The sequence below is a fragment of the Streptomyces sp. NPDC030820 genome (genome assembly GCF_055572075.1).
Genome location: NZ_JBVIEB010000013.1, coordinates 138,277 through 190,608 on the forward strand (window position 1 = coordinate 138,277; position 52,332 = coordinate 190,608).

At 70.6% G+C, this 52,332-nt stretch carries 59 protein-coding genes and 8 pseudogenes (1 of these 67 only partly in view); 38 read left to right on the top strand and 29 right to left on the bottom strand.

Annotated features, from left to right (window positions below):
- Positions 1–428: 428 nt before the first annotated feature.
- Positions 429–1,358, bottom strand: a complete 930-nt coding sequence (locus tag ACZ418_RS31840) for a LysR family transcriptional regulator (RefSeq protein ID WP_468369925.1) — start codon at positions 1,356–1,358, stop codon at positions 429–431.
- A 166-nt stretch (positions 1,359–1,524) separates the two neighbouring features.
- Here ACZ418_RS31840 and ACZ418_RS31845 point away from each other — a divergent pair.
- Positions 1,525–1,866 (top strand): annotated as a pseudogene (locus tag ACZ418_RS31845) (Dyp-type peroxidase); the annotation flags it as partial.
- Positions 1,867–1,995: 129 nt separating this feature from the next.
- Positions 1,996–4,527 carry an ATP-dependent Clp protease ATP-binding subunit gene (locus ACZ418_RS31850; protein ID WP_468369928.1) on the top strand — a complete coding sequence of 844 codons (2,532 nt, stop codon included), beginning with the start codon at positions 1,996–1,998 and terminating at the stop codon, positions 4,525–4,527.
- An 83-nt stretch (positions 4,528–4,610) separates the two neighbouring features.
- Here the strand turns inward: ACZ418_RS31850 and ACZ418_RS31855 are convergent, their stop codons facing one another.
- Positions 4,611–5,087, bottom strand: a complete 477-nt coding sequence (locus tag ACZ418_RS31855) for a GreA/GreB family elongation factor (RefSeq protein WP_468369930.1) — start codon at positions 5,085–5,087, stop codon at positions 4,611–4,613.
- Between the two features lie 172 nt (positions 5,088–5,259).
- Between ACZ418_RS31855 and ACZ418_RS31860 the strand changes: the two genes are divergently transcribed.
- Both ACZ418_RS31860 and ACZ418_RS31865 read left to right on the top strand, forming a co-directional pair.
- Complete coding sequence (locus tag ACZ418_RS31860; RefSeq protein ID WP_468370288.1) at positions 5,260–5,337, top strand: 50S ribosomal protein bL37; 78 nt, start codon at positions 5,260–5,262, stop codon at positions 5,335–5,337.
- A 39-nt stretch (positions 5,338–5,376) separates the two neighbouring features.
- Positions 5,377–5,769: pseudogene (locus ACZ418_RS31865) on the top strand (FAD-dependent oxidoreductase); the annotation flags it as partial.
- A gap of 145 nt (positions 5,770–5,914) precedes the next feature.
- Here the strand turns inward: ACZ418_RS31865 and ACZ418_RS31870 are convergent.
- Positions 5,915–7,249, bottom strand: a complete 1,335-nt coding sequence (locus ACZ418_RS31870; RefSeq protein WP_468369933.1) for a YhgE/Pip domain-containing protein — start codon at positions 7,247–7,249, stop codon at positions 5,915–5,917.
- A 61-nt stretch (positions 7,250–7,310) separates the two neighbouring features.
- On the opposite strand from ACZ418_RS31870, the gene ACZ418_RS31875 reads away from it, so the two are divergent.
- Positions 7,311–7,880: a TetR/AcrR family transcriptional regulator gene (locus ACZ418_RS31875; RefSeq protein ID WP_468369935.1), complete on the top strand. Its 570-nt coding sequence runs from the start codon at positions 7,311–7,313 to the stop codon at positions 7,878–7,880.
- Positions 7,881–7,997: 117 nt separating this feature from the next.
- Here the strand turns inward: ACZ418_RS31875 and ACZ418_RS31880 are convergent, their stop codons facing one another.
- From ACZ418_RS31880 to ACZ418_RS31895, 4 genes and pseudogenes are all read right to left on the bottom strand, one after another.
- Positions 7,998–8,228, bottom strand: a complete 231-nt coding sequence (locus ACZ418_RS31880; RefSeq protein WP_468369937.1) for a hypothetical protein — start codon at positions 8,226–8,228, stop codon at positions 7,998–8,000.
- Positions 8,229–8,257: 29 nt separating this feature from the next.
- A pseudogene (locus ACZ418_RS31885) lies at positions 8,258–8,466 on the bottom strand (MerR family transcriptional regulator); the annotation flags it as partial.
- A 30-nt stretch (positions 8,467–8,496) separates the two neighbouring features.
- A complete protein-coding gene (locus ACZ418_RS31890) occupies positions 8,497–9,102 on the bottom strand; it encodes a YdeI/OmpD-associated family protein (RefSeq protein WP_468369940.1) in 606 nt (201 codons plus the stop codon).
- A 74-nt stretch (positions 9,103–9,176) separates the two neighbouring features.
- Complete coding sequence (locus ACZ418_RS31895; protein ID WP_468369943.1) at positions 9,177–9,569, bottom strand: DUF2267 domain-containing protein; 393 nt, start codon at positions 9,567–9,569, stop codon at positions 9,177–9,179.
- A 185-nt stretch (positions 9,570–9,754) separates the two neighbouring features.
- On the opposite strand from ACZ418_RS31895, the gene ACZ418_RS31900 reads away from it, so the two are divergent.
- Entirely contained in the window at positions 9,755–9,916 is a 162-nt protein-coding gene (locus tag ACZ418_RS31900; protein ID WP_468369945.1) for a hypothetical protein, read from the top strand.
- A gap of 186 nt (positions 9,917–10,102) precedes the next feature.
- Here ACZ418_RS31900 and ACZ418_RS31905 read toward each other — a convergent pair whose 3' ends face one another.
- Positions 10,103–10,687 (bottom strand): CGNR zinc finger domain-containing protein, encoded by a 585-nt coding sequence (locus ACZ418_RS31905; RefSeq protein ID WP_468369947.1) that lies wholly within the window; start codon positions 10,685–10,687, stop codon positions 10,103–10,105.
- 56 nt (positions 10,688–10,743) lie between these two features.
- Between ACZ418_RS31905 and ACZ418_RS31910 the strand changes: the two genes are divergently transcribed.
- On the top strand, positions 10,744–11,928 hold the full coding sequence (locus ACZ418_RS31910; protein WP_468370291.1) for an MFS transporter: 1,185 nt from the start codon (positions 10,744–10,746) through the stop codon (positions 11,926–11,928).
- A 39-nt stretch (positions 11,929–11,967) separates the two neighbouring features.
- Here the strand turns inward: ACZ418_RS31910 and ACZ418_RS31915 are convergent, their stop codons facing one another.
- Together ACZ418_RS31915 and ACZ418_RS31920 are read right to left on the bottom strand one after the other, a co-directional pair.
- Positions 11,968–12,519, bottom strand: coding sequence for a mycothiol transferase (locus tag ACZ418_RS31915; protein ID WP_468369948.1), 552 nt, complete (start codon positions 12,517–12,519; stop codon positions 11,968–11,970).
- A gap of 39 nt (positions 12,520–12,558) precedes the next feature.
- Positions 12,559–13,074, bottom strand: a complete 516-nt coding sequence (locus ACZ418_RS31920; protein ID WP_468369951.1) for a GNAT family N-acetyltransferase — start codon at positions 13,072–13,074, stop codon at positions 12,559–12,561.
- Between the two features lie 90 nt (positions 13,075–13,164).
- On the opposite strand from ACZ418_RS31920, the gene ACZ418_RS31925 reads away from it, so the two are divergent.
- Positions 13,165–14,121 carry a tetratricopeptide repeat protein gene (locus ACZ418_RS31925; RefSeq protein WP_468369954.1) on the top strand — a complete coding sequence of 319 codons (957 nt, stop codon included), beginning with the start codon at positions 13,165–13,167 and terminating at the stop codon, positions 14,119–14,121.
- A 143-nt stretch (positions 14,122–14,264) separates the two neighbouring features.
- Here ACZ418_RS31925 and ACZ418_RS31930 read toward each other — a convergent pair whose 3' ends face one another.
- Positions 14,265–14,915 (bottom strand): hypothetical protein, encoded by a 651-nt coding sequence (locus ACZ418_RS31930; RefSeq protein ID WP_468369957.1) that lies wholly within the window; start codon positions 14,913–14,915, stop codon positions 14,265–14,267.
- A gap of 292 nt (positions 14,916–15,207) precedes the next feature.
- Between ACZ418_RS31930 and ACZ418_RS31935 the strand changes: the two genes are divergently transcribed.
- Entirely contained in the window at positions 15,208–15,696 is a 489-nt protein-coding gene (locus ACZ418_RS31935) for a GNAT family N-acetyltransferase (protein ID WP_468369959.1), read from the top strand.
- Between the two features lie 39 nt (positions 15,697–15,735).
- On the opposite strand, the gene ACZ418_RS31940 is transcribed toward ACZ418_RS31935, so the two are convergent.
- Entirely contained in the window at positions 15,736–16,719 is a 984-nt protein-coding gene (locus ACZ418_RS31940; protein WP_468369961.1) for an aldo/keto reductase, read from the bottom strand.
- A 123-nt stretch (positions 16,720–16,842) separates the two neighbouring features.
- Between ACZ418_RS31940 and ACZ418_RS31945 the strand changes: the two are divergent.
- Positions 16,843–16,980, top strand: a pseudogene (locus ACZ418_RS31945) (DUF7003 family protein); the annotation flags it as partial.
- A pseudogene (locus tag ACZ418_RS31950) lies at positions 16,962–17,078 on the top strand (DUF7003 family protein); the annotation flags it as partial. The pseudogenes ACZ418_RS31945 and ACZ418_RS31950, both read left to right, overlap by 19 nt.
- Before the next feature lie 41 nt (positions 17,079–17,119).
- On the opposite strand, the gene ACZ418_RS31955 reads toward ACZ418_RS31950, so the two are convergent.
- Positions 17,120–18,076, bottom strand: a complete 957-nt coding sequence (locus ACZ418_RS31955) for a MerR family transcriptional regulator (protein ID WP_468369964.1) — start codon at positions 18,074–18,076, stop codon at positions 17,120–17,122.
- Between the two features lie 278 nt (positions 18,077–18,354).
- Between ACZ418_RS31955 and ACZ418_RS31960 the strand changes: the two are divergent.
- Positions 18,355–18,552 (top strand): annotated as a pseudogene (locus ACZ418_RS31960) (lanthionine synthetase LanC family protein); the annotation flags it as partial.
- Positions 18,553–19,000: 448 nt separating this feature from the next.
- On the opposite strand, the gene ACZ418_RS31965 reads toward ACZ418_RS31960, so the two are convergent.
- The 3 genes from ACZ418_RS31965 to ACZ418_RS31975 all read right to left on the bottom strand — a co-directional run bounded on the left by ACZ418_RS31965 (position 19,001) and on the right by ACZ418_RS31975 (position 20,749).
- Positions 19,001–19,399, bottom strand: a complete 399-nt coding sequence (locus tag ACZ418_RS31965; protein WP_468369967.1) for an ACT domain-containing protein — start codon at positions 19,397–19,399, stop codon at positions 19,001–19,003.
- Between the two features lie 84 nt (positions 19,400–19,483).
- A complete protein-coding gene (locus tag ACZ418_RS31970; RefSeq protein ID WP_468369969.1) occupies positions 19,484–19,609 on the bottom strand; it encodes a hypothetical protein in 126 nt (41 codons plus the stop codon).
- Between the two features lie 216 nt (positions 19,610–19,825).
- Positions 19,826–20,749, bottom strand: coding sequence for an SDR family oxidoreductase (locus ACZ418_RS31975; RefSeq protein WP_468369972.1), 924 nt, complete (start codon positions 20,747–20,749; stop codon positions 19,826–19,828).
- Positions 20,750–20,833: 84 nt separating this feature from the next.
- On the opposite strand from ACZ418_RS31975, the gene ACZ418_RS31980 reads away from it, so the two are divergent.
- On the top strand, positions 20,834–21,400 hold the full coding sequence (locus ACZ418_RS31980; RefSeq protein ID WP_468369974.1) for a TetR/AcrR family transcriptional regulator: 567 nt from the start codon (positions 20,834–20,836) through the stop codon (positions 21,398–21,400).
- Positions 21,401–21,699: 299 nt separating this feature from the next.
- Positions 21,700–23,358, top strand: a complete 1,659-nt coding sequence (locus ACZ418_RS31985) for a penicillin-binding transpeptidase domain-containing protein (RefSeq protein WP_468369976.1) — start codon at positions 21,700–21,702, stop codon at positions 23,356–23,358.
- A gap of 109 nt (positions 23,359–23,467) precedes the next feature.
- Here ACZ418_RS31985 and ACZ418_RS31990 read toward each other — a convergent pair.
- A pseudogene (locus ACZ418_RS31990) lies at positions 23,468–24,016 on the bottom strand (O-methyltransferase).
- A gap of 28 nt (positions 24,017–24,044) precedes the next feature.
- Between ACZ418_RS31990 and ACZ418_RS31995 the strand changes: the two are divergent.
- Positions 24,045–24,257, top strand: a complete 213-nt coding sequence (locus ACZ418_RS31995) for a winged helix-turn-helix transcriptional regulator (RefSeq protein ID WP_468369978.1) — start codon at positions 24,045–24,047, stop codon at positions 24,255–24,257.
- Positions 24,258–24,274: 17 nt separating this feature from the next.
- On the opposite strand, the gene ACZ418_RS32000 is transcribed toward ACZ418_RS31995, so the two are convergent.
- On the bottom strand, positions 24,275–24,598 hold the full coding sequence (locus tag ACZ418_RS32000; protein ID WP_468369980.1) for a hypothetical protein: 324 nt from the start codon (positions 24,596–24,598) through the stop codon (positions 24,275–24,277).
- Here ACZ418_RS32000 and ACZ418_RS32005 point away from each other — a divergent pair.
- Positions 24,588–24,683, top strand: a pseudogene (locus ACZ418_RS32005) (winged helix-turn-helix transcriptional regulator); the annotation flags it as partial. The gene ACZ418_RS32000 and the pseudogene ACZ418_RS32005 sit on opposite strands and share 11 nt — an antisense overlap.
- Positions 24,684–24,932: 249 nt before the next feature.
- Here ACZ418_RS32005 and ACZ418_RS32010 read toward each other — a convergent pair.
- Positions 24,933–25,742, bottom strand: coding sequence for a DUF427 domain-containing protein (locus ACZ418_RS32010; protein ID WP_468369982.1), 810 nt, complete (start codon positions 25,740–25,742; stop codon positions 24,933–24,935).
- A 143-nt stretch (positions 25,743–25,885) separates the two neighbouring features.
- Between ACZ418_RS32010 and argG the strand changes: the two genes are divergently transcribed.
- The 5 genes from argG to ACZ418_RS32035 all read left to right on the top strand — a co-directional run bounded on the left by argG (position 25,886) and on the right by ACZ418_RS32035 (position 31,209).
- Complete coding sequence (argG, locus tag ACZ418_RS32015) at positions 25,886–27,334, top strand: argininosuccinate synthase (RefSeq protein WP_468369985.1); 1,449 nt, start codon at positions 25,886–25,888, stop codon at positions 27,332–27,334.
- Between the two features lie 134 nt (positions 27,335–27,468).
- A complete protein-coding gene (locus ACZ418_RS32020; RefSeq protein WP_468369986.1) occupies positions 27,469–27,861 on the top strand; it encodes a GNAT family N-acetyltransferase in 393 nt (130 codons plus the stop codon).
- A 21-nt stretch (positions 27,862–27,882) separates the two neighbouring features.
- Entirely contained in the window at positions 27,883–28,851 is a 969-nt protein-coding gene (locus tag ACZ418_RS32025; RefSeq protein ID WP_468369988.1) for a GlxA family transcriptional regulator, read from the top strand.
- A gap of 105 nt (positions 28,852–28,956) precedes the next feature.
- Complete coding sequence (gene gap / locus ACZ418_RS32030) at positions 28,957–29,955, top strand: type I glyceraldehyde-3-phosphate dehydrogenase (RefSeq protein WP_468369991.1); 999 nt, start codon at positions 28,957–28,959, stop codon at positions 29,953–29,955.
- Positions 29,956–30,132: 177 nt separating this feature from the next.
- Positions 30,133–31,209 carry a fatty acid desaturase family protein gene (locus tag ACZ418_RS32035; protein WP_468369994.1) on the top strand — a complete coding sequence of 359 codons (1,077 nt, stop codon included), beginning with the start codon at positions 30,133–30,135 and terminating at the stop codon, positions 31,207–31,209.
- Between the two features lie 45 nt (positions 31,210–31,254).
- On the opposite strand, the gene ACZ418_RS32040 is transcribed toward ACZ418_RS32035, so the two are convergent.
- A complete protein-coding gene (locus tag ACZ418_RS32040) occupies positions 31,255–32,082 on the bottom strand; it encodes a sulfite exporter TauE/SafE family protein (protein ID WP_468369997.1) in 828 nt (275 codons plus the stop codon).
- An 85-nt stretch (positions 32,083–32,167) separates the two neighbouring features.
- Here ACZ418_RS32040 and ACZ418_RS32045 point away from each other — a divergent pair, with 85 nt between their 5' ends.
- Positions 32,168–32,962, top strand: a complete 795-nt coding sequence (locus ACZ418_RS32045) for an AraC family transcriptional regulator (protein ID WP_468370000.1) — start codon at positions 32,168–32,170, stop codon at positions 32,960–32,962.
- Between the two features lie 22 nt (positions 32,963–32,984).
- Here the strand turns inward: ACZ418_RS32045 and ACZ418_RS32050 are convergent, their stop codons facing one another.
- Both ACZ418_RS32050 and ACZ418_RS32055 read right to left on the bottom strand, forming a co-directional pair.
- Positions 32,985–33,641, bottom strand: a complete 657-nt coding sequence (locus tag ACZ418_RS32050) for a response regulator (protein WP_468370002.1) — start codon at positions 33,639–33,641, stop codon at positions 32,985–32,987.
- Complete coding sequence (locus ACZ418_RS32055; protein WP_468370005.1) at positions 33,638–34,888, bottom strand: sensor histidine kinase; 1,251 nt, start codon at positions 34,886–34,888, stop codon at positions 33,638–33,640. The genes ACZ418_RS32050 and ACZ418_RS32055 overlap by 4 nt, the downstream gene beginning before the upstream one ends.
- Before the next feature lie 133 nt (positions 34,889–35,021).
- Between ACZ418_RS32055 and ACZ418_RS32060 the strand changes: the two genes are divergently transcribed.
- The 7 genes from ACZ418_RS32060 to ACZ418_RS32090 all read left to right on the top strand — a co-directional run bounded on the left by ACZ418_RS32060 (position 35,022) and on the right by ACZ418_RS32090 (position 40,352).
- Complete coding sequence (locus tag ACZ418_RS32060; protein ID WP_468370008.1) at positions 35,022–35,939, top strand: ABC transporter ATP-binding protein; 918 nt, start codon at positions 35,022–35,024, stop codon at positions 35,937–35,939.
- Positions 35,939–36,760 (top strand): ABC transporter permease, encoded by an 822-nt coding sequence (locus ACZ418_RS32065; RefSeq protein ID WP_468370011.1) that lies wholly within the window; start codon positions 35,939–35,941, stop codon positions 36,758–36,760. The genes ACZ418_RS32060 and ACZ418_RS32065 overlap by 1 nt, the downstream gene beginning before the upstream one ends.
- Positions 36,761–36,989: 229 nt before the next feature.
- Positions 36,990–37,154, top strand: coding sequence for a 50S ribosomal protein L33 (gene rpmG / locus ACZ418_RS32070; protein ID WP_153537563.1), 165 nt, complete (start codon positions 36,990–36,992; stop codon positions 37,152–37,154).
- 47 nt (positions 37,155–37,201) lie between these two features.
- Positions 37,202–37,462 carry a type B 50S ribosomal protein L31 gene (locus ACZ418_RS32075; protein WP_468370014.1) on the top strand — a complete coding sequence of 87 codons (261 nt, stop codon included), beginning with the start codon at positions 37,202–37,204 and terminating at the stop codon, positions 37,460–37,462.
- Positions 37,463–37,497: 35 nt separating this feature from the next.
- The gene (gene ykgO, locus ACZ418_RS32080; protein ID WP_153537567.1) at positions 37,498–37,620 is read left to right on the top strand and encodes a type B 50S ribosomal protein L36; all 123 of its coding nucleotides are present in this window, start codon (positions 37,498–37,500) and stop codon (positions 37,618–37,620) included.
- A 239-nt stretch (positions 37,621–37,859) separates the two neighbouring features.
- A complete protein-coding gene (locus tag ACZ418_RS32085) occupies positions 37,860–38,762 on the top strand; it encodes a polysaccharide deacetylase family protein (RefSeq protein ID WP_468370017.1) in 903 nt (300 codons plus the stop codon).
- 138 nt (positions 38,763–38,900) lie between these two features.
- Positions 38,901–40,352 (top strand): purine-cytosine permease family protein, encoded by a 1,452-nt coding sequence (locus ACZ418_RS32090; protein WP_468370020.1) that lies wholly within the window; start codon positions 38,901–38,903, stop codon positions 40,350–40,352.
- Positions 40,353–40,365: 13 nt separating this feature from the next.
- On the opposite strand, the gene ACZ418_RS32095 is transcribed toward ACZ418_RS32090, so the two are convergent.
- Entirely contained in the window at positions 40,366–40,893 is a 528-nt protein-coding gene (locus ACZ418_RS32095) for a LysR substrate-binding domain-containing protein (protein WP_468370023.1), read from the bottom strand.
- Here ACZ418_RS32095 and ACZ418_RS32100 point away from each other — a divergent pair.
- Positions 40,880–41,617 carry a hypothetical protein gene (locus ACZ418_RS32100; protein WP_468370026.1) on the top strand — a complete coding sequence of 246 codons (738 nt, stop codon included), beginning with the start codon at positions 40,880–40,882 and terminating at the stop codon, positions 41,615–41,617. The two genes, ACZ418_RS32095 and ACZ418_RS32100, sit on opposite strands and share 14 nt — an antisense overlap.
- A 19-nt stretch (positions 41,618–41,636) precedes the next feature.
- Here ACZ418_RS32100 and ACZ418_RS32105 read toward each other — a convergent pair whose 3' ends face one another.
- Positions 41,637–42,515, bottom strand: coding sequence for a hypothetical protein (locus tag ACZ418_RS32105; RefSeq protein ID WP_468370029.1), 879 nt, complete (start codon positions 42,513–42,515; stop codon positions 41,637–41,639).
- 249 nt (positions 42,516–42,764) lie between these two features.
- Here ACZ418_RS32105 and ACZ418_RS32110 point away from each other — a divergent pair, with 249 nt between their 5' ends.
- Genes ACZ418_RS32110 through ACZ418_RS32120 form a run of 3 tightly spaced genes read left to right on the top strand, consistent with a single transcriptional unit; the run spans position 42,765 to position 45,282 of the window.
- Complete coding sequence (locus tag ACZ418_RS32110) at positions 42,765–43,703, top strand: NAD-dependent epimerase/dehydratase family protein (protein ID WP_468370032.1); 939 nt, start codon at positions 42,765–42,767, stop codon at positions 43,701–43,703.
- Positions 43,700–44,704, top strand: a complete 1,005-nt coding sequence (locus tag ACZ418_RS32115; RefSeq protein ID WP_468370035.1) for an RNA polymerase sigma-70 factor — start codon at positions 43,700–43,702, stop codon at positions 44,702–44,704. Before ACZ418_RS32110 ends, ACZ418_RS32115 begins: the two co-directional genes overlap by 4 nt.
- Positions 44,701–45,282: an NADPH-dependent FMN reductase gene (locus tag ACZ418_RS32120; protein WP_468370038.1), complete on the top strand. Its 582-nt coding sequence runs from the start codon at positions 44,701–44,703 to the stop codon at positions 45,280–45,282. The genes ACZ418_RS32115 and ACZ418_RS32120 overlap by 4 nt, the downstream gene beginning before the upstream one ends.
- A 74-nt stretch (positions 45,283–45,356) precedes the next feature.
- On the opposite strand, the gene ACZ418_RS32125 is transcribed toward ACZ418_RS32120, so the two are convergent.
- Both ACZ418_RS32125 and ACZ418_RS32130 read right to left on the bottom strand, forming a co-directional pair.
- Positions 45,357–45,662 carry a GatB/YqeY domain-containing protein gene (locus ACZ418_RS32125; RefSeq protein ID WP_468370294.1) on the bottom strand — a complete coding sequence of 102 codons (306 nt, stop codon included), beginning with the start codon at positions 45,660–45,662 and terminating at the stop codon, positions 45,357–45,359.
- A 109-nt stretch (positions 45,663–45,771) separates the two neighbouring features.
- On the bottom strand, positions 45,772–46,158 hold the full coding sequence (locus ACZ418_RS32130; protein WP_468370041.1) for a barstar family protein: 387 nt from the start codon (positions 46,156–46,158) through the stop codon (positions 45,772–45,774).
- Between the two features lie 123 nt (positions 46,159–46,281).
- Between ACZ418_RS32130 and ACZ418_RS32135 the strand changes: the two genes are divergently transcribed.
- Positions 46,282–46,743, top strand: coding sequence for an ester cyclase (locus ACZ418_RS32135; RefSeq protein WP_468370044.1), 462 nt, complete (start codon positions 46,282–46,284; stop codon positions 46,741–46,743).
- 36 nt (positions 46,744–46,779) lie between these two features.
- Here the strand turns inward: ACZ418_RS32135 and ACZ418_RS32140 are convergent, their stop codons facing one another.
- A complete protein-coding gene (locus tag ACZ418_RS32140; protein ID WP_468370047.1) occupies positions 46,780–47,172 on the bottom strand; it encodes a RidA family protein in 393 nt (130 codons plus the stop codon).
- 193 nt (positions 47,173–47,365) lie between these two features.
- Here ACZ418_RS32140 and ACZ418_RS32145 point away from each other — a divergent pair, with 193 nt between their 5' ends.
- Positions 47,366–47,761 carry a HEAT repeat domain-containing protein gene (locus ACZ418_RS32145; protein WP_468370050.1) on the top strand — a complete coding sequence of 132 codons (396 nt, stop codon included), beginning with the start codon at positions 47,366–47,368 and terminating at the stop codon, positions 47,759–47,761.
- A 14-nt stretch (positions 47,762–47,775) separates the two neighbouring features.
- On the opposite strand, the gene ACZ418_RS32150 is transcribed toward ACZ418_RS32145, so the two are convergent.
- Positions 47,776–48,396, bottom strand: coding sequence for a TOPRIM nucleotidyl transferase/hydrolase domain-containing protein (locus ACZ418_RS32150; RefSeq protein WP_468370053.1), 621 nt, complete (start codon positions 48,394–48,396; stop codon positions 47,776–47,778).
- 189 nt (positions 48,397–48,585) lie between these two features.
- Between ACZ418_RS32150 and ACZ418_RS32155 the strand changes: the two genes are divergently transcribed.
- A complete protein-coding gene (locus ACZ418_RS32155; protein ID WP_468370056.1) occupies positions 48,586–49,431 on the top strand; it encodes an SDR family oxidoreductase in 846 nt (281 codons plus the stop codon).
- A gap of 48 nt (positions 49,432–49,479) precedes the next feature.
- Here ACZ418_RS32155 and ACZ418_RS32160 read toward each other — a convergent pair whose 3' ends face one another.
- Entirely contained in the window at positions 49,480–49,830 is a 351-nt protein-coding gene (locus ACZ418_RS32160) for a DUF1330 domain-containing protein (protein ID WP_468370059.1), read from the bottom strand.
- Positions 49,831–50,044: 214 nt separating this feature from the next.
- On the opposite strand from ACZ418_RS32160, the gene htpG reads away from it, so the two are divergent.
- Together htpG and ACZ418_RS32170 are read left to right on the top strand one after the other, a co-directional pair.
- Positions 50,045–51,943 carry a molecular chaperone HtpG gene (gene htpG, locus ACZ418_RS32165; RefSeq protein WP_468370062.1) on the top strand — a complete coding sequence of 633 codons (1,899 nt, stop codon included), beginning with the start codon at positions 50,045–50,047 and terminating at the stop codon, positions 51,941–51,943.
- A 329-nt stretch (positions 51,944–52,272) separates the two neighbouring features.
- Positions 52,273–52,332, top strand: partial view of a helix-turn-helix transcriptional regulator gene (locus tag ACZ418_RS32170; RefSeq protein ID WP_468370065.1) — the 5' end (the start) only. Its footprint extends 573 nt past the window's final position; the window shows 60 of its 633 coding nt (coding positions 1–60); it begins with the start codon at positions 52,273–52,275; its stop codon lies beyond the right edge, outside the window.

The following is a 52,332-nucleotide window of genomic DNA, read 5'->3' on the forward strand; positions in this document are numbered from 1 at the left end:
GAGTCAGGTGGCCGTTTTCGGTGTCTGTGGGGCTGGGCCGTGGCGGGTCGGCCCGCGCGGCGCCTGCGGGGTCGGGTCGTCGCGCGGGGCGACCGCTGGGCTGGGCTGCCGTGGCGGGCGACTGCGGGGCTGGGCTGCGGCGCCCGGCACCGTCGGAGTCAGGTGGCCGTTTTCGGTGTCTGTGGGGCTGGGCCGTGGCGGGTCGGCCCGCGCGGCGCCTGCGGGGTCGGGTCGTCGCGCGGGGCGACCGCCGGGCTGGGCTGCCGCGCCTGGCACCTGCGGCGCTGGGCTGCCGAGCCCCCGCGCCCGGCGGCCGTGGGGTCGGGCGGATTGGCCGACGGGTCTGGGGGACCGGGCGGCAGACACCGGTCGGCCGGTACAAGGCGACGGCAGTGCACGTGAGCCGCAGCCGCGGCCGGCGCCGTCGGCTACCGTCCCGGATCCCCCGGCACGCGCTCCAGGGCCGAGGCCACGTCGGTGGTGCGGGCGATGTCCGTCAGCGCCCTCGCCATCACCGAACACGGCTCCCGGGCGGCGACCACCAGACCCACGGGCACCGACGCGGCGGGTTCGACCAGCGGCACCGCCCGCATACCGTGCGGGACACCGAACACATGGAGCCAGGCGTGCGGCACGATGGCCGCCCACAGGCCCGTCCTGACGTGGGCGAACAGCGCCGCCACGGAGTCGGTCTCCAGCCGGGGCGAGGGCTGCGTCCCCGCCTGCGCGAACAGCTCGTCCAGCACCCGGCGTCCCTGCATCGCCGGGGTCAGCATGCACAGCGGCAGACGCGAGGCCTCCGCCCAGGTGGCCGACGTACGCCGGGCCAGGCCGTCGGCGGCCGTGAGCAGCAGAACGTACCGCTCCTGGTAGAGGGGAACCGTGTGGAAGGCACCGCCCGACACATCCTCACGCAGATAGGTCACCCCGGCATCGAGCTCGAAGTTCTGCAGCTGCCGCAGGATGTCCACCGACTGCATGTCCGCTGTGACCTCGACCGTGACCAGCGGGTGCGCCGCGCAGAACGGGCCGGTCAACTGGGCGACGGCACCGGACGCGGTCGGCACCGTACCGATCCGCATCCTGCCGCTCAACCCGGTGCGCAGGACATCCACCTCGTCCTTGAGGGCGTCACGGTCGGCGAGGATCCGCTGCGCCCATACGACGATGCGTTCCCCCTCAGGGGTGAGGCCCTCGTACTTGCGGCCGCGCCGCACCAGCGGCACGTCGAGTTCCTCCTCCAGCTTGCGCAGCGCCTCCGACAGAGCGGGCTGGGAGACATAGCAGGCCTGGGCGGCACGGGCGAAATGCCGCTCCCGGGAGAGGGCGACGAGGTATTCCAGCTGACGAAAGAGCACGGCACGGGTGTACCCGACCGCTCCCCGTAAAGCCAACCCCGGCCCGTCGGCCCTTCCCCGGTCCCGGCGCCGGACTGCGGTTCGACCTGCCGAGCGAGCACGTCTCGGGGCTGCGCCGCTCGGTGGCCTTCCGCGAGCCGGCCGAGGAACTGAGCTGTGTCGTCGGCGCACCAAACTGGCCAACACCGAACTCCCCGACGATGTGAAGCCCGCCGACTTCCATGTCGCGTTCAACGCCATCCCCGACGAGAACGGCGCCGAACGCAAGATCGTGCGGGAGAACATGCCCTTCGGCACCATCGGCAAAGGCGAGTTCGGCACCTATTTCATCGGATATGCCCGCACCCCGGTTGTGACGCAGGAAATGCTGAGGAACATGTTCCTCGGCCGGCGTCCGGGCCGGCACGACCGGATTCTCGAATTCTCGGTGCCGGTCACCGGCTGCCTCTTCGATGTGCCCACCGTCAGCCTTCTCGAGGACCTGCCCGATGCCCCGAGCCGCTCGTGACCCAGCGTTACCGGAAACGGCAACGCGTGTCCTCCGTTTGCGGCGCCGTGCCCAGCGGGGTTCAGTGATTAGGGCCCCCGGAACAACCACCCCGCGGATTATCGACCTCCCGCGCGCTCAGGAGCTGTCATGTCGATGTCGTTCGGTGCACCGTTCGGTCCGTCGGATCCCTTCGGCGAGTTGTTCAGCCGGTTCTTCGGGATGTCGCCGGCGTCGTCGCCTCCCGCCGTTCAGCGGGTGCCCATCGGTCGGCTGCTGACGGAGTCGTCGCAGGAACTGCTCAACGTGGCCGCGCAGCGGGCGCTGGAGGACGGCACGTCCGACCTGGACACCGAACATCTGCTGTGGGCGGCCACCAAGGTCGAACCGTCCCGGAGACTGCTCTCCAAGCTGGACGTCGATCCCGACACGCTGGCGGCCGAGCTCGACAGGATCCTGCCCCGGGAGTCCGGTGAGCCGTCCGCGCAACCGGGCCTGACCCCCGCGGCCAAGCGCACGCTCCGGGCCGCCTACGCCTACTCACAGGCGGCCGGAGTGTCGTACATCGGTCCCGAGCACATCCTCGGCGCCCTGCTCGGCGACAGTGAGACGGGTGCCGCCAAGCTGCTGCGCGCCGAGGGCATGGACACGCAGAAACTGGCCGGTCTGACCGAGCAGGCCGCTCGCGGCGACGGAGCTCCCGCCGAACGGAAGAAGGCGCCGGCGACGACGCTGGACGAGTACGGGCGGGATCTGACGGAGGAGGCGAAGTCGGGGAAGCTGGATCCGGTGGTGGGGCGTGCGGAGGAGATCGAGCAGACGGTCGAGATCCTCTCGCGGCGGTCGAAGAACAATCCGGTGCTGATCGGTGAGCCGGGTGTGGGCAAGACGGCGATCGTGGAGGGGCTGGCGCAGCGGATCGTGGCCGGTGAAGTGCCCGACACCCTCAAGGACAAGAGGGTCGTGGCCCTGGACCTGTCGGCGATGGTCGCGGGGGCACAGTACCGGGGCCAGTTCGAGGAGCGGTTGAAGAAGGTCATCGAGGATGTCCAGGCCGCCAAGGGCCGGATCATCCTGTTCATCGACGAACTGCACACCGTCGTGGGCGCGGGGGCGACGGGGGAGGGGTCGATGGACGCGGGCAACATGCTCAAGCCGGCCCTCGCGCGCGGTGAACTCCACGTCGTGGGCGCCACGACGATCGACGAGTACCGCAAGTACGTGGAGAAGGACGCGGCGCTGGAGCGGCGGTTCCAGCCGGTGATGGTGCCCGAGCCGACGGTGGCGGAGACGGTGCAGATCCTGGAGGGTCTGCGGGACTCCTACGAGGCGCACCATCAGGTCCGGTTCGACGATGGGGCCTTGGCGGCCGCGGCCGAACTGTCCGACCGTTACATCACCGACCGCTTCCTGCCCGACAAGGCGATCGACGTGATGGACCAGGCCGGTGCGCGGGTGCGGTTGCGCAGTGTGGGCCGGTCCACGGAGGTGATCAGCCGCGAGGACCGCATCGCCCAACTCCGCCGCGAACTCGACCAGGCCGTCTCCGGGGAGGACTTCGAGAAGGCGTCGGAGCTGAAGCGGCAGATCTCCGAGGTGGAGGGCGAACTCGCCGGCATCGAAGAACGCCGCGAGGGCGTGGTGTCGGTGACGGCCGCCGATATCGCCGACGTGGTCTCCCGGCGTACGGGCATCCCGGTGTCGCAGCTGACGGCGAGCGAGAAGGAGAAGCTGCTCAGGCTGGAGGAGGAGATGCACGCCCGGATCGTCGGCCAGGACGAGGCCGTCACCGCCGTCTCCCAGGCGGTACGGCGCAACCGGGCGGGCATGGGGGACCCGAACAGGCCGGTGGGATCCTTCCTGTTCCTCGGTCCCACGGGTGTCGGCAAGACCGAACTCGCCAAGACCCTCGCGGCGTTGCTGTTCGGGGACGAGGACCGGATGATCCGGTTCGACATGAGCGAGTTCCAGGAGAAGCACACCGTCGCCCGCCTCGTGGGTGCCCCTCCCGGATACGTGGGCTATGAGGAAGCGGGCCAGCTGACGGAGAAGGTGCGCCGCCGGCCCTACAGCGTGGTGCTGTTCGACGAGGTGGAGAAGGCGCACCCGGACGTCTTCAACACCCTGCTGCAGATCCTGGACGACGGCCGGCTCACCGACGCCCAGGGGCGTACCGTCGACTTCCGGCACTGCGTGATCATCATGACGTCCAACATCGGCGCGCACCGGATCCTGGACCACAAGGGTGATGTGTCGGAACTCAAGGACGAGTTGATGGAGGACCTGCGGACCAGGTTCCTGCCGGAGTTCCTCAACCGGATCGACGACATCATCATCTTCCACGGGCTGACCGAGGAGGATCTCGGGGAGATCGTGGACCATCTGCTGGACCAGAGCAAACGCCGCGTCCACGCTCAGGGGATGACGCTGGAGGTGACCGACGCGGCGAAGAAACTGCTCATCGCCCACGGCCACCAGCCGGAGTTCGGTGCCCGGCCGCTTCGCCGCACGATCCAGGCGGAACTAGACAACCGGATCGCCACCCTTCTGCTAAGCGGCGAGGCCGATCCCGGCGACACCATCGTCGCCGACGTCGAACACGACTCCCTCCACTGCAGGGTCCGCAAGAGCACCGGCTCCGGTGAGCCTGCCCAGGGGGGCGCCGCGTCAGCGGAGAAGTGACGGCGGGGGAGGAGGGGCAGCCCGCCGGCGGACACACCCGGGCGTGAGGTACGCCCGGGTGTTGAGGACTGACTCCTCAGCGTTCATCCCTGCTCGCTCTGCTCCCCGATCGACACCACGACCACGCTCGACGGGCCGTCCGGCGTGTCGAAGTGGACCGAGTCACCGGGGCGATGTCCGAGCAGCGCACGGCCGAGCGGGCTGTCGGAGGTGACCAGGTTCTGGTCCAGGGCCTCGGCGAGTTCCCCGATCTGGAGCGTCTCCACCGAGCCGTCCGGGAAGCGGACGGTGACCGTGCTGCCCATGCCGACCACGTCCGTGGGGGCGGGCCCGGCCACGTCCGCTCGGCGCAGCCGCTCGGTGATGGTCTCGATACGACGGTCCAGGCGGCCGAGCTGATTGGCGCGCTGCAACTGTTCGGCCTGGTCTGCCTGGTCGCCCACGTCCGTGCGGTCCTGCAGGATTCCGGCGACGAGTCGGCGCTCTTCACGCAGGTCGGCCAGCTCCTGCTCCAGCGCACGGCGGGCAGCGGCACCGATCGGCTCCGGGTCACCGGTCATTTCCGCTCCTCTGGTCGAGGGGAGAATACTCATGAGTCGGGCATTTTGCGCATCGTATCAACGACAGCCCGGGGGTCTCGGGTAGCGGCTGCAGTGGAGGCACCGGATATCCCGTTATACGGTGTTTCCGGGTGTTTATACACCGGTTTCCCTCTCCCTCCAGGAGGTTTCCATGTCCTCGAAGCGACGCCGTAAGAAGAAGTCGCGGCGCAACCATCGCGCCAATCACGGCAAGCGGCCTCAGTCCTGACGACCCTCAGACGGCCGCGATCACGTCGAGGTGCACCACATGACCTCAGTCGTGGTGCTCGGCGGCGGGCCCAACGGCCTCGCCGCCGCTGCCCTCCTTGCCAAGGCGGGACTGAACGTCACGCTACTGGAAGCGGCGGACGAGGTCGGCGGAGGCACCCGCAGCCACGAGGCGATCCTGCCGGGACTCGTGCACGACCACTGCTCGGCCATCCATCCCATGGCCGTCAGCTCCCCAGCGCTGCGCGCACTCGGCCTCGAACGGCACGGGCTGCGCTGGCTGTTGCCGGACGTCGACTGCGTGCACCCGTTGGACGACGGCAGCGCCGGGGTCCTGCTGCGTTCCGTGGCGGACACCGCCCGCATGCTCGGTCCGGACGGTGACCGGTATCGCGCGCTCCTCACCACCCCGGTACGCGCACTGCGCCACCTGGGTGTGGCCCCTTCTGTCTGAGCGGTTCGCGGCCTTCCCTTCGAAGCGGTACGACGCGGCAGGACGGCCGGCGACACCGCTTGGGGACGGTGTCGCCGGCCGGAGTCGACTCGGGTGGTGTGCGCAGGTGCCGGCCGGGGCGGGGTCACGCGGCTCCGGGCGCCGCCGGCAGCTCCGCGGAAGGCGCGCCGTGGCGCCGCGCCAGGCCCTTGCGGTCGTAGGCGAGGGTGCCGAGGACGCCTGCACCCAGGCCGAGGACGAGGGCCGCCGCGGCGGCGGTCACCGCGCGCCCGAGGCCGGCGTCCCAGACGGCGCCGAAGTACAGGACGGAGCGGACCCCGACGTAGATCTGGTGCAGCGGCTCGAAGGTGCCGAGGAAGCGGACGACGGACGGAGTGGCCTCCAGCGGGGCCGTACCGCCGGCGCTCGGGACCGAGAGGACGATGAACAGGAAGAGGTTGACCACCATGCCCAGGCCGCCGAGCAGGGCCAGGACGCTCTGGACGACCACGGCGACGGCGGTGATCGCGAGCACGCTGAGCCCCCACAGCTGCCACGGGTGGTCCAGGGGCATGCCGAGCCCGTCCGCGATGGCCAGGTAGACCGTGGCGACGACCACCGCGACGCCCGTCATGATCCCCCACTTCAGGGCGAGGGTGGCCAGACGGCTGTGTCCCGAGTGCGGCTCCATGCGGTAGCGGGGGCCGAACTCCTTCGGGGCGAAGCCGAGTTGGGCGTCCACCAGGTTGCTGACGATCAGGGACCCGGTGAACCCGGCGAGCACGAGCAGCAGCGCGTAGTAGAAGGCCGACAGGCCGTTACCCGTGCCGTCGGGAACGCGCTGGAACGGCGTGACCCGCACGTCCAAGGGTGCGGACAGAACGAGTCGCGCGGTGCCCGGCACGGTCCGGCCCTGCGCCGTGGCCGCCTTGGCCCGGGCCGAGGTCACCTCGGCGAGAAGCTGCTTGCCGACGGCCTGGTCGGCCCGCGTGAGCGCCTGGTTCGCGAGCGCGTTCACGACGGAGGCGCTGGAGGTGTTGGCGAGCGGGTTGGTGTAGACGGTGATCACCGGCCGCTCCACGGCGGCACCGGACACGGCACCCGAGGCCAGTGCCGTCAGCTTCCTGCTGAGGTCCGGGGGCAGCACGATCGCGCCGTAGAGCTTCGCCTGCCCCAGCTCGTGCTTCGCCTCGGCGAGGCTGAGCGAGCGCAGATCGAACTTGTCGTGGTCGATGCCCTCGCGCAGGCTGCCGGCGATCTGCCCGCCGACGTCGACGTGCTGCCCGGAGGCGGTGGTGACCCCGGTGTCGGCGTCGACGATCGCCACGGGGAAGTCCGCGAGGTGGTCGGAGGAATTGACCGTGCTGCCCAGGTACAGCGCCGCCAGCACCGCCATGACGACGCAGACGATGACGGCCGGAGCCAGCCACAGTCGCGGCGTCGGCTTCCTGCCCGCGAGACCCGTGCCGTTCGTCCTCATGTCGCATCCCTTCGAGGTGACCATTTTGGTTACTCGGTGACCAGGATGGTAACCTAAGGCCGTGAAGTCAACCGTGAAGCTCACGAGCGAGGAAATCGACCGCGCACTGCTCGACGTGGCCGCCTTCGTCTTTGCCCGGCACGGATTCGCACAGGGGCCCGTCCAGGCCATCGCCGACGCCGCCGGCTACTCGAAAGCCGCCGTCCTCAAGCGCTTCGGCTCCAAGGAACGCATCCAGGCCGCCGTCGTCGGCCGCACCGAGGAACACATCACGCGCGTGGCCGCCGCGGCCGCCGGACTCCCGGTCGGAAGGCGACGCGACGCGGCCCTGCTCAACGCGCTCGTCGAAATGATCGAGGAGTGGCCGGGCACGGGCGCGCTCATCGTGGGCGCCTTCTGGCTCACCCGCGACCCCGAGATCCTCGAACGCCTCGCACAGGCCCAGCGCACGCTGCTGGAGGCCTTCGATCCGCAGATCGAGACCGACGAGGAGCGGCGGGTACGGGTGGTGTCCGCGATCGGCGCGGTCACCTCCACCATGATGGCCAACCGCGACACCCGATGGACCGAACTGACGGACGTCGTGGTGGCCGCGGGACTGGGCGCCCTGGGCCACGCGTCCGCCACCTGACGGCCACCGTGCGACGCCCGGCGCCGTAGCCCTGGCCGCCGGCAGCCTCGCCGCCGCGCGCACCGGCTTCGCCGCTCGCCAACAGCACCCAGGCACGCGGACAGGGCGGCGTCTCGCCTATGGGCGGGGCGTCCTGTCCGTTGCCAGGGAGGTCAGCCAGGCGGCGCTGTCGTCGGGATGGTGGAAGCGGAGGGCGTCGAGCGGGGCGAGGCGCGGATCGCTGGTACGGTGCTCGATCTCGCGGCGCCTTGCACTGCGCTGGGACCAGGCCCACCAGACCGGGTGCTCCCTGCTCAGCCACCCAGCCCAGGGCTCCCTGTTGCCGCCGAAGAAAACCTCGCGTGTCACCGTGCGCCGCAGGGACCTGCGCAGAATGCCATCTCGGCGACCGGCATCCGGGTCAGCCGCAGCTTGCTCACACCGGCGAGCCACTCCAGGTCCCGGTTGTCGAACCGGCGTTGACCGGCGTGCGACCGCTCCACCTGGGGGCAGCAAGTCCCGTGAGTGCCGCGACCTCCCTGATGGTGTAGCGGTCCTGGCCGTCGGGCCGAGGCGGCTCCTGCACCACGGGCGCACAGGCGTCCATGGACGAGGACTTCACCGCAAGAGCGTTCGTTCAAGGGTGGAGCTTCTGCTGTGTGGCGAGCATGGCGACGAACTTCTCGATGCGTGCCGCCCGCGTCTGCGGCTTCTTGGCGTCCTGGACGCGGTAGAGGATCGCGTACCGGTTGTGGCTGTCCAGGGTCGCGAAGAAGTCCCGCGCCTGAGGACAGGCCTCCAGAGCCGCCTGGAGGTCATCCGGTACCGAAGCCGTGCGCTGACCCTCGTACGCCGCCTCCCAGCGGCCGTCCGCCTTGGCCTTCTCCACTTCCCGCAGGCCGGCCGGTCGCATCCGGCCCTGCTCCGTGAGCTCGGTGGCCTTCTTCCGGTTCACCTTCGACCACTTGCTGCCCGGCCGGCGCGGGGTGAAGCGCTGCAGCCAGTGCCGCTCGTCCAGCTTCTTCTTCTGCCCGTCGATCCAGCCGAAGCAGAGCGCCGACTCCAGCGCTCCCGCGTAGTCGACGCCGTCGAGCCCGGATTCTTTCTTCGGGATCTTCAACCAGATGCCCCGCGCGCCGGTGTGATGCTCCTCCAGCCACTTCTCCCACGCCTCCTGCGTGGCGAAGGCCATGACCGGATCGGCGCCGTTCTGTGCTCCATCCGCCTGTGCTCCACCCGTCATGCGCCACATCAAAACCCACCCCGGTGGCGCGGTCAATCAAGAGGCGCGCCCCGATGCCGACGCAGGTGCCGGGCTCAGTCCGCAAGGTCCGTCTTGCCGAACAGGGCGGCGTAGCTCGACGGGAGTTGGCTGAAGACCTGGTTCAGCTCTCCTCCGCTGACGCTGTCGGCGACCGTGGTCAGGACCGCGCCGGCGTCCCACTGAGCCGTGCGCGGCCTGCTTCCGATCCGCTCGGCGACCCGGCGGTGGAACTCCTCGACCCCGAACCTCTCCGGCCGGGGCTGCTTCGCGTCGGCCAGACCGGGACCCAGTGGGCCGGGCAGCTGGGAGGCGAGGTCGTCGATCTCCCCAGGGCTGATCCGCTGCGCCAGCACACTCAGCACGGCCTCCGTCACCTGCGCCGCTTCCTCCTGGCTGGCGTACTCGCCGCGCTCGCGCACACGGGCGAGGAACTCGTCGTACCTCATCGTCGTCACCTCCACTTCGGTGCCGTTCCACCGCTGTGCCGTGTACACGGCACCCGAGCCGTCTCAAGCCCGCCCGGCCCATACGTCGGACTCCTCCGTCCCAGTACCCAGCCCACCGGGGGATGCACGGCCGAATCCGAGGGGCACGCCTGCCTGCGACCCCGTGCCCGGGTTACCCGGCCCGCATGCCGAAGCCGCATCTCGCCGGGCGCGACCACCGCTACGCCGACGACGCCCCGGCGCCGCCTCCCGCACCGGCCGAACGTGCCGAGGCACTGCGCAAGTCCCGACTCGCGCAGGAACAGACGGAACGGAAACACGAACTTGGCTACGAACGCCGGGAGTAGACGAGGCGGGCCCGGGCACACAGCGGACGGTGGCCCTGCCGGACGCGCTCCGCGCGCATTGCCGAAGCCCCAGCCGGGGAGGGGGCCCTGGGCGCCTGCGGGCTTGATGATCCGGGCCCGGACGCTGTCGGTGGGGCTTCGAGCGTGGCCGGCTCTGCATTGACGACCGCGGCGGGTCGGTGTGGCTCACCCGCGCGCTGCGCGCCGGTGGGCCGCGACCCGTTCGCGGGTCGCGCAGCGCCGGGAGCAGTAGCGGCGTTCGGGGCCGGGGCCCTGGGTGATGAAGACGTTCCGGCAGGCGGCCGACGCGCAGATCCTTCCGGGCGGGAGCTGGCGGTCCCAGAGGAGCACGGTCAGGGCCAGGCAGGACGAGGCGAGGAGCCACTCACCCCAGGGAGCGTCGTCGTCGCGGTCGAGGTGGGGATGCCAGGGCGTGTCGCCACCGTGCGAGGTGAGGCGGAGCGGGCCGGTGTGTTCGCCGAGGAGTCGGTTGAGGACGGCGGCGGCCTCGTCGGCGCCCTCGGCGGCGAAGACCTCTCGCAGCCGGTCCGCGGCCTCCCGCATTTGCGCGATGTCCCGGGAGGTGAGGTGCACGGGGCCCGTCTCGCCGTAGGCGAGGAGCACCTCCGCCACATGGCCCGGGTGGGGGCGGTCCTCGGTGAGGGCGTTGACGAGAGCGGCGGTGCGGCGGGCCATGGCCAGGACGGAGTGCCGGGTGGACCAGTCGCCGTCGGCGTCGTTGCTGGGGGACACCAGCGCACTGTAACGCATATTGCGGAGTTTTGAGTTACCTCCGTAACGTCACTGGGGTGACAACACGTTACGAGATGACCGGGTATTTCGCGGGGGCGACGATGGCCCGCGTCGGGGACGAGATGTCGGGACCGGCGCTGATGCTGGCGGGATACGCGGTCGCCGGCTCGGCCTCCGAAGCGTCGGCGCTGCTCGCGGGCATCACGGTCGCGGCGGTGGCGGGCGGCCCCGTGCTGGGGGCGGTGCTCGACAGACAACGACGGCCGGGGCGGCTGCTGGCCGCCGCGCTCGCCCTGTACGCGACCGGCCTCGCGGTGATCCTCGTGGGGCTCGGCCGGTTCCCGTTCGCCGTCACCGTGCTGATCGCCGTTCTGACCGGCTTGCTGGGGCCGGCGCTGTCGGGCGGCTGGACCGGTCAGCTGCCGAGGGTGGCCGCAGCGGACCGGCTGCCACGGGCCAATGCGCTCGACGCCATGACTTTCGGCGTGGCGAGCCTGTCCGGTCCGGTTCTCGCCGGTGGCCTGGCCGAGGGGCTGGGGGCGCCGACGGCCGTCGTGGTGTCGGCTGCGCTCATCGGCTCGGCGGCACCGGCGGCGTGGGCCCTGCCGGCGCGTTCCACGCGGGTGCGGGAGCGGCAGCCCAGTGGGCTGATCGGTGACCTCGCCGCCGGAACGCGGGTCATCGTGCACAGACCCCGGCTCGCGCGGGCGACGCTGGCCTCGGTCGTGTGCTGTGCCGCGCAGGGCATGCTGACGGCCTGCGTCCCGCTGCTCGGGGTACGAGTCCTCGGCGCGGCGGGGCGCGGCGCGCTGCTGCTGTCCTGTGCGGCCGTCTCGGCCCTGGTGGCCAACGCCGTACTGGCACGGTTCCCGCAGCGCGTCGCCCCCGACTCGATCATCTGGGCCGGCGCCCTGATCCAGGCCGGCGCGTTCGCCCTGGCGGCGACAGGCCGCCCGGCCGTGCTCGTCGTGGCCGTGCTGCTCGCCGGGACCGGTGAGGGGCCGCAGCTCACCGCCGTGTTCGCGGTACGCCACCGGGAGGCTCCGGACCGTCTGCGCGGCCAGATCTTCACCACCGGCGCCAGCCTGAAGATCACCGCCTTCGCAACGGGCGCGGCGATCGCCGGCCCACTGGCGACCTGGTCCCTACCCGGCACACTGACAACGGCAGCGGGCGTGGCGGCCTGCGCGGCGCCGGCCTTCTTCGCCGTACCACTGCACGCCGGCGAAGCCGCCGAGGAGTCTTTCCGGCCAGGCTGACCTGCGCCGTGGAAGCGGGGCCGGTGCGGCCGCCCGGAGTCACACCCCGACCGCGCCGTCGATCCGTTCGCGGAGCAGGTCGGCGTGTCCGTTGTGGCGGGCGTACTCCTCGATCATGTGGATGAGCACCCAGCGCAGCGAGACCGTGCCGCGCCAGGGGTCGTGGCCCGCGATGTCGAGGTGCGGGGCCTCGGCGACGAACGCCTCCGCGAAGGCGACTTCGGCCCGCCAGGCCGCCCAGGACTCCGCGACGACCTCGGGGTCGGGGCCGGCGCCGTCGAAGTCGCCCTCGGGCAGGTCCGTGGAGGAGAAGCGCAGTTCGACGTCGTGCCCGGCGAGCACGGCCCGGAACCAGCGGCGTTCCACGTCGGCCAGGTGCCGGACGAGGCCGAGCAGGGAGAGCGAGGACGGGGACACGGACCGCAGGGCCAGCTCCGGCCCCAGCCCGGAGCACTTCAGCTTCAGGGTGGCGCGCTGGGCGTCCAGCACAGCCACGAGCATGCTCCGCTCGTCGCCGGTCGCGGGGCCGGTGAACCGGTGCTCGCTGCCGGTGCCGGTGAACAGTTCGATCCGTCGGTCGGGAATCTTCATGCCCACATCATGGGCGCCGGGCGACAGTCCCCGGAATCCCTAGCCGGCCGTCGCGCCCGGCTGAGCGGTGAAATCCGTCAGACCACGGAGATACGACAGACCGGGGCGACCGGAGAGCCGGGTCTCGCCGACGACGGCGAACCCCGAACGGGCCAGTACGGCCTGCGATGCCGCATTGTCGAGGGTGGTCGCGGCACGGAGGGCCGTCAGCCCGTAGCGGTGGGCGGCCAGGTCGCAGATCTCCCGTACGGCCCAGGTGGCGAGCCCCCGGCCCGCGGCACGTTCTGCGATCCGGTAACCGAGTGCGGCGCTGCCGTCCGCGACGTCCACGAGATTGATCCGGCCCAGCACCTCACTACCTTCGCCCACCAGCACATGGAAGTAGCAGAGACCGGCCTCCTGCTCGGCGAGCAGGGCACGGAGCCGCTCGTCGAACCGGGCGAAGTAGTCGTCGCCCCGGTCGGGGACGGACGCGGCGAAGTAGGCCCGGTTCTCCTGCTCGAAGGCGAACAACGCGGGGGCATGAGCCGGACGGAGCAGCTGTATCTCGGGCATGGACGGGAATATAAGCAAGTTGTACGCGTAAAACCATAACGATCTCGGCCCAGACCTTGCGTGCCCACCGATCCGCCCTAGCCTCCGCACATGGCATTTCTTTCGAGTCGCCGCAGAAGGGCCCGCCTCGCTCCCGAGCTCGATGACCAGGACCTGGGCAAGCTGCTGAAGTCACTTGTGGCGACCACCAGGACCGGCACCATCGCGACCACCGAGCTGTGTGTGGCGCAGATGTCCCGCCTCCTGGAGCAGGACCCCGGTGACTGGGACCGCCGGACGCATCGTATGGACGTGCTCTCGGGATACCTCGCCGGGTCGCATCTGCCGCGGGCGTGGGTCACGCGCGAGCCCCACAATGTGGACGCACTAGTCCTGCAGGCCTGGACCCAGGTCGCGTGGGCCCGCGCACAGGGGTACCTGGAAGACCCCGCCGGCGCCGTAGAAGTCTGTCTGCGCGCCGCCGAACTCGCCCCGGAGGACCCCACTCCCTGGGTGGCCCTCCTCGCTGTGGCACGGCTGGAACGCCGGGAGCAGTCGCAGGTCTTCGGACTGTGGAACGAGGTGCTCGCACGCGATCGCTGGAACCGCGAGGCCTATCTGAACATGCTGGCCTACCTCAGCCCGGACGAGGCCGGGTCGCGCATCCAGGTCCTGGAGTTCGTGGACACCCTGCGCGCCCGCATGCCCGCCAACGCGCCGTGCGTGGCGATCGAACTCACCGCTCAGGTCCACCAGTACCACGCCATCCTCGACCGCGGCGGGCTGGAGGCGCTGGTGGCCCGGAACCACTGGTCCCACGTCATGGCCACGCAAGCCCTCGACCGCGCGGCGCACACCTGGATCCAGCCGGGGTTTCTCCGCCACGCCAAGGCGCTTGCCGACCTCAACCTCCTCGCCTACGCACTGGTGGCCGCGGACCGGCGCGCCGATGCGCGTTCCGTCTTCGAACAGATCGGCGGTGTCGTCACCGCGTGGCCCTGGCGGACCGGCGGCGATCCGGTGGCCGAGTTCGACCAGACCCGGCAGAAGGCCACGGCCGGTATGTGAGCCGCGGGAACCCGTCTCTGATGCCTCGTCAGTTCAGCGAATGCCATGCGGTGACCGGAGTGGGGGGAGTCAGTGGCGCTGGATCGCCCCGTCCGGACCTCGTCGACTCTTGTCGATGCGGGACGGGGCGATGTCGCCACGGCTCACTCGGCCGCGTCAGGCCGGGACCCCTCCGCGTTCGCCGCCGCCGAATCGGACTCGGGGACGAGGGTGTAGAAGACGGACGAGCCCTGCTTGGTGCGCTGGGCGGTGTTGCGGGCCACGAGGTTCTCCAGAGTGGTGCGGATGACCTTGGTCTGGATCTCCCGCTCGGGATGTGCCTTGTCGAGCGCCTCGGTGACCTCCGCCGCGGAGCGGGGTTCCTGCTGTTCGGCGAGATGGCGGCGGACCAGTTCGATGAGGGTGGGCTGGGCCGACTGGCCGGTCGCCTTCTTCGCCGAGGACTTCGTCGCCGCAGGCTTCTTGGCGGGCTGCTTCTTGCGCCCGGACTGCTCCGGGACCGACTTCTTCGGCGAACGGCGCGTCCCGGACTCGGTGGCGGACTTCGTGCGCGGGGCGGGCACCACGGCGCCCTCGGCCGGGGCGGGTGTGCTCACCGGGGTCGCGACACCGAGTGCCTGCCGCATGTTCACCAGAATCGTCTGGTCGTGCTGCAGGGCGGCCAACTGCTCCTGAAGCGCCGAGATTTCGGCGGTGATGCGTTCCTGTTCCTTGACGTTGTGCTCGAGGTCATTGGTCACCTGGCTGACGTACTGCGAGGTCAACTCGGTGACGGGGGCGGTGGGCTCAGGCATCTGTGGCTCCAATCGTGACTCTGGTGCGCTCCGTCGCCCGCGGTTGCGGCAGGCAGGGAGCGGGAGTTGTCCTGCGGGTCCCCCGACACATGGATGATACGGATGGGCCGGCGGGTTTCCACTGAGTGAACCCCGTGCGTTGCGCCGTGGTGTGCTGTTCATCCGTGTGTGTGCCGTCGCACCCCTGTGCCATCCCTCCCGCCCACCGTCTCTCCGAGAAGCGGCCACATACGGCCGGTGAGGCCGCGGTCCCCGGAGCCGGCCCGAATCCCGCCGCGCTAGCATCGTGATCATGGCGGACTGGCAGATGCGTCCCGCATCGGAGGCGGACGTCGAGGCGGTGGCCGCGCTGCGGTCCGTGGTGCTCAGAGCGGACCTGGAGCGTCTCGGGCGGTACGACGAGCACCGGGTGCGGCAGCGGCTGCGGGACGGGTTCGCACCGGAGCACACCTGGGTGATCGAGGCGGGCGGTGTCCTCGCCGGATGCGTGGCGCTGCGGCCGGCGGACGACGCTCACTGGCTGGAGCATTTCTACCTGGACCCGGCCCTGCAGGGCAGGGGCATCGGATCGGCCGTGCTCCGGCTCCTGTTGGAGCGGTGCGACCGCGACGGCACCCGGATCCGGCTGAACGTGCTCCGGGGCAGCCGGGCCCGACGGCTCTACGAGCGGCACGGATTCGGGGTCGAGACCGAGGACCCGGTAGATGTGTTCATGGTCCGCGAGCCCATGTCTGCCCATGTGTCCGCAGGCCATGTCGGTAGCGCGAACGAAGGGCCGTAGCCGCCGAAAGCCGAAAGCGAACGAGGTGTCGCCCGGCGCTCAGCCCCGCACCGGTGCCCGCTCGTCGAGAAGACCTGCCGCGACCAGATCGGCCCACACCTGTTGCGGTACGTCCGCCTGGAACGCGGCGATGTTGTCCCGCACCTCCTCCGGTGAGCGCATCCCGACCACGATGCCGGCGACCGCCGGATGCAGCAGGGGGAACGCCATCGCCGCCTGGGGGAGAGTCACACCATGTGCCTCGCACACAGCAGCGATCTCCCGTGCCCGCCGGAGGATCTCCGGTGAGGCGGGGGCATAGTCGAAGGACGCTCCCTCGGCGGGACGGGGTGTGGCGAGCAGACCGGAGTTGAAGATCGAGGCGGCGAGGACGGACACCCCGCGTTCGGTGCAGGCCGGCAGCAGGTCGTCGAGCGCGCTGTGGTCCAGCAGGGTGTAACGGCCGGACAGCATCACCACATCGACATCGGTCTCCTGGACCAGTCTGGTCAGCAGGCCAGGGTGGTACATGCCCGCCCCGACGGCGCCCACCATGCCCTGCGACCGCAGCTCCGCCAGCGCCGGATACCCGTCGCGCAGCGCGTCCTCGAAGTGCTCCTCCGCGTCGTGGAGGAACAGCAGATCGATGCGGTCCACGCCCATCCGCGCGAGCGAGTCCTCGACACTGCGCAGCACACCGTCGCGGGTGAAGTCCCACACACGGCGGTGTGTGGCAGGCACCTGGAAGGGCTCGTCCCGGCGACCGGCCGGGTCCTGCTCCACGAGGAGCCGCCCCACCTTGGTCGAGAGGGTGAACCCGTCCCGGGGCATGCCCTTGAGGAATTCCCCGGTCCGGCGCTCGGAGTGCCCGATGCCGTAGTGCGGTGAGGTGTCGAAGTAGCGGATGCCACAACTCCATGCCGCGGCCAGGGTGTCCGCCGCGGTGTCGTCGTCGAGCGGCGCGAAGAGGCCGCCGAGGGGACCGCCGCCGAAGCCCAGTTCCGTGACCTCCACCGCGCTGCGCCCCAGCCGGGTCGTCCTCATCCGCTCGGTCCTCCCTTTACGGCATCCACGCACGACCTACAGAGTGTCGCGCCGCCGCACCCGGTACTCCAGCCGTTTTCCGCCCGGCACCGGGCACACGGCCGCGCATAGAACGGCCACTACTACCCCGTCGACACACGGATCCACCCGTTCGGTGACGGCACGCGCTGGGCGATGGCCGCCGAGTTGCCGGGACACAACCCGCGCGGCGGGAACCTCATCGACGTCCTGCACCGCGATCCCCTGAGACCTTCCGGCTGATCGCTGAGATCCCGTCCTGCGGTGATCCTGACCGCTACCGGCCCACCCTCCCGGCGAACACCCACTGGTCCCACTGGCCCGACGCGGGCACGCTGTAGTCCGGCCGCTGGACCGACCTCGGCGGACCGGTTCCGGTGCCCTACAGAGGGTTCTCGCGCAGCCAGGTCAGCACCTGCTGGGCGTGCTCGTTCGGCGGGAAGACCGGGTAGAAGACATGCTCGACGACACCGTCGCGGAGCACGAGGGTCAGGCGCCTGAACAGCCGCATCCCTTCGACCTCGAACGTGGGCAGACCCAGCGCGTCGGCCAGTGCGAGGGCGGGGTCGGAGAGCATGTCGAAGGGCAGTCCCAGCCGCTCCACGACCTCGCGCTGGTAGTCGGTGTTCTGGCTGGACAGCCCGTAGACACGGCCCGCGCCGGCTTCGAGCAGGTCATGGAAATGGTCGCGGAAGCCGCACGACTCGGGTGTGCAGCCACGGGCTCCGGGAATGGAGTTCCAGCCTTCCGGCAGGTCCGTACCCGGACGGCCGGTGAGGGGATAGACATAGACGACCGTGCGCCGCGGGCCGAGCCGGTCCAGGTGGACCGTCCGGGCCGCCGTGTCGAGCAGGGCGAGACCCGGCGCCTTCATGCCCGGGAGGTGGTCCGCCGCGCCGTCGTCCTCGGGGACGGGCAGATCCGCGGGCAGCGTCAGATAGTGCAGGTCTCCGGTGCCGCTTTCCTCGGCCGGTGTGCCGCCGCTGCCCCGGTGAGCCGCCGCGTTCAGGTTGGCGATCAGCGTCGCGCGGCGGGCGGTCAGGGACTCGATGCGCCCGGTGAGCTCGTCGATGGCCTCGCGGTAGCTTGCGAGGGAGGCGGGACAGTCGTCCGCGTGTGCGCGTCCGGCCGCCAGGCACTCGAGGAAGGGCCGGGTGCGCTCGACGGGGATACCGAGCCGGTGGAGCGTCCTGATCTCCTGTACGAGGCGTACGTCGTCCTCGCCGTAGTCCCGGTAGCCATTCGGCAGGCGCTCGGGTGTGATCAGCCCCAGCGACTCGTAGTACCGCACCGCTTTGGTCGTCACACCGGCCTGACGCGCCAGCTCACTGATCCTCATGCCGTTCACCTCGCTGACACGCTAAACCCTGCCCTCAGCGGCAAGGTCAAGGCGTTCCGAGGGACGCGACCCACGTCTCGAGCGCGCGCCGGTGCCGGGTGGGTCCGGAACCGATGCCGAGCACCTGTCTGCCGCGGATGTCCCCGAAGGCGCAACTCGGCGCGTTCGCCGACCATCTGACAGCGCTGTGCGACGCCGAGGACCTGTCGTGGGTTCGGACGGCGGTCCATTCCCGGCATCCGCGCCTGGGGTGGCTGGACGGACGGGTCAACACCGGGATGGGCCATGGCGTGACCGGAGTCGTCGCTGCGCTCACCGCCGTGGTCCGCCACATCGGTCCCCGCCCCGCCCTGACACATGCCCTGCGCCACGCGACCGGATGGCTCGTGCGGCAGTCCTTCGACGACGCCCCCACCATCCGCACCCGGGACGGCGCCGGGTTCGACGGCCCGCCGCCCACCGGACCACGCGCCCGCCAGGCCTGGTGCTACGGGACACCCGGGGTGTCCTGGGCGCTGTGGGACGCGGCGGACGCGCCGGGTGACCGGGAAGCGGCCGCGTGGGCCGGCATGGCCTGCACCACGCTCGCCGCACACTACGACGAGAGCTTTCACCTCTTCGGCGACCATCCGGTCTTCGGCGACCGTCCGGCCGACGTACTGGCCCTGTGCCACGTGCGGCGGGCGTGCCGGCAGTGGCCGACGCCTTCGACCGCCACGCCCGACTGCCGGCGCGGCGGCGCTGAAGGCACGGCTGCTCGCTCACCTGCTGGAGCGCCTGCCCGAGGTGCGCGCCCTCGGTGCGCAGGGCATGGGGCTCCTCGGCGGAGCGGCGGACTTGCTGTGTGCTCTGCTGACCGCGGCGCAGGGAGCGCCGCGGGCGTGGCTGCCGTGCCTCGGGTTGCGTTGAAGGCGTCCTCGGGGATCAGGAGGAGTCGCGGGCCAGGCGCCGCAGCACGTCCACGGCCTCCTCGGCGCGGTCGTAGGGCACGAAGAGGTGATCGTGGTGGAAGCCGGCGACGACGTTGCAGCTCAGCTCCGCGTCGGCGAGGGCCCGGGAGACAGCGGCGGTCAGCCCCACCGCTGCCAGCGCGGAGTGGACCCGCAGGGTGATCCATCCGGCCACATAGTCGTACGCCATTCCCGCCGCGTCCGCGTCCGCCTGGGGCACGACGAGGGTCAGGCCCTCCTGTTCGGCCACGGTCACCACCGGGGTGACACCGGACGGCACGCCGCCCTCCGCCATGGTGAAGACATAGCGGCCCGGATTCAGTTCCGGACGCATGCCGCTGAGCAGTGTCTGCAGATCAGTCTCGCCGGTCACGGCCCCACCCTACGGGTCGACCGGCCGCTCGCCCCGGAGGCGAGCGGTGCCGGTCATGGCGTCGCCACCGCCTCCCGGTCGCGGTCAGATGCGTGCCGGTGTGCCGACGGTCGTGCCGTCGCTGATGTGCAGGACCGCGCCCTCGTCGGTGCCTAGGGGCGGGGTCCTGAAGCCCGAGCACTTCGCTGCGGCCCGGGCTGCCGACGACACAGACGTACCGTTCGCCCAGCAGGGACGCCACGATGGCACGAGGTCCGCACCGAGTTCGAGTTCCTGCAAGTGGGGGACGCCTGGGCGGCCGTCGCGGGCATCGGCCGGGTGGCGATCTGCGTGTACGGCCGGCGCATCGAGCCCGGCGATGCGCCGATCGCCCGTCTCCTGCCCAAGGGCACCCGGTGTCCCGGCCCTCGGGACGATGAAGTCCCGTCAGTCGCCGGCGGCGGGGGTGTGGAAGTAGTGGCCCTTGTCGAGGTCTTCGAGGAGACTCGGCTGGGTCGGCTTCCAGCCCAGCAGTTCGCGGGTCAGCGCGCTCGACGCCGGAAGGCCGAGGCCGATGAAGCCGGCCAGCCAGCCGAAGTGCCCGGCCGCCTCCTCGGGTGCCACGGAGACCACCGGTACGTCGAGGTGCCGGCCGATCACCTCGGCGACGTCACGGATCGCGACGCCCTCCTCCGCGACCCCGTGCAGCACCGATCCGGCCGGGGCCTGCTCGACCGCCAGACGGAACAGACGCGCGGCGTCGAGGCGGTGGACGGCCGGCCAGCGGTTGGTGCCCTCGCCGATGTGGCCGGAGACGCCCTTCTCGCGGGCGATGGCGACCAGAGTCGCCATGAATCCCTTGTCTCCCTCGCCGTGACAGGTCGGCGAGAGCCGTACCACGGAGGAGCGGATGCCGCGCGAGGCGAACGCCAGCACCTCCTGTGCGGTGGTGGCGCGGATCGAGACCGTGGAGCCGTCGAACGTGGCCATGTCCCGCTCGGTGGCCACCCGTCCGGGGGCGAGGCCGGCCAGGCCGGAGGCGAGGACGAAGGGCCGGTCGCTGCCGGCGAGCGCCTCGCCGAAGACGTCGACGGCGCGGCGGTCGGCCTCGGCGGCGCCCTGGAAATCGCCGCTGAAGGCGATGTCGTGCTTGAAGGCGAGGTGGATCACCCCGTCCGACGCGGCGGCCGCGTCCCGCAGCAGGTCGAGGTCGTCGACCGTGCCGCGGACGACCTCCGCGCCCGCCGCGGTGAGCGCGGCGGCGGAGGCGTCGGAGCGGGCGAGTCCGACGACCTGGTGTCCCGCCTCGATGAGCTCGGGAACGACGGCCGATCCGATCCAGCCGGAGGCGCCGGTGACGAAGATGCGCATGAGAAGTCCCCAGTCATTCGATGTCAGTGACTGTCATAGACGCTACACCTGATGTCAGCCTCTGTCATCACGTAGGATCTCGGCATGGGTAGATGGGAGCCGGACGCGCGCGGACGCCTGGCGAAAGCCGCGCTGGAGCTCTATGCCGAGCACGGGTACGAGCAGACCACCGTGGCGGAGATCGCCAAGCGGGCCGGGCTCACGGAGCGGACCTTCTTCCGGCACTACGCCGACAAGCGCGAGGTGCTCTTCGCCGGCGCCGGCGAGCTGGAGGACCTGTTCGTCCGGGCGGTCGCCGGCGCTCCGCAGACCGCGGTGCCGCTCGACGCCCTGACGGTTGGGCTCGACGCCGTCGCCGAGATGTTCGCCGACCGGCGCGAGTTCGCGCGCCGGCGGCAGGCCGTGATCACGGCGAACGCGGAACTCCAGGAGCGCGAGCTGATCAAGCTCGCGTCGTTGGCGGCCGCGCTCGCCGCCACCCTGCGCGGCCGCGGCATCGCGGCGCCCACCGCGAGCCTGGCCGCCGAGGCTGCGGTCGCCGTCTTCAAGGTCGCGTTCGAACGCTGGATCGCACCGGGCGAGGAACGCGCCATGCAGCAGCTGATCCGGGAGTCACTGACCGAGCTGAAGGCCGTGACCTCGGGCGTCTAGGCGACGCACGGCAGCCGTTGCTGCCCCGCCCCGGTCGTGCTGCGGCCGAACTGCCCAGTCGGGCATGACCGTTCGGCCGTACGGGTGCGACGGTCGCGGACCACGAGGTCGAGGCGGGTGCCGACGGCGGAGGCGAAGAAAGCCGGGTCTCGTGCACGAGGACCCTGCGGGTTCGTCGAAACTTCGGGTGCATCGGGGGACCCGTAGCCCGTGCCCGTGCCATGCCCGGCTTGGCGTTCCGATAACGATCTGTCGAATATCGGCACATCCTTTCATGGAACATACATACGATCTTGCGTATGAACAGAGCTGTGAAGATCGGCCTGGCCGGTACCTGCACCGCGCTGCTCGCTCTTGGGGGAATCGGTACCTACAACATCCTGCACGGCCTGACCTCGGGCTCGGCAGGCGGCAAAGACTCCCGGGACGCGCGCGCTTTCGACCCGTCGGCGCTGTCCAGCACGCCTCCATCGGACGCCGAGGCGGTGAAGCGGGCCCGCGCGTTCCTGGACGACTGGTCCCGGCAGCGCCTGGACGGCGCGGCAGGGGACACCGACCTGGCCGGTACGGCCTCGCAGGCGCTGCGGGACTACGCAGAAGGCCTGCACCTGAAGAAACTGGCGTTCGGTCACATCGTGTCGGTGGGCCCCTCGTCGGTGACGCCGGACGCCACCAAGGTCACCTTCGATGTGACCGCTCAGGTCGCGGGCGGCACCTGGAGCTACCCGAGCGCGGTGGCCGTGCTGAAGAGCGCGAACGGCCGGACGGCGGTCCACTGGAACCGTTCGGTGCTCTATCCGGGCCTGAGCGACGGGCAGTCGCTGACCGCGGGCGAGCTGCCGGCCGGCGCGGGCGGCGCGAAGGTCGTGGCGAGCGACGGCAAGACCGATCTCTCGGGCTTTGCGTCACTGCGGGACATCGTGGCCACGATCGGCAAGAACGCGAAGCCCACGGGTGGCACCCCCGGAACGGGGGTGGCCGTCGTCGACGCCGGCGGCGCGGGCGTGAAGACGCTGAAGGTCTTCTCCAAGGGCCGCCCGGCGATCGTCACTACGACCATCGACGCCGGCCTCCAGACCGTGGCCGAGCGGGCCGTGAAGGATGCCCACCTCCAGCAGAAGCCCGCCGGCACCGTGGCGATGGACTGGCGCAACGGCCACATCCTGGCGATCGCGCACTCGGGCGACGACGGCGACATCGCCATCAACGGCATCAAGTCCCCCGGCTCCACGATGAAGATCATCACCTCGGCGGCCCTCTTCGACAAGGCGGGTCTCACGCCGAGCAGCCCGGCGCCGTGCAAGGACTCGCTGATGGCCAACAGCCAGCTGTTCCACAACGATTCCGGCGTGCGGGCCGACCCCGGCTCCTCCCTCGCCCAGGCGTTCACGGTGTCCTGCAACACCTCCTTCATCAAGGACGGCTTCCACTACCTCGTGCACGACGGCGACGCCTCCGCGCTGCACGACGAGGCGGTGAACGTCTTCGGCATGGGCAGCTGGTCCATCGGCGGGGGAGTCGCCACCACCGACCCGAGCATTCCGCCGGATGTCCAGGGCGGCGACCAGGCGGCCCAGTTCATCGGCCAGGGCAAGGTCACCGCCACGCCCCTGTTCATGGCGTCCGTGGCGGCCACCGTCCGGGGCGTCGGCTTCGAGCAGCCGGTCATCCTGCCGGGACAGCACCAGGAGACGGCGTCCCGGCCCATCTCCGCCCGCACGGCCGGCTATCTGCAGTCGATGATGCGCAACGTGGCCACCAGCGGTACGGCGGCACCGCGCCTCGGCGGACTGGTGGGGGTCGGCGCCAAGACCGGCACCGCCGAGGAAGGCGACCACACCAACGGCTGGCTGACCGCCTACAACTCCCGCATCTCGGCCGCGGCGCTCGTCGAGGGCGGCAGCTCGGGCGTGGACTCGGCGGGTTATGTCGTACGACGGCTGCTGACCGGCAGCTGAACCGCGGCTCCCGGCAGGGGGGATCCTTCCTGCCGGGGAGCGGTGTCCTCGGCGGCAGTCGGCGCGCCGCCGCCGGCGGGCGGGACATGTCGTCCCGCCGGTCGGTCGCTCACTCGGCGACCAGGGCAACGGTGAAGCCGTCGTATCCCTTCGTGCCGACCGTCTGGAGGGTGGTGGCGGTCAACCGCGGGTGCCCGGCGATGAGTTCGGTGAAGCGCCGCACGCCCTGGACGCGCGGGTCGCCGCTCGCCGCGTCGATGACCGCGCCCTCGCGGACCACGTTGTCGCCGACGATGACGCTGCCGGGCCGGGTGAGCTTCAGGGACCACTCCAGGTACTCCGGGTTGGAGCGGCCGCCTGGTCACGCTTCACTGCGCCGCCGTCGCCGCAGCCGACAGCGCCTGTGCCGGGCTGGACCCCATCGTCGACATCCGCGTCGGCAAGGCCCTGGACACGCTGCCCCTCCTCGCGGCCGAAGACGCCGGGGCGGACACCCCGGATCCGGGCGAGGAGGTTCAGCAGCTTGCCCTGGTTGGGGGCCACCCGTATCGCCGGGAGCCCCGCGGCATCGCTGTCCCGTGCGGCCGAGAGCAGCGCGTCGTCGCACGAGCAGCCCGTTGAAGTAGCCGTCGACAGCGGCCCACGTCTGCTGGGGCAGTCAACGGCTTTGCCTGGGGAGCGCGACGATGAGTTCACGGCGGGTGGCCGACGACGCCTGCGGCATCGCGCAGGCCGCGGCGGTGGTGGGGGACTGGTGGAGCCTGCTCGTCCTGCGGGAGATCGCGCGCGGCCATGTACGCTTCGACCGGCTCGCCGGCGAATTGGGCGTCTCCTGGAAGATCCTCACCGAGCGGCTGCGCACCCTGACCGAGCACCATGTGCTGGAGCGGCGCCGCTAACAGGACCGGCCGCCCCGCTACGAGTACGTGCTGACCGAACAGGGCCGCGGCCTGGTTCCGGTCCTGGTGGCGCCGCAGGACTGGGCGACCGGTGGCTGCTCGGCGACGGCACGCTCACCGGCGAGACCCCCGACCACGGGGCCGAGGCCCAGCGGGTCGCCTCGCTCGTCGGTGAGACCGTACCCCTCGGTCTCCGGCTGCCGGGCACCGACGGCCGCTCGCACGACCCCGTGGCCGCCGCCCCCCGCCCGACGGTCCTGTTCGCCTACCCCGCAGCCGGCATCCCCGGTGTCCCGGCCGGCCTTGCCGGGCCGCCGATTCCCCGGCAGTGTGGTCTGCACCCTGGAGAACCGCCAATTCCGCGCCGCTTGGCCGCAGTTCGAGGCTGCGGGCATCGCCGTCCACGGAGTGAGCACCCAGACGCCCGAGGAACAGGCCGCCTTCGCGCAGGCGGAGGACCTGCCTTTCCCCCTCCTGTCCGACGCCCCAGCTCCAGCTCACCGCGGGCCTGCGCCTGCCGACCTTCCGGGCCGGACAGGACCTGCGCATCAAGCGGCTCATCCTCGTCGTCGGGCCCGACCGGACGGTACGGCACACGCTGTTTCCCGATCACGGACATCCCCGCCGCGGTGGAGCAGGCGTTCACCCTGGCCGTCGCTGCGGCCGAGCGGCACCTCAGGCCGGCGGCCGGGTGAAGTGCGTGACCGGGCGTGCGAGGCGTTCACCGTCCACGGTGATGTCCACGGCCTCGTTGTAGAAGGCGAGCAGCCCCTTGATCGCGCCGACCGCGGGCAGCGGCTCGGGGTAGCTCCACATGATGTCGGGCGGAACGTCCGCCGCGCCGTGCTCCCCGTGCCAGGACCAGTACGCGGCGGTGCCCTTGTAGGGGCAGCCGGTGTGGTGGTCGGTGGGGCGGAACAGATCGAGGCGGACGTCCTCGCGGGGGAGGTAGTAGCGGGTGGGCAGGCCGGTCTCGAAGAGGAGCACCGGACGGCGGGTGTCGGCGACGACCCGGCCGCCGATCTCGACGACGACGTGCCGGGTGCTGGGCAGGGCGTCGACCCGTTTGTGCGGGTCGCGGGGGTGGACGAAGATCTCCTCTTCCTCCTCGTACCAGTGGTCCAGGCCGCGGCCGGTGCGCTGGAACCACTCGAAGGCGATGTGGCCGCCCAGATCGGCGGCGGGAAACGTCCATGCCGCGTTTTCGAGCAGCTCGCCGTCCACCTCAAGGTCGTAGAAGACCGTCGACCCGGTATGAGCCCCGGTCGGCGGGTTCTTCGCCGGCCGCAGCAGGTCCTCGCGGACCTCCGCACGCGGGAAGGCGTACAGCGGCACGGGGACGCCGGGCTCCCACACCAGGACGGGGTGGCGGCTGTCGACAACGGTGACATCACCCTTCCGGCCGCGCACCCAGCGCTCACTGGGCTCCCAGAGGAGGCCCTCCCGGGTGGTGCGCAACGACTGGGCGGTGCTGAGCGTGGCCATGACGGGATCTCCGGAGGGGTGTCTTCCGTGGCGGTTCCATGGTTTCGCGTATGAGGCGCTGTTTACCAGGCGGGAGTGAAAGGGACTCACACGGTTGCCCACCGGGCTATGCATGGCCATGCGGAATGATGCATACTCTTCCTATGTCCAAGGTCCTCACTTCCCTTCCGGTCGGCGAGCGCGTCGGCATCGCCTTCTCCGGCGGCCTCGACACCTCGGTCGCCGTCGCGTGGATGCGCGACAAGGGCGCCGTCCCGTGCACCTACACCGCCGACATCGGTCAGTACGACGAGCCCGACATCGCCTCGGTACCCGGCCGTGCGACGACCTACGGTGCCGAGATCGCGCGCCTGGTCGACTGCCGTGCGGCCCTGGTCGAGGAGGGACTGGCCGCGCTCGCCTGCGGCGCGTTCCACATCCGCTCGGGCGGCCGTGCCTACTTCAACACCACGCCCCTCGGTCGCGCCGTCACCGGCACCCTCCTGGTGCGTGCGATGCTCGAGGACGACGTGCAGATCTGGGGCGACGGCTCCACCTTCAAGGGCAACGACATCGAGCGGTTCTACCGCTACGGCCTGCTCGCCAACCCGCACCTGCGGATCTACAAGCCCTGGCTGGACTCCGACTTCGTGACCGAGCTGGGCGGCCGCAAGGAGATGTCCGAGTGGCTGCTCGCGCACGGGCTGCCGTACCGCGACAGCACGGAGAAGGCGTACTCGACCGACGCCAACATCTGGGGCGCCACCCACGAGGCCAAGACCCTGGAGCACCTGGACACCGGTGTCGAGACCGTCGAGCCGATCATGGGCGTACGGTTCTGGGACCACACGGTCGAGATCGCCCCCGAGGACGTGACGATCGGCTTCGACCAGGGCCGCCCGGTGACGATCAACGGCAAGGAGTTCGCCTCGCCTGTCGAGCTGGTCATGGAGGCGAACGCCATCGGTGGCCGGCACGGCCTCGGCATGTCGGACCAGATCGAGAACCGGATCATCGAGGCCAAGAGCCGTGGCATCTACGAGGCCCCCGGCATGGCCCTGCTGCACGCGGCGTACGAGCGCCTCGTCAACGCGATCCACAACGAGGACACCCTCGCCCAGTACCACAACGAGGGCCGCAAGCTGGGCCGCCTCATGTACGAGGGCCGCTGGCTGGACCCGCAGGCGCTGATGATCCGCGAGTCGCTGCAGCGCTGGGTCGGCGCCGCGGTCACCGGCGAGGTGACGCTGCGGCTGCGGCGCGGTGAGGACTACTCGATCCTCGACACCACGGGCCCGGCCTTCAGCTACCACCCGGACAAGCTGTCCATGGAGCGCACCGAGGACTCCGCGTTCGGCCCGTCGGACCGGATCGGCCAGCTCACCATGCGCAACCTCGACATCGCCGACTCCCGCGCGCGCCTTGAGCAGTACGCCGGGCTGGGCATGGTCGGCACCGAGCACCCGGCCCTGATCGGCGCGGCCCAGGCCGCCTCGACCGGCCTGATCGGCGCCATGCCGCAGGGTGGCGCCGACGCGATCGCCTCCCGTGGCGAGGTCTCGGAGGAGGACGAGGCCCTGGACCGCGCCGCGATGGAGTCCGGCACGGACTGACCCCGCTCACCGGCCGTACCCCCCTTGGGCAGCGGGCCCCGTCGGTTCACCCCCGACGGGGCCCGTCGTCGTGCGCCGCCCGTCCGAGAACCTGGGCGCATGGGTGTCGACGAGCGTACGGAGCGGAGCCGGTCGTGGAACCGGTCACCGCGGGGGACCTGGCCCGGCTGCGGGAGCTGTTCACCGCCCGATGGGGTGGGACCGTCTCGGTGAGCCGGGGAGTCGCCCACGACACGACGGCCTCGCCGGGGTTCGTAGGGACCGCGCTCGTCGATGCCGTGGTGCGGACGGCGTGTACCGCGGGGTCCGGGCGCCTCTGGCTGGTGACGACGAACGACAACGTACGGGCGCTGCGGTTCTATCAGCGCTACGGCTTCGACCTCGTCGCAGTCCCTCGGGACGCCGTCGCCCGGTCACGGGCACTGAAACCGACGATCCCGCAGCTCGGGATGGACGGCATCCCGATCCGGCACGAGCTGGAACTCGAAATCCGCCTTTCGTCCGCCGATCTCGGCGGCGTCTGCTGAGCCTCTCGTACCCTGTGTTCCGTGCCGTCCCCGTCCCCGTCCCCCCGTCTGCAACGCGTCGCCGTCCTGGTCCTCGAAGGCGCCAAACCGCTCGATGTCGGGATCCCCGCGCAGGTGTTCACGACGCGGGCGAGCATGCCGTACGAGGTGCGGGTGTGCGGGGCGGAGCCCGGGCTGGTGGCGGGCGGCGACGGGCTGTCGTATCACGTCGCCCATGGGCTCGACGCACTCGCGTGGGCGGACATCGTCTTCATCCCCGGATACCGGTTCCCGGACCGCGAGGATCCGCCCCGGCCCGTCGTCGACGCACTGCTCGCCGCCCACGCCCGGGGCACCCGGCTTGCCGCCATCTCGACCGGTGCCTTCGCACTCGCGGCCACGGGACTGCTCGACGGCAAACGGGCGACGACGCACTGGCACTACTCGCGGGCCCTCGCCGCAAAGCACCCGCTGGTCCAGGTCGACGAGAATGTTCTCTTCGTCGACGAGGGCAGCGTACTGACGTCGGCCGGCGCCGCCTCCGGTATCGATCTGTGCCTGCACATCCTGCGCAAGGACCTCGGGGTCGCCGTGTCGAACCACGCGGCGCGGCGCCTGGTGGCCGCGCCCTACCGCAGCGGAGGCCAGGCCCAGTACGTGCCGCGCAGTGTGCCCGAGCCGCTCGGCGAGCGGTTCGCCGCAACCCGCGAGTGGGCGCTGCACCGCCTCGGCGAGCCGCTCACCCTCACGGTGCTCGCCCGGCACGCCGCGGTCTCACCGCGCACGCTGTCCCGGCGCTTCGTCGAGGACACCGGGTACACGCCCATGCAGTGGGTGATGCGCGCCCGCGTCGACCTGGCCCGAGAGCTGCTGGAACGTTCCGAGCGCAGCATCGAGCAGATCGCCGCCGACGTCGGCCTCGGCACCGGCACGAATCTGCGGACCCACTTCCAGCAGATCCTCGGCACCACCCCGAGCGAATACCGGCGCACCTTCACCCAGGGCGAATAGCCCCTGGCGCGATCCTTGCGAACCATGGCGTTCCCGACACTGTCATGCGCGCAGGCGGCACGCGACGCTGGTGGCGACACGAGGGGAACCGAAGGGACACCACTCATGACTCGCATCGCCATCAACGGATTTGGCCGTATCGGACGCAACGTGCTGCGCGCACTGCTCGAACGCGGCAGCGCCCTGGAGGTCGTCGCCGTGAACGACCTGACGGAGCCCGCGACCCTCGCGCGGCTGCTCGCCTACGACACCACGGCCGGCCGGCTGGGCCGACCCGTGACCGTCGAAGGGGACACTCTCGTCGTCGACGGCCGCCGTATCAGGGTGCTCGCCGAACGCGAGCCGGCGCAGCTGCCGTGGGCCGAACTCGGCGTGGATGTCGTCCTGGAGGCGACCGGCCGCTTCACCTCCGCGAAGGCCGCCCGGGCACACCTCGACGCCGGAGCGAAGAAGGTGCTCGTGAGCGCGCCGTCCGACGGAGCCGACGTCACGCTCGCGTACGGGGTCAACACCGACGCGTACGAACCCGAGCTGCACACGATCGTCTCCAACGCCTCCTGCACCACCAACGCGCTCGCGCCGCTGGCCGCCGTGCTGGACGAACTCGCCGGGATCGAGCACGGGTTCATGACGACCGTGCACGCCTACACCCAGGAGCAGAACCTGCAGGACGGCCCGCACCGCGACGCGCGCCGTGCCCGCGCCGCCGCCGTCAACATCGTGCCGACCACGACGGGCGCGGCCAAGGCGATCGGCCTCGTGCTGCCGAACCTCGACGGCAAGCTGTCGGGCGACTCGATCCGCGTGCCCGTCCCGGTCGGCTCGATCGTCGAGCTGAACACGACCGTCGCACGTGACGTGACCCGCGACGACGTCCTGGCCGCCTACCGCGCCGCGGCACAGGGTCCGCTCGCCGGCATCCTGGAGTACTCGGACGACCCGCTCGTGTCGTCCGACATCACCGGCAATCCGGCCTCGTCGATCTTCGACTCGGCCCTCACCCGCGTCGACGGCCGGCACATCAAGGTGGTCGCCTGGTACGACAACGAGTGGGGCTTCTCCAACCGCGTGATCGACACGCTGGAACTCCTCGCCGGGCACTGACCGGACACCGGGAGCGGACCGCGCCGTCCGCTCCCGGCACCGCAGCGTGCGCGAGAAAGACCAGGTCAGCGGCTTGGTCTGAGGGCAACACCCTGGGACTTCCTGGGGAAAGCCCCCCTTCCGGTACGGTGCCTGACCGGCTGTTGCGGGCGAACGGGCCTGCCGAGACTCGACGGCATGACGATTTCCCCTCAAGCCCCGGTCGCGTCCGGCACGCTCACCGCCCCTTCCCCTACGTCCGATGCCGGAGCCGGCAGCGACTTCGCCCGGCTGTCCCGGCGTATCGCCGAGGCGGGTCTGATGAAGCGGCGCCCCGGTTACTACACGGCACGGCTCGGTCTGGTGACCGCGCTGCTGGCGGCGGGCTGGGGCGCCTTCCTCGTGCTCGGCGACACCTGGTGGCAGCTGACGGTGGCCGCCTTTCTGGCCTTCATGTTCGGTCAAGTTGCCCTGGTGGCTCATGACTTGGCGCACCGCCAGGTCTTCCGGCGCGGCCGGCCGAGCGAGACCTGGGGCCGGCTCTTCGGCAATCTGGGCATCGGCATGAGCTACGGCTGGTGGATGAACAAGCACACCCGCCACCACGCCAACCCCAACCACGAGGAACTCGACCCGGATGTCGCCCCGGACATCCTGGTGTGGTCCACCGCCCAGGCCCGCGACAGCCGTGGCCTCGCCCGTCTCATCGGGGGACACCAGGCCTGGCTGTTCTTCCCCCTGCTGACGCTGGAGGGCTTCAACCTGCATGTCGCGAGCGTGCGGGCGCTGCGCTCGCCCGGCATGAGGCACCGGGTCCTGGAGGGCGGTCTGCTCCTCCTTCACCTCGCGGCCTATGCGTCCGTGCTGTTCCTGGTGCTCTCGCCCGGCAAGGCGGTCGCGTTCCTCTTCGTGCACCAGTGCCTCTTCGGTGTCTACCTCGGCTGCACCTTCGCACCGAATCACAAGGGCATGCCCACCTTCAGCGGCGACGAACGGCCCGACTTCCTGCGCCGCCAGGTCCTCACCTCCCGCAACGTGCGCGGCGGCCGGCTCACCGATGTGGTGCTCGGCGGGCTCAACCACCAGATCGAGCACCACCTGTTCCCGAGCATGCCCACCCCCCATCTGCGGCGCGCCCAGGCCATCGTCCGCGAGTACTGTGCGGAGATCGGCGTGCCGTACCACGAGACCGGCCTGATCCGGTCCTACCGCGAGGCCCTCACCCATATGCACCGGGTGGGAGAACCGATCAGGCGGCAGCACAGGGCGTCCTGACGGCAGCGCCCCGAGGACTCCTCGCCCGAAGGCGCCTTCCCCGCCTCAGCCCGCGAGCAGCATCGCGACCTCCACCGCGCCGAGCAGCACGAGGTAGGTCCAGGCGTAGGTGCGGTCCGGGATCCGGGGCGGGTGTCGCCGTAGCACCGCGATGACGGGCAGGGCGCCGACGAGGAGCGCCCCGGCGGCGCGCAGGTCGACGAGGCCGACCAGGCGCAGGTGTGTGTCCGTGGCGAGGGCGCCCGTGTCGCCGTACAGGGACAGTGCGGTGGCGGGAAGGGCGATGGCGAGCGTCAGGGGATTGGCCAGTGCCGTCGCCACCCGCATCGGATGTCCGGCACGGCGCAGCGCCGGGACGGTCATCACGCTGCCGCCCACGCCGAGGAAGGCCGCCACCGCTCCGATCGGCGCGCCGAGCACGGCCGGCAGCGTACGGGCCACCCCGCGGGTCTCCTCGACCGCTCCCGCACGGCCCTGTCCGCCCCGTCCGGGCGGGCGCAGGAAGCCGGGGCGCAGGAGCAGATCGACGACGGTGAGAGCGACGTACCCGACGAAGCCCCAGTGGGCCTGACCGGGTGGGGCGTGGCGGGCGGCGAGCGCACCGCCCGCCGCGCCGGCCGCCAGCAGGAGCAGCAGCGTGCCGCTGCCGCGCAGGGCGGCCAGGACACGCCGGGGCGTGACGGCCGTGGCGAACGCCGCGTTCACCAGCATGACCAGGGCCGAGGTGGCCGTCGCCACCCGCACGGCGTCCACGCCGAGGGCCGCGTTCGCCCACACCACCACCGGGACCGCGACGAATCCGCCGCCGAACCCGAACAAGACGGTGGTCACCCCGGTGAGGAGTCCGATTCCGAGAAGTGCCAAGAAGTCCACGGGGCCACCCCACCAGCCACGACGATCTTCTCGCATGCGATGCCCGGCACCATTCCTTCGAGACTCGGCCACCTACAGTGGCCGCGTGAAGAACGTCTCCCTGGACGACCTGGACCATGTGGACCGCGCGGTCCTGCCCATCGGCACCGACTACCCGCCCGGCCGGGTCCTCGACTGGCACGAGCACCGGCGCGCCCAGTTCCTCTACGGCGCCACCGGCGTCATGGTCGTCGACACCCCCGAGGGCACCTGGACCGTCCCGCCGGAGCGAGCCGTGCTGATCCCGCCCACCACCCGGCACCGGGTCCGCATGCTGGCGGTGAGCACCCGCAGCCTGTACATCGAGCCGGATGCCGTGCCCTGGTGGCCCGGTACCTGCACGGTCGTGGACGTTCCGCCCCTGCTGCGCGAACTGCTCCTGGCCGCCGTCGAGTTCGAGGCCGACTACAGCCTCTCCGGCCGCGAAGGCTGCGTCGTGGCGCTCCTCCTGCACGAGATCGCCGCGCTCACCCCGCTGCCGTTCCATGTCGCGATCCCCGCCGCCCCCGATCTCGCGGCGATCTGCCGCGCGTACCTGACCGCCCCGGACGCCGGAGTCACCAACGCCGAATGGGCCGCACGGACCGCCATGAGCGAACGGGCCTTCACCCGGCGGTTCCGCGCCGAGACCGGTGAGAGCCCGGCGGTCTGGCGCACCCGCGCGCGCCTGCTCGCCGCGGTGCCACTGCTGCGTACGGCATCGGTCACCGAGGTCTCCGGCCGCCTCGGCTATGCCTCACCCGCCGCACTGACCGCCGCCTTCACCCGCGCGTTCGGCATGCCCCCGTCCCGCTTCACGCCCCACGGCAACTCCCGCGCCGACATGGGCCGTCAGCCCTGAAGACCGCCTACGGCGCTCGGCTTCACGGCGTGACCAGCCCCGCCTCGTACGCGGTGATCACGAGCTGCACCCGGTCCCGGGCGTCGAGTTTGCTGAGCAGCCGGGAGACATGTGACTTGGCGGTGGCCACCGTGATGAACAGGTCTTCCGCGATCTCGGTGTTGGACCGCCCGCGTCCGACCAGGGTCAGCACTTCCCGTTCCCGCTCGGTGATGCCCTCGAGAAGTCGGGTGGAGTGCCGCGGAGCGGCCGTCCGGCGTTCGGCGAAGTCCGCGATCAGACGGCGTGTCACACTCGGCGCGATCAGCGCGTCGCCGGCGGCGACCACGCGGATCGCGCCGAGGATGTCGTCCAAGGCCATGTCCTTGACGGCAAAGCCACTGGCCCCGGCCCGGAGCGCACCGTAGACATGGTCGTCCTCGTCGAACGTGGTGAGGATCAGCACGCGGGTCGACGCGTCGCCGGCCGTGATCCGGCGTGTGGCCTCGATGCCGTCCATGCCGGGCATCCGGATGTCCATGACCACCACGTCGGGGCCGGCCTCCCGGACCCGCTGGACGGCCTCCTCACCGGTGGCGGCCTCGCCGACGACGTCCAGATCGGGATGGTCGGCCATCAGGACCCGCAGGCCGGACCGCACCAGTTGCTGGTCGTCGGCGAGCACGATCCGGACGCTCATCGGGCGTCCACCGAGACGCCGGCCGGTTCGGGCAGCGGCAGCCGGGCCACCACCCGGAAGCCACCCGCGGAACGCGGGCCGGCGCTGAACCGGCCATGCAGCAGGGCGACCCGCTCCCGCATGCCGACGATGCCGAAGCCATGGCCCGCGCCGTCCCCGGGGACACCGCGCCCGTCGTCGACGACCTCCACGGACAGCTCCTCGTTGCCGTAGTCGATGGCGACCGTGCAGTGCCCGGTGCCCGCATGACGGACCACGTTGGTCAGCGCCTCCTGCACGATACGGTAGGCCGACAGATCGACGTCGGCCGGCAGCGGCCGCCGCTCCCCGCTGACGTGCACCTCGACCCGTACCCCGGCCTCGGCCGTCGCCGCCGCCAGCCGTTCGACGTCTGCGAGACCGGGCGAGGGAGCGAGCGGATCTCGCCCTGCCGGCGAGGCCTCCGGCTCGGCCTGACGCAGCGCCACCAGGGTGCGCCGCAGGCCGGACAAGGTCTGTCTGCTGGTGCTCTCGATGGCCCGCAGGGCGTCGCGGGCCGCATCGGGTTGCGTGTGGATGACCCGGCTGCCCACCCCCGCCTGGATGGCGATGATGCCGACAGAGTGCGCGATCATGTCGTGCAACTCCCTCGCAATCCACAGCCGTTCGGCAGTGACCGCCTCGGCCACCTCCCGCGCGCGCAGCTCCACCGCGTGCTCACGGCGCTGGCGGCTCAGCAGCCCGAGCATGCACGACGCCGCCATCGCCAGAAGGCCGATCACACCGTCGACGATCAGGAAGTCCGGACCGTGCGCGAACAGGCCGATGGTCATCGACTGCAGGCCGAAGGCAAGAGATACGGCGACGACGGAGACCCGGCGCCGGCTCGTGGCGACGATGTACCCCAGGACGAGGTCCGCCGCCAGGTACGACAGGAACTGGCCCTGGTAGAACAGGGTCAGGCCCGCCCGGGTGGTGCGCTGAGGGACGACCACCACGGCGGTGGCACCGAGAAGCGTCAGCACGAGGGCCGTCAGCGGCGTCCGCCGCAGCACCCCGACGAGCAGGGTCACCGCCGGCAGCGACCCGACGGCGAGAAGGGGGCCCGAGTCCCGCGGCCCACCCGTCACCAGGACGGCCAGCAGGAGGGCGTACAGAACGCCCCCCGCCCAGGCCGTGAGCGTCGCTCTCGGCACCGCCGGTGGTGTGTTCCGGCGGTTGCGTCGCGCGAAGGACGCGAGGGCAGCCGGCTCGTCGGTGGTGGTCATGCCGGGAGACTAACCAGCCGCCTGAGGTCGCGGCATCGGCCCCGGGACGTACACCCGTGGGCCAATCCGCCGCGCGCGTTTGCCACCCGGGGCTTCATGCCCGCAGCGGGCGCCACCCGGCACCGTTGTCGCCGTGATCGAAGTCAACGAACTCACCAAGCGCTACGGCGACAAGACGGCCGTCGAGCGCCTCACCTTCGCCGTGCGGCCGGGACAGGTCACCGGCTTCCTCGGTCCCAACGGAGCCGGCAAGACCACCACCCTGAGGATGATCCTCGGCCTCGACAGACCCACCGGCGGCTCCGCCACGGTCGGCAAGGTCGACTTCCGCAGCCACCCGCGTGGCCTGCGGCACGTCGGCGCACTTCTGGACGCCGGCCATGTGCACGGCGGACGCAGCGCGGCGGCCCATCTGTCCGCTCTGGCCCGCAGCAACGGCATCCCGCCGCGGCGGGTCGAGGAGGTGCTGCAGGAGGTCGGGCTGGCCGAGGTCGCGAGGCGGCGTATCGGCGGCTTCTCGCTCGGTATGAAGCAACGGCTCGGGATCGCCACCGCCCTGCTCGGCGATCCACCGGTGCTGATGTTCGACGAGCCGATCAACGGCATGGACCCGGAAGGCGTTCTCTGGGTCCGGCGCCTCTTCCGCCGCCTGGCCGCCGAGGGACGTACGGTCTTCCTCTCCAGTCATCTGATGTCGGAGATGGAGAACACCGCCGACCAGCTCGTCGTCATCGGCCGGGGCCGGCTGATCGCCGCCGAGTCGGTGGCGGACTTCGCGGCCCGCAGCAGGCGCCGCAGCGTCGTGGTGGCCAGCCCTGAGGCCACGAGGTTGGCGGCGGTACTCACACCCGCCGGCGCAACGGTCGAGCCCCAGGGTCCAGCCGGCGCCGGGAGACTCGCCGTGACGGGGTTGCCGGCGGACCGGATCGGAGCGCTCGCCCTGGAACACCGGATCCCGCTGAACGAGCTGACCACGCGCACAGCCTCACTGGAGGAGGCGTTCATGGAACTCACCGCCGACAGCGTCGAATACCTGGCAGGACAGCCCTGATGACCACACTCACCATCCCCTCGCCCGTCCGTTTCGGTGACCTGGTCGCCGCCGAGTGGATCAAAACGCGGTCCCTGCGCTCCACTTGGTGGACGATCGCACTCGCCGGCCTGTTCGTGATCGGTTCCGCCGCCGTGGCGGCACTCGCGGACTACCGCAACCTGGCGGCCGCCGATACGACCGTGCGTCGCCCTGCCGGCTTCCTGCCCTTCGACGCCTATCCGCAGCCCGGCTGTATGACGCTGATGCTCGTCGCCGGCAGCGTCGGGGCCATCACGATCGTGAGCGAGTACAGCAGCGGCCTGATCAGCACCACCACCGTGGCCGTCCCCGCCCGCGGCTCGGTGATACTGGCCAAGGCGACCGTCACCGCCGCACTGTGGACCGTCGTCGGTACGGCCGTCTCCACCGGTTGCTTCCTCGTCTCCCAGGCCATCCTGAACGGACGGCACGCGGGGGTCCCGATCACACACCCCGGAGTGCCGCGGGCGCTCGTGGCAACCGCGCTGCTGGCCCCCGTCTGCGCACTGGTCGGGCTCGGTCTGGGAGCCCTGATCCGGCACAGCGCCGCGACCATGGCGACCTGCGCCTTCACGCTCCTGATGCTGCCCACCGTCTTCTCGCAGAGCAAGCGGTGGTCCGCCGACGTCAACCACACCATGGTCGTCGCCGCCTGGCAGCGCCTGGTCCAGAACTGGGAACCCGACCCTGACTCCCGCATGTTCAGCGCCACGGTCCCCGGTTCCTGGACGGTGTATGTGGTGTGGCCCCTGATCGCGGTCGTCGTCGCCGTGCTCGTCGTCAGGAAACGGGACGTCTGACCTGTCTCCGCGGGGCCATCTGCTCCCGGGCCCGACAGGCGGTGCGCCGCGGACGACGCCCGGGAATGCCTGCGACCCCTGCGTGGTTTCCACGATCGTGTCCGAACCTGCTCGCTCGGCCGGCAGGCGGCGGCACGACAGCACCGGGAATGTCGGAGCGTCCCGCACTGTTCAAGACACTGCTGACATGCTCGGGTCAATCCCGTGGTGTGGGTGAAGGGAGATTCTCATGGCACGCAGCACCGTGCGTCCCGTCGTCAGGCTGAAGTCGACGGCAGGTACCGGCGTCACCTACGTGACGCGCAAGAACCGTCTGAGCGACCCCGACCGGCTCGTCCTGCGCAAGTACGACCCGGTCGCCGGCCGGCACGTCACCTTCCGCGAGGAACGCTGAAGCACGCCGCGGCCCTCTCGGGCCGACCGCCACAAGGAGGCACATCCATGAGGTCAGGCATCCATCCCGAATCCCGGCTCGTCGTCTTCCGTGACCGGGCCGCCGACACCCTCTTCCTGACCCGTTCGACCGCCACCGCGTCGAAGACCATCGTCTGGGAAGACGGCACCACCTACCCGCTGATCGACGTGGAGATCTCGTCGGCCAGCCACCCCTTCTACACCGGCACCGCGCGCGTCGTGGACACCGCCGGCCGCATCGAACGCTTCCAGCGCCGCTACGGCCGTCCCGCCGCGTCCCGCGGCTGACGCCGTGTGCTCCTGAGCACGAGGAGAAACCAGTCATGAAGGTGCGCAAGTCCCTGCGCTCACTGAAGTCCAAGCCCGGCGCCCAGCTGGTGCGCCGCCGCGGGGTGGTCTTCGTCGTGAACAAGAAGAACCCCCGCTTCAAGGCGCGCCAGGGCTGACCGGTCGCGCCGGTAAGACATGGGCCCGGTCCTGCCCCGCGCAGGGCCGGTTCGGTTCGACCGCCCGGTGCGGCGAGCCCCACACGACCTGGACCAGCTTCTCCGCCGCCCGCGCGCCCGCCTCCGATTCTGGATGATCTCTTACCCCCGTCTTCACGGCCGCGGGTAGTCCACTGAATACCGTTGCCGTCTTGGGTGGCTGTCGGGGTGACGGCCTGCGATCAGGTGTGGGGGAACGGATGACGGCTGGTCGCCGTGCGGTGCTGGCTGCCATGGCGGGAGGACTGCTCGCCGGCTGCGCGAGCCCGAAGAACGGTGGCGGCGCCCCCGCAGCGGCCTCCTCCGGTTCGCCGGCGACAGGCACGGGCGCGGCAACCGAGCCGACCCCCACTGCCCTCCCCTCGGCCACGGTCTCCGCCGCGCCGCCACTTGTCACCCGCGCGGAGATCGTGGCCCGCTACCGGCGCAGCGTGCCGCACACCTGGGGCTTCGACGCCCCCGGTGTGGTGCACTCCCTGCCGCACACGGCCCGCGACATCGCGCTGACCTTCGACGCATGCGGCGGCCCGGGCGGCAGCGGCTACGACCGGGCGCTCATCGGCTTTCTCCGCGCACGGCACATCCCGGCGACGCTGTTCATCAACTCCCGCTGGATCGACGCCAACCCGGCACAGTTCCACCGGCTGGCCGGCGACCCGCTGTTCGAGATCGCCAACCACGGCACCCGGCACCGCCCGCTGTCCGTCACCGGTCGCTCCGCGTACGGCATTCCCGGTACGCGTGGCGCGGGCGAGGTGTACGACGAGATCGCCGGCAACCGGGCCAAGCTGACCCGCCTGCTGGGCGCCCCGCCGCGCTTCTTCCGCTCCGGCACCGCGTACTGCGACGATGTCGCGGCCCGCATCGTCACGGACCTCGGGGAGCGCTTCGTCAGCTTCTCCGTCAACGGTGACGGCGGCGCCACCTTCACCGCCGAGCAGGTCCACGTCACCGTCGCCTCGGCTGAGGCCGGTTCCATCGTCCTGTGCCACATGAACCACCCCGAGGGCGGCACCGCACGGGGCATCGCAAGCGCCGTCCCGCACCTGCTGGCCACCGGCCACCGCTTCGTCCGCCTCTCGGACGCCCTGCATCGGAGCTGACGACAGCGCACGGAACGCAGGGCCATGTGCGTCTCGCTGGCGCTCCCGGTTCCCGACTGCCCGTGTCTCACCACTCGTCACCGTGTCCACGGCGGATCACAATGTGTCCCACAGGCAGACCGGCCGCCGGGAGGCGTTATGAGCACATCAGTCGAGTCGAGAGTGTCCGGCCTTGAGGTTCGGTCCATCGACTACGTCCCCCTGGACGAGCGGCACGGCAAGCTTTGGCATCTGGGCCCGCTGTGGTTCATGTCCAACGCCCAGATCGCCACCCTGGCCGTGGGACTCATCAGCATCACCGAGGGCGGCAACCTGATCTGGTCCCTGCTGGCCATCGTCGCCGGCACCGTCATCGGCACCTTCTTCATGGCCTTCCACTCGGCACAGGGCCCCCAGCTGGGCCTGCCGCAGATGATCCAGTCGCGCCCCCAGTTCGGTTACGTCGGCGCCCTCCTGGTGTGGCTCTTCGCCTATGTGCAGTACGCGGGCTTCAACGTCTTCAACAGCATCCTCGCCGCCGACTCCCTGCACACCACCGTGCACGGCAGCGTCAAGCTGTGGGTGGTCGTGGTCACCGTGGTCGCGCTGGTCATCGCGCTGGTGGGCTACGACATCATCCACAAGGCCGAGCGGATCCTGACGTACACCTTCCTGGTCGTCTTCGGGATCTTCACCGTCGGTGTGCTCGTCACCCTGCACTATCCGGCGGGCTCCTTCGATCTGGGCGCCTTCAAGTGGACCCCGTTCCTCGCCCAGTTCGGCGTGGTCGCCGGCTACCAGATCAGCTGGGCCATCTACGTCTCCGACTACTCGCGCTATCTCCCGCCGGACGTGACGGTCCGCAAGACCTTCTACTGGACCTACTTCGGCTCCGCGCTCGGCGGCGTCTGGCTGATGGTCCTCGGCACGCTGCTCGCCGCCTGGGCCGGCAAGGACTTCGAGACGATCAAGTCCATCAACGCGGCCGGCGACAAGGTGTTCGACGGCTTCGGCGCGATCGTGCTGCTCTTCGCCGCCCTGGGCCTGGTGTCCGTCACCGCGCTGAACATGTACGGCGGTTCGCTGACCCTCATCAGCGGCATCGACTCGTTCAAGCGGGTGCGGCCGACCCTGGGCGTACGCCTGCTGACCATCGGACTGACCGCGGCGCTCTCCCTGGTCGGTGCACTGGCCGCGACCTCCAACTTCCTTGAGAACTTCAACAACTTCCTGCTGCTGGTGCTCTACCTGTTCATCCCGTGGACCGCGGTGAACCTCATGGACTACTACGTCGTGCGCCGCGGGCACTACGCCATCGCGGAGATCTTCAACCCGCGTGGGATCTACGGCCGTTGGGGCTGGCACGGCATCATCTCCTACCTGGTCGGCTTCGCCGTCATGATCCCGTTCTTCTCCGTCGGTACCCTGTACGTGGGTCCCGCTGCCAAGGCGCTGGGCGGAGCCGACATCTCGCTGTTCATCGGCCTTCCGGTCGCCGCGCTGCTGTACTGGTGGCTGACCCGCTCGATCGACGTGGCCGCCGAGACACGCGTTGCCGAGGCCGAGGCGCAGGCGCTGGAGCAGGCGGCCCACGAGCACCGCGAGCCCTGAACGGCGCCGGGGCCTACGACCGGGGGGAGCGCTGGGCGGCCGCGCACCCGAGGGCGTCGCGGCAGGCGGTGATCGCGGGGTGCCGGCTGCTTCCGCGCCGCACGACGGTGAGGATGCGGCGGCCGCGCCATCCGCGGGGGAGCCGCCGCAGAGGCACGGTCGGCGGCCGGCCGTCCCAGACGAGGGCCGGAAGGAAGGCGGCGGCATGTCCCTGCTCGACGAGGCGGAGGTGGAGCAGGAGGTCGGTGGTCTCGAACCGTACGTCGGGTTCGAAGCCGGCGGTGCGGCACAGGGTCATGGCCCAGTGCCGGGCGGCCGTGCCCTCGGGCTCCATCACCCAGGGATGACTCCCCAGGGGGCCCGCCGCGAACTGGGCCGGCAACCCCCGCTCAGGCCGAGGCGGACCCGCCCGCCCTGCTGCCGGCCGCTCCCTCGGTGGTGCGATGCCGCCGTCCGACAACGCGCACGGGCGCCTCACCGGAGTCCCGGCTCCGGACGCCGCACACCCGGCCGGGACAATCCTCGTCATGAACGACGACATGGCAGACGCCCGGAGCCGACTGGCCAGGATCGAACGGCTGCTGGAGAGCGGCGAACGCGAACTGGTCCCCGCCTGGCGCCGGGCGACCCGTGGCGAGCCGCGTTGGACGGTGACCGTGGTGATCGTGGCGGCCGTCGCCCTGCAGCTGATCGTGCCGCACCGGCTCATCCTCCTGCGCACCGTCTGGGCGCTGCCCGCGCTGGAGTTGGCGCTGCTGGCCGGGCTGATCGCGGGCAATCCCCGGCGCGTGGAACCCCATACCCGCCTGCTGCGGTACCTGAGCCTGGCCCTGACCGGCGTCATCAGCCTGGCCAACGGCTGGTCGGCGGTCCGACTGGTGGGGGACCTGGTGCGCGGCAAAGGCGGGGAGAGCGCGGTTCCGCTGCTGCTGACCGGTGGTGTCATCTGGGTGACCAACGTCATCGTGTTCGCCCTGTGGTACTGGGAGTGGGACCGGGGCGGCCCCATGGCCCGGGTCCGGGGACAGCACCAGTTCCCCGACTTCCTCTTCGTACAGATGCAGAGCCCGGAGCTGGCCCCGCCGGACTGGGAACCGGCGTTCCTGGACTACCTCTACCTCTCCTTCACCAATGCCACCGCCTTCAGCCCCACCGACGTGATGCCGCTCTCCCGCTGGTCGAAGATGCTGATGCTGCTGCAGTCCTCGGTGTCCCTGGTCACCGTGGTCCTCGTGGTCGCCCGCGCGGTCAACATCCTGAAGTGACCGGACGGGCAGGCACACTTCAGCTGGAGCCGCCGAGCCCCAGCAGGAGCACACCCGGCATCGCCACGAGGCCGGCGACGGCCACGGCCACCAGGACCAACAGCAGGGCGGGCAGCAGGACCAGCAGGGTGACCACCGCCTGCGTCCGTGAGTGCGCGCCGTACTCGCTGTCGGGGACGACGGTGACGGACCTGGTCTGCGGGGGCTTCGCGTTCGCCGACGAGGGGCCGGTGAGGTACTCGTACGTCCGGCCGTCCAGGTCCGTGTACTCGTACACCCACGTGTGCAGCATCCGGCCGCTGGTACCGGGGCGGAAGTCGGACGTGACGTAGCGGGCCTCCACTTGCACGCCCCGGGTGAGGCACGCCCAGGCTGCGCGCGCGAGGGAGACCATACGGCGCGCCAGGTCGGCGCAGGCCCACCAGGCGAAGAACCCGCCGCAGCTCGCTATGGCGGCCAGGAACCGCCCGGTCGCGGCGATGACCAGGAAGTTCAGTGCGAAGGCGACCGCCAGCACACGCAGGCTCAGCTTGCCGAGGGTGTGCCCGGACGGCGGAGCCGGTGTGCGCCGCTCGGTCATGACGGGCGGGACAGCCCCGGTCGCCGGCAGGGCGGCGCAGTGCGCGAGCAGGGCACGGACGAAGGTCCGCGCGGGGCGGGCGCCGCACACCAGCTCGTATCCGGCCGGGCGGTCGTGGCCCCGGTCGGCGACCTCGATGCGCAGCCGCGTCCGTCGGCCGCCGACCGCCTGCGCGGTGGCATCCACGACGGCCGGGTAGGGAATGCGGGTCACCGTGGTGTGTTCCTCCCACATGACACCCTCCGCCGTCAGCCGCGCCACGGCATCCGGCGACCGCACGATCAGCGTCGGCGGCCCACTGTGCTCCGCGCCGGCCATCCCAGGCTTCCTCCGTCTCGTGGCACCTGTGTGGTGCGAGGGAACTGATGTTGGCCTGCCCGTGCAGGACCGTCCATGCCTTGACCGGGCAGGTTCGCAGGGGAGTTCATGCCGGAGACCGGAAAGCGGCCCGCCCTTCGGCGAACGCCGGTTGCCGGCCTTCGGCTTCCCGGATCCGCTCACCCGTGTCACAGACGGCCGGGCTGTCTCGTCCCAGATCCCGGAGAACGACTTGGGATCAGGAAGGTGATGGTCATGCGGGTGTTCGTGGCGGGCGGAACCGGTGTGCTAGGGCGGCGGCTGGTACCGCAGCTCGTGGCCCGGGGCCACCAGGTGACGGCCACGACGACGAGCGCGGCCAAGCTCGGACAGGCCGAGAGACTGGGCGCGAAAGCCGTCGTCATGGACGGACTGGACGCGATGTCCGTCGGGGAGGCGGTGGCGGCCGCCCGGCCGGACGTGATCGTGCACCAGATGACCGGGATCAGCCTCGCGCACGCCGGCAAACCGGATCTGAGGCACTTCGACCGGTGGGCCGCGCCCACCATCAGGCTGCGCACCGAGGGAACCGACCACCTGCTGGCGGCGGCCGAGGCGACCGGCGTACCGCACTTCGTGGCGCAGGGCTATGCCAACTGGAACGGAATCCGCGAGGGCGGATGGGTGAAGAGCGAGGAGGAACCGCTGGACCTGCACGAGGGGACGCCCGCGTACGCGGCGATGGCCGCCCTGCGTCACGTCGAGGACGCGGTCGGCAGAGCCGGCGGCGCGGTCCTGCGCTACGGCGGGTTCTACGGGCCGGGTGCCACCGACGACCAGCTGGAACTCGTCCGGAAGCGGCAGTTCCCCCTGGTCGGGGACGGCACCGGGTACGCCTCGTGGGTGCATCTCGACGACGCGGCGAGCGCCACCGTGCTCGCCGTGGAGCAGCAGGCGAGGGGCGCCTTCAACATCGTCGACGACGAACCCGCCCCGGAGAGCGAATGGCTGCCGTATCTGGCTGAGTGTGCGGGCGCCAAGCCTCCGATGCGGGTGCCGAAGTGGCTCGCCCGGCTGCTGGCGGGGGAGGTCGTGGTGACGATGATGACCGAGGGCCGTGGCTTCTCCAACGCCAAGGCCAAGCGCGAGCTCGGCTGGCAACTGCGCTACCCCTCGTGGCGCCAGGGCTTCAAGGAGGGGCTGGCGTGAGCCGGATCGAGGAATTCGAGGAGCTGCGGCCACTGCTGTTCTCGATCGCCTACCGCATCCTGGGCAGTGTGGCCGAGGCCGAGGACGCGGTCCAGGAGACCTGGCTGCGCTACCACCGCTCCTCGACCCGGCCGACGTCGACCAGGGCGTTTCTCTCGGCCACGGTCACCCGCCTCTCGATCGACGTGCTGCGCTCGGCCCGCGTGCGGCGCGAAGAGTACGTCGGACCGTGGTTCCCCGAGCCGCTGCTCACCGACCCCTACCAGGACCCCGAGCACGCGGCCGAACTGGCCGACTCGCTCTCCATGGCGTCCCTGCTCCTGCTGGAACGGCTCAGCCCGCTCGAACGGGCCGTCTTCGTCCTGCGGGAGGTGTTCGCCTTCGGCTTTCCCGACATCGCCGCCGCCGTGGGACGCTCCGAGGCGGCCTGCCGCCAGCTCGCCGTACGCGCGCGCCGCCACATGGACGCCGGCCGGCCCCGCTTCGAGGCCGACCGCAAGGAACGCGAGGAACTCGCGGAACGGTTCTTCGACGCCTTGAAGGACGGTGACGTCGACGGGCTGCGGCAACTCCTCGCCGCCGACGTGCAGATGGCCGCGGACAGCGGTGGCAAGGCCCCGCGGTGGGCCGAGGCGATCCACGGCGTCGACCAGATGTGCCGGATGCTCGACCAGCTCCTCCTGCCGTTCCTCCGCATCGGCGGCGCCATGGAGCCACGCCAGGTCAACGGCCAGCCGGGCGCGGTCTTCCGCGACCGCGACGGCAAGGTCGTCAACACCTGGACCCTCGACATCCTCGACGGGCGGATCCAGGCGATCCGCACGGTCAGCAACCCCGACAAGCTCGGCCACATGGGCCCCGTCGCGGACGCCTGGGCCCTGCTGCGCGAAGCACAGCAGGCCCGCCGGGACATGGCCGGCCCGGAACCGAAAGACCCGGCCACCACACGACAGTTCGTACCGGAACGCGTACGGGAAGCAGAACAGGAGAATCGGACGTGATCAGGATCGGCATCATCATCGGCAGCACCCGCCCCGGCCGGAAGGGCGACCGGGTGGCCGAGTGGGTACGGGACCTCGCGGCCGAACACGCGGGCGACGCGGCGGACTTCGAGCTCGTGGACCTGAAGGACCACGCGCTTCCGCTGCTCGACGAAGCGGTCCCGGCGCTCGTGGCGCCGGGCGAACGACCGCACACCAGGCGCTGGGCCGAGCGGATCGGCTCGTACGACGCCTTCATCGTCGTCACCCCCGAATACAACACCGCCCCTCCGGCCAGCCTGACCAACGCCATCGACTACCTCTACGCGGAGTGGGGCGGCAAGCCGGTCGGCTACGTGGGCTACGGCGTCTTCGGCGCGGTCATGGCGGTGCAGAAGCTGCGCGCCCAGGCGGGCGTGCTGCGCATGGCGGACATCGGACCGCAGGTGGCGCTGTCGCTGCGCGAGGACTTCGTGAACTTCACCGACTTCCGTCCGCAGGAGCTGCACGTGCCCGAGGTGCACGCCTTGGTCGACGAGCTGCTGACCTGGGCGCAGGCACTCGCCCCGCTCCGGGCGGCGCCTGCGGCGACGGCCTGAACCGGGGGCCCCGACTGCCTTGACTCGGTGGTCCCGGAACCGGGACCACCGAGTGCCTGTTCCACGGTGCCGGATCAGTCGAGGAGCCGGAGCAGAACGGCGGCCTCCGCGCGGAGCTGCGCTGCCCGGTCGGCCTGCCCCGGCGCCGTGAACTGCGTGGCGAGCGCGAGCCGTTCGTCGGCTTCGGCTCGCACGATGTCGGTGATGTGCTGTTCGGTCAGTTCACGCCGCGCAGCCTCGGTGGCGCCGACACCGACCGGCACCTGCTCGATGGCCAAGCCGCGCAGCTCGGCCGAGCCCACCGGCACCGCCTCGGCGTTGTCCACCGCGGCAAGCGTGGAACGCAGGGCGCTCACCGCGACCTTGTCGCGGGCACGCATCGCTTCTCGCAGGGCTTCACGCATTTGAAGGCGCAGAGACATGCGGCCGACCCTATGATCCGCAGGCGGGACCCTCAACGGAATATCCGCCCGAGGGTTCCCGAAGCCGTCACCGAAGGCGCAGGGCGCCCGGTGCCCGCTCTTCGAAGATCTCGGTCAGCCAGTCGAAGACGGTCGCTCCGTGCCCACGACGGGCCTCGGCCAGTTCGGCACTCACCTGCGCCCGGTTGGTGGGATGGCAGCGCGACAGCCTGATCTCCAGCTGCCGGGCCGTCTCAGGATGGCCGAGATGCTCGCGGGACACCTGATGGTCTCGCCATTCCACCACGAAGTCATCGTCGTCCGGAGTGCCGAAGCCACCACTGAGGCAGTCGGCGAAGGCATCGAGGTTGCCGCCGAAGTAGCCGCCTGGACCGTTCACGGCTTCGCCGATGACTCGCCAGAAGTCTTCCAGGGTCCTGATCTGCGTACCGTCCAGCACGTAAGTGACCGTCACGGCCCAGAGATTACGCGCCACGTCACACACTGTGCTCGGTCGTGTCACATCCCGGCCGGCTGGTTCGTCGTATGCATGCAGTCAGTTGCGGCGGAGGAATCCCGATGTGGATGCCTGCCCCGCATGTCCGTACCGGCCTTGAGGGGAAGTCGTATGTCAACCGATGAGGAAACCCGTAACAAAGCGACGGCCACGCGTCTTCATGACGCTCTGGGCAGCAGGGATCTGGAGATCCTCTTGAAGATGATCGACGAACTCGTGGCGCCGGACGTGCTGTTCCACGCACCGGTACCGATGGGCATGACGGGGGTGCAGGCGCTCAAGCAGGTGTGGACCGTTCTCTTTCGCGCATTTCCCGACATTCACGTCACGGTCGAGGACGTGATCGCCGAGGGAGACAAGGTCGTGGCCAGGAACACGGTGACCGGGACCCACCGGGGCGAGTACCGGGGGATGCCGCCGACCGGCAGGTCCGTCACCTACGGGGAGATCTTCATCTTCCGTTTCGAGGGCGGCCGGATCGCTGAGATCTGGGGCGTGGTCGACGTCTTCTCACAGCTGCGCCAGCTGGGGGTTGTCTCGTGAACGAACCAGCGTTCCACACGTGTTGCGTGACCGGGACTACCGAACCACGGCGGCCACCCCGTCGATCTCGTCACGCACGAGTTGCGTGACGACCGTCGTCCGGGCCGGAAGCTGCGGGCAGTCCGCGAAGAACTCGCGGTACACCTTGTTGAAGGTCCCGAAGTCGGCACTGTCCGCGAGATAGCACGTGCACTTGACGATCAGATCCTTCCTGCTCCCCGCGGCGACGACGACCGCGACGAGGTTGTGCAGAACCTGCCGGACCTGTGCGGAGAAGTCGTCCGGTATCTCGTGCGTGACGGGGTGGAGCGGGCCCTGACCGGACGTGAACACCAAGTCGCCGGCCTTGATGGCCTGGGACAGGGGCGGCTCGGTGCCATCGGGGAAGCGGACGAAGGGGGCGTTGTCGGTGCGGATGCCTTCGATCATGCGGGCATTGTGCTGCGCATGGCCGTCCTGACGGGAGCGGAAATCCCTTTGCCCGGATTCGCCGTGCAAGCCGACACTGAGACCATGCTCGGATTCGTCAGGACCGACAGCGCAGCCCTCGTCTCATGCCTGGGCGACCCGCAACGCACCACGGCGGCATACCGCGAGCTGCTGCGACGCGGGGAGCACGCGGATGGGCGAACTCGTCGCCATGGCCGATGACCCCGACGCCCGCGTCAGGATCGCCGCGTTCCATGCCCTCGCCTGCGACCGGTGCAAGGGCGACACCTGTGCGCCAGGTCCGGACCGGGTCCTCGCACCCGCGCTGCACCACCTGGCCGCGGACCCCGACCCGCACGTCAGGACCATGGCTGCCGAGCTCGTCGCCAGGTTCGCCCGCTCCGACGCACGCGCCGCTGCCGCCTTGTGGGAATCCCAGGCCGACGACCCGAGCCCCGCGGTACGGAAGAAGGCGGGCTGGTACGCACCCGGCGGGCCCGTCCACGAACGGCGGAGACGCGGTCCAGCGGCATCGCCCTCCACGCCCCAGGGTCCGGCGAAGCCACCAGCGGACTCCGCAGGCGGATGAGCATCGCACCGCGGTCAGATGCTGGTCAGCAGGTCCTCGAGGGGCGCGGGTACGCGGCCGGGGGCGAGGGCCTCGACGAGGACGCGGCCGTAGTGGATCTTGCGCCCCTTCTTCGTGCCGAGGAAGCGCCGCAACTGCTGGTGCGAGGTGCGGCCCCGCTGCGCGGGCTGGCGCAGGAAGGTCTGCAGGGCGCGCAGATCGCCCTCCGCCCGCACGAGCTCCTCCACCCGTGTCACGCCCAGCGCGCGGATGAGCTCGTCCTCCAGATCCGCCGCGCAGACGAAGAACCCGTGCTGTGCCGAGCCGGCCCCCGTCAAGGCGCGGGCGTAGTAGCCACGTTCCGCCTCGTCGCACAGTCCGGTGAGGCGCAGGCCCAGGCCAGGTGGTGGACCGAGGAGGCGGGCGAAGCGCCCGACACTCATCGCACCGCCGATGGACAGAACGCAGACGCCGTCGTCCGCCAGGTCGCGGTCGCGGCGCGAGGCCAGCGCTTCGACCGCCGCCACGTCGCTCAGCCCTTCGAGCAGAACAGCGGCCCGGACCGGCAGCCGCGCGGCCAGCTCGCGCGCGGGGTCGCCGGGGCCACCTGCCGCCCAAGCGGTGACCGCCTCCCGGAACGACCTCATGTCAGCCATGAGACGAGTCTGCGCCCTTGCCGGCCACCGCGGTAGGGAATTTTCCCCGCCGCCGACCTGGCTCCGCACCGTCGACCCGCGGCCTGCGAGATCGCCGCATACCATCCGGGAGGGGATCCATGGCCGTCCTCCTCAGCGGCGGACGCCGCGGCCTGGCACGCTCTCTGCAACCGACCCGAGGACATGACGATGATTCTGGTCACCGGCGCGAGTGGAAACGTCGGCAGGGCCCTCCTCGCTCAACTTGCCGCCGACGGCGTGCCCGCGCGGGCGGCTTACCGTGATCCGCGGATGACCGCCCAGGTGACCGAGTCCGGCGGTCACTCCGTGACGCTCGATCTCGCGGTCCCGGACACGCTCGTGCCTGCACTCGATGGCATCGACACCGTGTTTCTCGTCGGTGCCACGAGCCCCGCCCAGACGACGCACGAACTCAACATGGTGGAAGCCGCCCGTGCGGTCGGCGCCCGAGTGGTCAAGCTGTCGGTCTGGCGGGCCGACGAGGGACTGTCGCCGATTGCCCGGCTGCATCGGCCGGTTGAACAGGCACTGGTCACCTCGGGGTTGCCCTGGACGATCCTGCGCCCCAACTTCTATCTGCAGAACTTTCTGCGCCAGCCGGCGATCCGCACGGCAGGCGAGTTCAGCCTGCCCCTGATCAAGGCACCCATCAGCTTCGTCGACGTCGGCGACATCGCCCGTGTCGCCGCGCGCGTCCTCACCACGGAGGGCCACGACGGTCGCGTGTATGACCTCACCGGGCCCGAGGCGCTGACCTACACCGACGTGGCAGAGGAGTTCTCCCACGTCCTCGGAAGGCCGGTGCGTTATGTGGGTCTGCCCGACGACGAAGCGCGCGCGGCGATGCTGCGTCGGGGGATGCCGGAGTTCCACGCCGACGCTCTGATCGGAGTCGCCCGCGCTTACCGCAACGGCGGTGCGGAGACCGTCACTTCGACCGTGCCCGATCTCACCGGCCGTGCAGCCGTAGGCTTCGCCGCATTCGTGCGCCGGAACCGCGATGTCTTCGGCTGACTCCCGGAGCGGAGCAAGACGGCGGGCGACCTCGAGGACTTCACGGCCTCAGTCGCGGGTGGAGAGCGCCTCCAGCATGGCCCGCGCCGTGTCGGACGCGTCGTAGTCCTCGCTCACACCCGGAACCAGGATGATGTCGCCCTCGATGTGCCGGGAGCGCAGGGGCGCGATGGCCTGGTACTCCTCCGAGTCCCACCAGGCGCGTGCCTGGGAGATCGACGGAAAGCCGATCACGACGACGTGCCCGGGCCATGCGCCCTCCTTTACCTCGTGCGGACTTCCGTGTACGAGGAACCGGCCGCCGTACGGTTCGAAGGTGGCGGTGACGCGGGCGATGTACTCGGCGATCTCCGGGTGCGGAGCGGCTTCCCGCAGGTGAGCGATCGCGTAGGCGGTCATGGTGTCCCTCCGGTTGGTCGGCTGCGGTGCTGTTCACGATCCTGCCGCCGGTGCCCGCCGCGGTCGATGACCTGCCAGGTAATGGGAGCTGACCCGGGCTGGCCACGGGGTCTGGATCCAGCCACCGCCCGCGTCTTTGGCCACCGCCCTGACATGGTGTTTTACAGTAGCTGGCAGCAGTTCCGGCGATATCACCTGGGAGGAATGCGCGAACATGCCGACTGAAACGCTCGAGTTTCAGGTAGAGGCCCGTCAGCTGCTGCAGCTGATGATCCACTCGGTCTACTCCAACAAGGATGTCTTCCTGCGTGAGCTCGTCTCCAACGCTTCCGACGCGCTGGACAAGCTGCGTCTGGAGAAGTTGCGGGACGACTCGCTGGACGCCGACGTGTCCGATCTGCACATCGAGATCGACATCGACAACGACGCCCGCACCCTCACCGTGCGGGACAACGGCATCGGAATGTCGTACGACGAGGTCGGGCAGCTCATCGGCACCATCGCCAACTCCGGCACCGCACAGTTCCTCCAGGAGTTGCGGGAGGCCAAGGACGCGGCCGGGGCGGAGGGGCTGATCGGCCAGTTCGGCGTCGGGTTCTACTCCGGCTTCATGGTGGCGGACGAGGTCACCCTGGTCACCCGGCGCGCCGGCGAGAGCCAGGGCACCCGCTGGACCTCGCGCGGTGAGGACACGTACACGCTGGAGCCGGTCGACGACGCCCCGCAGGGCACCTCGGTCACCCTCCACCTCAAGCCCGCCGACCCGGAGAACCAGCTCCACGACTACACCTCCTCGTGGAAGATCAGAGAGATCGTCAAGCGCTACTCGGACTTCATCACCTGGCCCATCCGGATGGTCCCGGACCAGGGCGAGGGCGAGGAGTCGCGCGAGCCCGAGACGCTCAACTCGATGAAGGCGCTGTGGGCGCGGTCGCGTGACGAGGTGTCCGACGACGAGTACCACGAGCTGTACAAGCACATCGGGCACGACTGGCGCGACCCGCTGGAGACCATCCGGCTCCAGGCGGAGGGCACCTTCGAGTTCCAGGCCTTGCTGTTCCTCCCCGCGCACGCTCCCCACGACCTGTTCACGCGGGAATTCCGGCGCGGTGTGCAGCTGTACGTCAGGCGCGTCTTCATCATGGACGACTGCGAGGCGCTGCTGCCGCCGTACCTCCGCTTCGTCAAGGGCGTCGTCGACGCGGCCGACCTCTCGCTCAACGTGTCCCGCGAGATCCTCCAGCAGGACCGGCACATCGAGATGATGCGGCGCCGGCTGACGAAGAAGGTCCTGTCCACGGTCAAGGACATGATGGCCAAGGACCCGGAACGGTACGCCACGTTCTGGCGGGAGTTCGGCACCGTCCTGAAGGAGGGTCTGGTCACCGACCCGGAGAACCGTGACGCCATCCTCGCCCTCGCGTCGTTCGCGAGCACACACGACGACACCGAGCCGACCACGCTCAAGAGTTACGTGGAGCGGATGAAGGACGGCCAGGAGGACATCTACTACCTGACCGGCGAGTCCCGGCAGAGCATCGAGAACTCCCCGCACATGGAGGCCTTCCGGGACCGGGGCATCGAGGTGCTGCTGCTCACCAACCCCGTCGACGAGGTGTGGGCCGACACCGTCGGTGAGTACGACGGCAAGAAGCTGCGGTCCGTCGCCAAGGGGCAGATCGATCTCGACGCCAAGGACGGCGAGTCCTCCGACGGCGAGCGGGAGAAGCAGACCGAGGACTACGCCGGCCTGCTCGGCTGGATGAAGGAGCAACTGGACGAGGACATCAAGGAGGTGCGTCTGTCCTCCCGTCTCACCGTCTCCCCGGCCTGTGTCGTCTCCGACGCGAACGACCTGACCCCGGCGCTGGAGAACATGTACCGCGCGATGGGCCAGGAGGTACCCCGCGCCAAGCGGATCCTGGAGCTCAACCCGGACCACCAGCTGGTGAAGGGCCTCAACCAGGCGTACAAGGAGCGCGAGGACCGCACAGGGCTCACCGAGACCGCGGAACTCCTGCACGGTCTTGCGGTACTCGCCGAGGGCGGCCAGCCCAAGGACCCCGCCCGCTTCGTCAAGCTGATGGCGGACCGCCTGGAACGCGCGCTGTAACCCGACACCGCTTGATGCCGGCGGCCTGTCCCAGGGAGCGGGGCAGGCCGTCGGCTTGGCGACGCCTCCGGAACCGTCGGGGCCGGCGAGGCCGGCCGCGCGGGTGGCCAGAGCGGGCAGGGCGAAAGTTGGTCCGGCTTCCCTGGCACCCTCTGTCAGTGGACCGCGGCAGACTTTCGCCATGCCTGCGAGCCGACTCCTGCCGAACACCCCGTCGGCATGCGGCGCCATGGCCGACACCTCCACCCATCCGTTGGACAAACACGGAGCTTCACCTAGACTGAGTATCCAGAGATGGAAAATTGGTCCAATCGCCCTGGAGGCTTCCCGTGGGAGATGCGGAGGCGGACGAGCACCTCATCCGTGAGGCCGAGAAGATCGCCGTAGCG

What these genes read in the sequence shown, in the direction of transcription:
- ACZ418_RS31980 (WP_468369974.1), top strand. Translation starts at nt 20,834, where the DNA reads ATGGGTAGATGGGAGCCGGACGCGCGCGGACGCCTGGCGAAAGCCGCG.
- ACZ418_RS31930 (WP_468369957.1), bottom strand. Translation starts at nt 14,915, where the DNA reads ATGCCTGAGCCCACCGCCCCCGTCACCGAGTTGACCTCGCAGTACGTC.
- ACZ418_RS31890 (WP_468369940.1), bottom strand. Translation starts at nt 9,102, where the DNA reads ATGACGGGTGGAGCACAGGCGGATGGAGCACAGAACGGCGCCGATCCG.
- ACZ418_RS32150 (WP_468370053.1), bottom strand. Translation starts at nt 48,396, where the DNA reads ATGGCTGACATGAGGTCGTTCCGGGAGGCGGTCACCGCTTGGGCGGCA.
- ACZ418_RS32055 (WP_468370005.1), bottom strand. Translation starts at nt 34,888, where the DNA reads ATGACCACCACCGACGAGCCGGCTGCCCTCGCGTCCTTCGCGCGACGC.
- argG (WP_468369985.1), top strand. Translation starts at nt 25,886, where the DNA reads ATGTCCAAGGTCCTCACTTCCCTTCCGGTCGGCGAGCGCGTCGGCATC.
- ACZ418_RS32090 (WP_468370020.1), top strand. Translation starts at nt 38,901, where the DNA reads ATGAGCACATCAGTCGAGTCGAGAGTGTCCGGCCTTGAGGTTCGGTCC.
- ACZ418_RS32145 (WP_468370050.1), top strand. Translation starts at nt 47,366, where the DNA reads ATGGGCGAACTCGTCGCCATGGCCGATGACCCCGACGCCCGCGTCAGG.
- ACZ418_RS32100 (WP_468370026.1), top strand. Translation starts at nt 40,880, where the DNA reads ATGAACGACGACATGGCAGACGCCCGGAGCCGACTGGCCAGGATCGAA.
- ACZ418_RS32160 (WP_468370059.1), bottom strand. Translation starts at nt 49,830, where the DNA reads ATGACCGCCTACGCGATCGCTCACCTGCGGGAAGCCGCTCCGCACCCG.
- ACZ418_RS32065 (WP_468370011.1), top strand. Translation starts at nt 35,939, where the DNA reads ATGACCACACTCACCATCCCCTCGCCCGTCCGTTTCGGTGACCTGGTC.
- ACZ418_RS31955 (WP_468369964.1), bottom strand. Translation starts at nt 18,076, where the DNA reads ATGAGGATCAGTGAGCTGGCGCGTCAGGCCGGTGTGACGACCAAAGCG.
- ACZ418_RS31975 (WP_468369972.1), bottom strand. Translation starts at nt 20,749, where the DNA reads ATGCGCATCTTCGTCACCGGCGCCTCCGGCTGGATCGGATCGGCCGTC.
- ACZ418_RS32075 (WP_468370014.1), top strand. Translation starts at nt 37,202, where the DNA reads ATGAGGTCAGGCATCCATCCCGAATCCCGGCTCGTCGTCTTCCGTGAC.
- ACZ418_RS31870 (WP_468369933.1), bottom strand. Translation starts at nt 7,249, where the DNA reads ATGAGGACGAACGGCACGGGTCTCGCGGGCAGGAAGCCGACGCCGCGA.
- ACZ418_RS31895 (WP_468369943.1), bottom strand. Translation starts at nt 9,569, where the DNA reads ATGAGGTACGACGAGTTCCTCGCCCGTGTGCGCGAGCGCGGCGAGTAC.
- ykgO (WP_153537567.1), top strand. Translation starts at nt 37,498, where the DNA reads ATGAAGGTGCGCAAGTCCCTGCGCTCACTGAAGTCCAAGCCCGGCGCC.
- ACZ418_RS31905 (WP_468369947.1), bottom strand. Translation starts at nt 10,687, where the DNA reads ATGCGTTACAGTGCGCTGGTGTCCCCCAGCAACGACGCCGACGGCGAC.
- ACZ418_RS32095 (WP_468370023.1), bottom strand. Translation starts at nt 40,893, where the DNA reads ATGTCGTCGTTCATGACGAGGATTGTCCCGGCCGGGTGTGCGGCGTCC.
- ACZ418_RS31985 (WP_468369976.1), top strand. Translation starts at nt 21,700, where the DNA reads ATGAACAGAGCTGTGAAGATCGGCCTGGCCGGTACCTGCACCGCGCTG.
- gap (WP_468369991.1), top strand. Translation starts at nt 28,957, where the DNA reads ATGACTCGCATCGCCATCAACGGATTTGGCCGTATCGGACGCAACGTG.
- ACZ418_RS32135 (WP_468370044.1), top strand. Translation starts at nt 46,282, where the DNA reads ATGTCCGTACCGGCCTTGAGGGGAAGTCGTATGTCAACCGATGAGGAA.
- ACZ418_RS32140 (WP_468370047.1), bottom strand. Translation starts at nt 47,172, where the DNA reads ATGATCGAAGGCATCCGCACCGACAACGCCCCCTTCGTCCGCTTCCCC.
- ACZ418_RS32050 (WP_468370002.1), bottom strand. Translation starts at nt 33,641, where the DNA reads ATGAGCGTCCGGATCGTGCTCGCCGACGACCAGCAACTGGTGCGGTCC.
- ACZ418_RS31925 (WP_468369954.1), top strand. Translation starts at nt 13,165, where the DNA reads ATGGCATTTCTTTCGAGTCGCCGCAGAAGGGCCCGCCTCGCTCCCGAG.
- ACZ418_RS32125 (WP_468370294.1), bottom strand. Translation starts at nt 45,662, where the DNA reads ATGCGTGCCCGCGACAAGGTCGCGGTGAGCGCCCTGCGTTCCACGCTT.
- ACZ418_RS31900 (WP_468369945.1), top strand. Translation starts at nt 9,755, where the DNA reads ATGCCGAAGCCGCATCTCGCCGGGCGCGACCACCGCTACGCCGACGAC.
- ACZ418_RS31940 (WP_468369961.1), bottom strand. Translation starts at nt 16,719, where the DNA reads ATGAGGACGACCCGGCTGGGGCGCAGCGCGGTGGAGGTCACGGAACTG.
- ACZ418_RS31995 (WP_468369978.1), top strand. Translation starts at nt 24,045, where the DNA reads ATGAGTTCACGGCGGGTGGCCGACGACGCCTGCGGCATCGCGCAGGCC.
- rpmG (WP_153537563.1), top strand. Translation starts at nt 36,990, where the DNA reads ATGGCACGCAGCACCGTGCGTCCCGTCGTCAGGCTGAAGTCGACGGCA.
- ACZ418_RS31855 (WP_468369930.1), bottom strand. Translation starts at nt 5,087, where the DNA reads ATGACCGGTGACCCGGAGCCGATCGGTGCCGCTGCCCGCCGTGCGCTG.
- ACZ418_RS31910 (WP_468370291.1), top strand. Translation starts at nt 10,744, where the DNA reads ATGACCGGGTATTTCGCGGGGGCGACGATGGCCCGCGTCGGGGACGAG.
- ACZ418_RS32105 (WP_468370029.1), bottom strand. Translation starts at nt 42,515, where the DNA reads ATGGCCGGCGCGGAGCACAGTGGGCCGCCGACGCTGATCGTGCGGTCG.
- ACZ418_RS32035 (WP_468369994.1), top strand. Translation starts at nt 30,133, where the DNA reads ATGACGATTTCCCCTCAAGCCCCGGTCGCGTCCGGCACGCTCACCGCC.
- ACZ418_RS31860 (WP_468370288.1), top strand. Translation starts at nt 5,260, where the DNA reads ATGTCCTCGAAGCGACGCCGTAAGAAGAAGTCGCGGCGCAACCATCGC.
- ACZ418_RS32010 (WP_468369982.1), bottom strand. Translation starts at nt 25,742, where the DNA reads ATGGCCACGCTCAGCACCGCCCAGTCGTTGCGCACCACCCGGGAGGGC.
- ACZ418_RS31935 (WP_468369959.1), top strand. Translation starts at nt 15,208, where the DNA reads ATGGCGGACTGGCAGATGCGTCCCGCATCGGAGGCGGACGTCGAGGCG.
- ACZ418_RS31915 (WP_468369948.1), bottom strand. Translation starts at nt 12,519, where the DNA reads ATGAAGATTCCCGACCGACGGATCGAACTGTTCACCGGCACCGGCAGC.
- ACZ418_RS32110 (WP_468370032.1), top strand. Translation starts at nt 42,765, where the DNA reads ATGGTCATGCGGGTGTTCGTGGCGGGCGGAACCGGTGTGCTAGGGCGG.
- ACZ418_RS31920 (WP_468369951.1), bottom strand. Translation starts at nt 13,074, where the DNA reads ATGCCCGAGATACAGCTGCTCCGTCCGGCTCATGCCCCCGCGTTGTTC.
- ACZ418_RS31850 (WP_468369928.1), top strand. Translation starts at nt 1,996, where the DNA reads ATGTCGATGTCGTTCGGTGCACCGTTCGGTCCGTCGGATCCCTTCGGC.
- ACZ418_RS32155 (WP_468370056.1), top strand. Translation starts at nt 48,586, where the DNA reads ATGATTCTGGTCACCGGCGCGAGTGGAAACGTCGGCAGGGCCCTCCTC.
- ACZ418_RS32085 (WP_468370017.1), top strand. Translation starts at nt 37,860, where the DNA reads ATGACGGCTGGTCGCCGTGCGGTGCTGGCTGCCATGGCGGGAGGACTG.
- htpG (WP_468370062.1), top strand. Translation starts at nt 50,045, where the DNA reads ATGCCGACTGAAACGCTCGAGTTTCAGGTAGAGGCCCGTCAGCTGCTG.